This window comes from Streptomyces sp. NPDC001851, from assembly GCF_040297165.1.
GTDB lineage: Bacteria > Actinomycetota > Actinomycetes > Streptomycetales > Streptomycetaceae > Streptomyces.
This window is the reverse complement of record NZ_JBEOYR010000026.1, coordinates 1-56,412: the sequence shown is the minus strand read 5'-3', so window position 1 is coordinate 56,412 and position 56,412 is coordinate 1. Positions and strand designations below refer to the sequence as shown.

55 protein-coding genes, 2 tRNA genes, 1 other RNA gene and 1 pseudogene are annotated in these 56,412 nt (G+C 70.4%); 41 read left to right on the top strand and 18 right to left on the bottom strand.

Annotated features, from left to right (window positions below; all coding sequences use genetic code 11):
- Positions 1-205: 205 nt before the first annotated feature.
- The 3 genes from purD to ffs form a co-directional block, all read right to left on the bottom strand.
- The gene (gene purD / locus ABT171_RS31680) at positions 206-1,462 is read right to left on the bottom strand and encodes a phosphoribosylamine--glycine ligase (protein ID WP_351249829.1); all 1,257 of its coding nucleotides are present in this window, start codon (positions 1,460-1,462) and stop codon (positions 206-208) included.
- 157 nt (positions 1,463-1,619) lie between these two features.
- A complete protein-coding gene (locus ABT171_RS31675; protein ID WP_351249827.1) occupies positions 1,620-4,148 on the bottom strand; it encodes a DNA polymerase III subunit gamma and tau in 2,529 nt (842 codons plus the stop codon).
- A gap of 59 nt (positions 4,149-4,207) precedes the next feature.
- Positions 4,208-4,302, bottom strand: an RNA gene (ffs, locus tag ABT171_RS31670) — signal recognition particle sRNA small type.
- Between the two features lie 97 nt (positions 4,303-4,399).
- Here ffs and ABT171_RS31665 point away from each other — a divergent pair.
- Positions 4,400-4,484, top strand: a tRNA-Ser gene (locus tag ABT171_RS31665).
- A 91-nt stretch (positions 4,485-4,575) separates the two neighbouring features.
- Here the strand turns inward: ABT171_RS31665 and ABT171_RS31660 are convergent.
- On the bottom strand, positions 4,576-5,862 hold the full coding sequence (locus ABT171_RS31660; protein WP_351249825.1) for a competence protein CoiA family protein: 1,287 nt from the start codon (positions 5,860-5,862) through the stop codon (positions 4,576-4,578).
- A gap of 374 nt (positions 5,863-6,236) precedes the next feature.
- Entirely contained in the window at positions 6,237-6,824 is a 588-nt protein-coding gene (locus tag ABT171_RS31655) for a KpnI family restriction enzyme N-terminal domain-containing protein (RefSeq protein ID WP_069779995.1), read from the bottom strand.
- Positions 6,825-7,173: 349 nt separating this feature from the next.
- Here ABT171_RS31655 and ABT171_RS31650 point away from each other — a divergent pair, with 349 nt between their 5' ends.
- The 4 genes from ABT171_RS31650 (at position 7,174) to ABT171_RS31635 (ending at position 8,850) form a co-directional block, all read left to right on the top strand.
- Positions 7,174-7,527 (top strand): PadR family transcriptional regulator, encoded by a 354-nt coding sequence (locus ABT171_RS31650; protein WP_069779994.1) that lies wholly within the window; start codon positions 7,174-7,176, stop codon positions 7,525-7,527.
- A 12-nt stretch (positions 7,528-7,539) separates the two neighbouring features.
- Positions 7,540-8,103, top strand: coding sequence for a DUF1700 domain-containing protein (locus ABT171_RS31645; protein WP_069779993.1), 564 nt, complete (start codon positions 7,540-7,542; stop codon positions 8,101-8,103).
- Positions 8,104-8,213: 110 nt separating this feature from the next.
- Positions 8,214-8,468 (top strand): PLD nuclease N-terminal domain-containing protein, encoded by a 255-nt coding sequence (locus ABT171_RS31640; RefSeq protein ID WP_069779992.1) that lies wholly within the window; start codon positions 8,214-8,216, stop codon positions 8,466-8,468.
- Between the two features lie 154 nt (positions 8,469-8,622).
- Positions 8,623-8,850, top strand: coding sequence for a hypothetical protein (locus ABT171_RS31635; protein ID WP_069779991.1), 228 nt, complete (start codon positions 8,623-8,625; stop codon positions 8,848-8,850).
- 138 nt (positions 8,851-8,988) lie between these two features.
- Here ABT171_RS31635 and ABT171_RS31630 read toward each other — a convergent pair whose 3' ends face one another.
- The 3 genes from ABT171_RS31630 to ABT171_RS31620 all read right to left on the bottom strand — a co-directional run bounded on the left by ABT171_RS31630 (position 8,989) and on the right by ABT171_RS31620 (position 11,787).
- Complete coding sequence (locus ABT171_RS31630) at positions 8,989-10,764, bottom strand: tyrosine-type recombinase/integrase (protein WP_069779990.1); 1,776 nt, start codon at positions 10,762-10,764, stop codon at positions 8,989-8,991.
- A gap of 11 nt (positions 10,765-10,775) precedes the next feature.
- Positions 10,776-11,075 (bottom strand): helix-turn-helix domain-containing protein, encoded by a 300-nt coding sequence (locus tag ABT171_RS31625; protein ID WP_069779989.1) that lies wholly within the window; start codon positions 11,073-11,075, stop codon positions 10,776-10,778.
- A 151-nt stretch (positions 11,076-11,226) separates the two neighbouring features.
- Complete coding sequence (locus ABT171_RS31620; RefSeq protein ID WP_069779988.1) at positions 11,227-11,787, bottom strand: helix-turn-helix domain-containing protein; 561 nt, start codon at positions 11,785-11,787, stop codon at positions 11,227-11,229.
- Between the two features lie 281 nt (positions 11,788-12,068).
- Between ABT171_RS31620 and ABT171_RS31615 the strand changes: the two genes are divergently transcribed.
- The 5 genes from ABT171_RS31615 to ABT171_RS31595 all read left to right on the top strand — a co-directional run bounded on the left by ABT171_RS31615 (position 12,069) and on the right by ABT171_RS31595 (position 18,345).
- Positions 12,069-13,601, top strand: coding sequence for a DnaB-like helicase N-terminal domain-containing protein (locus tag ABT171_RS31615; RefSeq protein WP_351249821.1), 1,533 nt, complete (start codon positions 12,069-12,071; stop codon positions 13,599-13,601).
- Between the two features lie 345 nt (positions 13,602-13,946).
- Positions 13,947-15,236 carry a hypothetical protein gene (locus ABT171_RS31610; RefSeq protein WP_351249819.1) on the top strand — a complete coding sequence of 430 codons (1,290 nt, stop codon included), beginning with the start codon at positions 13,947-13,949 and terminating at the stop codon, positions 15,234-15,236.
- 321 nt (positions 15,237-15,557) lie between these two features.
- The gene (locus tag ABT171_RS31605) at positions 15,558-15,899 is read left to right on the top strand and encodes a hypothetical protein (RefSeq protein WP_069779985.1); all 342 of its coding nucleotides are present in this window, start codon (positions 15,558-15,560) and stop codon (positions 15,897-15,899) included.
- Positions 15,896-17,638: a relaxase/mobilization nuclease domain-containing protein gene (locus ABT171_RS31600; RefSeq protein ID WP_351249817.1), complete on the top strand. Its 1,743-nt coding sequence runs from the start codon at positions 15,896-15,898 to the stop codon at positions 17,636-17,638. Before ABT171_RS31605 ends, ABT171_RS31600 begins: the two co-directional genes overlap by 4 nt.
- A gap of 314 nt (positions 17,639-17,952) precedes the next feature.
- Positions 17,953-18,345, top strand: a complete 393-nt coding sequence (locus tag ABT171_RS31595) for a hypothetical protein (protein WP_069779984.1) — start codon at positions 17,953-17,955, stop codon at positions 18,343-18,345.
- Between the two features lie 129 nt (positions 18,346-18,474).
- Here the strand turns inward: ABT171_RS31595 and ABT171_RS31590 are convergent, their stop codons facing one another.
- Entirely contained in the window at positions 18,475-18,879 is a 405-nt protein-coding gene (locus tag ABT171_RS31590; RefSeq protein ID WP_069779983.1) for a hypothetical protein, read from the bottom strand.
- 62 nt (positions 18,880-18,941) lie between these two features.
- Complete coding sequence (locus tag ABT171_RS31585; protein ID WP_351249815.1) at positions 18,942-19,499, bottom strand: hypothetical protein; 558 nt, start codon at positions 19,497-19,499, stop codon at positions 18,942-18,944.
- Between the two features lie 284 nt (positions 19,500-19,783).
- On the opposite strand from ABT171_RS31585, the gene ABT171_RS31580 reads away from it, so the two are divergent.
- Positions 19,784-23,704, top strand: coding sequence for an nSTAND1 domain-containing NTPase (locus tag ABT171_RS31580; RefSeq protein ID WP_351249813.1), 3,921 nt, complete (start codon positions 19,784-19,786; stop codon positions 23,702-23,704).
- 399 nt (positions 23,705-24,103) lie between these two features.
- A pseudogene (locus ABT171_RS31570) lies at positions 24,104-24,263 on the top strand (DnaB-like helicase C-terminal domain-containing protein); the annotation flags it as partial.
- A 26-nt stretch (positions 24,264-24,289) separates the two neighbouring features.
- Here the strand turns inward: ABT171_RS31570 and ABT171_RS31565 are convergent.
- On the bottom strand, positions 24,290-25,792 hold the full coding sequence (locus ABT171_RS31565; RefSeq protein ID WP_351249811.1) for a helix-turn-helix domain-containing protein: 1,503 nt from the start codon (positions 25,790-25,792) through the stop codon (positions 24,290-24,292).
- 280 nt (positions 25,793-26,072) lie between these two features.
- Here ABT171_RS31565 and ABT171_RS31560 point away from each other — a divergent pair, with 280 nt between their 5' ends.
- The 12 genes from ABT171_RS31560 to ABT171_RS31505 all read left to right on the top strand — a co-directional run bounded on the left by ABT171_RS31560 (position 26,073) and on the right by ABT171_RS31505 (position 36,509).
- Positions 26,073-26,639 carry a hypothetical protein gene (locus ABT171_RS31560; RefSeq protein WP_069779979.1) on the top strand — a complete coding sequence of 189 codons (567 nt, stop codon included), beginning with the start codon at positions 26,073-26,075 and terminating at the stop codon, positions 26,637-26,639.
- 862 nt (positions 26,640-27,501) lie between these two features.
- Positions 27,502-27,732: a hypothetical protein gene (locus ABT171_RS31555; protein WP_069779978.1), complete on the top strand. Its 231-nt coding sequence runs from the start codon at positions 27,502-27,504 to the stop codon at positions 27,730-27,732.
- Complete coding sequence (locus tag ABT171_RS31550; protein WP_193433515.1) at positions 27,710-28,222, top strand: DUF6879 family protein; 513 nt, start codon at positions 27,710-27,712, stop codon at positions 28,220-28,222. Before ABT171_RS31555 ends, ABT171_RS31550 begins: the two co-directional genes overlap by 23 nt.
- Positions 28,223-28,250: 28 nt before the next feature.
- The gene (locus ABT171_RS31545; RefSeq protein ID WP_069779977.1) at positions 28,251-29,096 is read left to right on the top strand and encodes a helix-turn-helix domain-containing protein; all 846 of its coding nucleotides are present in this window, start codon (positions 28,251-28,253) and stop codon (positions 29,094-29,096) included.
- Between the two features lie 95 nt (positions 29,097-29,191).
- Positions 29,192-29,578 carry a hypothetical protein gene (locus tag ABT171_RS31540; protein WP_227025901.1) on the top strand — a complete coding sequence of 129 codons (387 nt, stop codon included), beginning with the start codon at positions 29,192-29,194 and terminating at the stop codon, positions 29,576-29,578.
- Entirely contained in the window at positions 29,575-30,117 is a 543-nt protein-coding gene (locus tag ABT171_RS31535; protein WP_351249808.1) for an NUDIX hydrolase, read from the top strand. The genes ABT171_RS31540 and ABT171_RS31535 overlap by 4 nt, the downstream gene beginning before the upstream one ends.
- A gap of 386 nt (positions 30,118-30,503) precedes the next feature.
- The gene (dapF, locus tag ABT171_RS31530; protein WP_069779974.1) at positions 30,504-31,304 is read left to right on the top strand and encodes a diaminopimelate epimerase; all 801 of its coding nucleotides are present in this window, start codon (positions 30,504-30,506) and stop codon (positions 31,302-31,304) included.
- Positions 31,301-32,392 carry a D-alanine--D-alanine ligase family protein gene (locus ABT171_RS31525; protein WP_069779973.1) on the top strand — a complete coding sequence of 364 codons (1,092 nt, stop codon included), beginning with the start codon at positions 31,301-31,303 and terminating at the stop codon, positions 32,390-32,392. Before dapF ends, ABT171_RS31525 begins: the two co-directional genes overlap by 4 nt.
- 144 nt (positions 32,393-32,536) lie before the next feature.
- Positions 32,537-32,953, top strand: a complete 417-nt coding sequence (locus ABT171_RS31520; RefSeq protein ID WP_503077278.1) for a cysteine peptidase family C39 domain-containing protein — start codon at positions 32,537-32,539, stop codon at positions 32,951-32,953.
- Positions 32,953-33,315, top strand: coding sequence for a glutamate ligase domain-containing protein (locus ABT171_RS31515; protein WP_107440875.1), 363 nt, complete (start codon positions 32,953-32,955; stop codon positions 33,313-33,315). The genes ABT171_RS31520 and ABT171_RS31515 overlap by 1 nt, the downstream gene beginning before the upstream one ends.
- A gap of 433 nt (positions 33,316-33,748) precedes the next feature.
- Positions 33,749-33,970, top strand: a complete 222-nt coding sequence (locus tag ABT171_RS31510) for a hypothetical protein (RefSeq protein ID WP_351249804.1) — start codon at positions 33,749-33,751, stop codon at positions 33,968-33,970.
- A 1,579-nt stretch (positions 33,971-35,549) separates the two neighbouring features.
- Positions 35,550-36,509, top strand: a complete 960-nt coding sequence (locus ABT171_RS31505; RefSeq protein WP_351249802.1) for a hypothetical protein — start codon at positions 35,550-35,552, stop codon at positions 36,507-36,509.
- 15 nt (positions 36,510-36,524) lie between these two features.
- Here ABT171_RS31505 and ABT171_RS31500 read toward each other — a convergent pair whose 3' ends face one another.
- The 5 genes from ABT171_RS31500 to ABT171_RS31480 all read right to left on the bottom strand — a co-directional run bounded on the left by ABT171_RS31500 (position 36,525) and on the right by ABT171_RS31480 (position 42,730).
- On the bottom strand, positions 36,525-38,336 hold the full coding sequence (locus ABT171_RS31500) for a copper resistance CopC/CopD family protein (RefSeq protein WP_351249800.1): 1,812 nt from the start codon (positions 38,334-38,336) through the stop codon (positions 36,525-36,527).
- Positions 38,337-38,450: 114 nt separating this feature from the next.
- Complete coding sequence (locus ABT171_RS31495; protein WP_351249798.1) at positions 38,451-39,212, bottom strand: SDR family NAD(P)-dependent oxidoreductase; 762 nt, start codon at positions 39,210-39,212, stop codon at positions 38,451-38,453.
- A complete protein-coding gene (locus ABT171_RS31490; RefSeq protein WP_351249796.1) occupies positions 39,209-39,688 on the bottom strand; it encodes a cupin domain-containing protein in 480 nt (159 codons plus the stop codon). The genes ABT171_RS31495 and ABT171_RS31490 overlap by 4 nt, the downstream gene beginning before the upstream one ends.
- Before the next feature lie 20 nt (positions 39,689-39,708).
- Positions 39,709-40,311: a GNAT family N-acetyltransferase gene (locus ABT171_RS31485; protein ID WP_351249794.1), complete on the bottom strand. Its 603-nt coding sequence runs from the start codon at positions 40,309-40,311 to the stop codon at positions 39,709-39,711.
- Positions 40,304-42,730, bottom strand: a complete 2,427-nt coding sequence (locus ABT171_RS31480) for a penicillin acylase family protein (protein ID WP_351249792.1) — start codon at positions 42,728-42,730, stop codon at positions 40,304-40,306. The genes ABT171_RS31485 and ABT171_RS31480 overlap by 8 nt, the downstream gene beginning before the upstream one ends.
- A 409-nt stretch (positions 42,731-43,139) precedes the next feature.
- Between ABT171_RS31480 and ABT171_RS31475 the strand changes: the two genes are divergently transcribed.
- From ABT171_RS31475 to ABT171_RS31450, 6 genes are all read left to right on the top strand, one after another.
- A complete protein-coding gene (locus ABT171_RS31475) occupies positions 43,140-43,742 on the top strand; it encodes an HhH-GPD-type base excision DNA repair protein (protein WP_351249790.1) in 603 nt (200 codons plus the stop codon).
- 96 nt (positions 43,743-43,838) lie between these two features.
- On the top strand, positions 43,839-44,516 hold the full coding sequence (locus ABT171_RS31470; protein ID WP_351249788.1) for an HdeD family acid-resistance protein: 678 nt from the start codon (positions 43,839-43,841) through the stop codon (positions 44,514-44,516).
- 173 nt (positions 44,517-44,689) lie between these two features.
- Entirely contained in the window at positions 44,690-45,019 is a 330-nt protein-coding gene (locus ABT171_RS31465) for a hypothetical protein (protein ID WP_351249786.1), read from the top strand.
- Positions 45,020-45,072: 53 nt separating this feature from the next.
- Positions 45,073-45,195, top strand: coding sequence for a hypothetical protein (locus ABT171_RS31460; protein WP_351249784.1), 123 nt, complete (start codon positions 45,073-45,075; stop codon positions 45,193-45,195).
- 265 nt (positions 45,196-45,460) lie between these two features.
- On the top strand, positions 45,461-45,757 hold the full coding sequence (locus ABT171_RS31455) for a type II toxin-antitoxin system VapB family antitoxin (RefSeq protein ID WP_004943146.1): 297 nt from the start codon (positions 45,461-45,463) through the stop codon (positions 45,755-45,757).
- A gap of 104 nt (positions 45,758-45,861) precedes the next feature.
- Positions 45,862-46,494 (top strand): LytR C-terminal domain-containing protein, encoded by a 633-nt coding sequence (locus ABT171_RS31450; protein WP_351249782.1) that lies wholly within the window; start codon positions 45,862-45,864, stop codon positions 46,492-46,494.
- 84 nt (positions 46,495-46,578) lie between these two features.
- On the opposite strand, the gene upp is transcribed toward ABT171_RS31450, so the two are convergent.
- On the bottom strand, positions 46,579-47,214 hold the full coding sequence (gene upp / locus ABT171_RS31445; RefSeq protein WP_208033093.1) for a uracil phosphoribosyltransferase: 636 nt from the start codon (positions 47,212-47,214) through the stop codon (positions 46,579-46,581).
- Between the two features lie 105 nt (positions 47,215-47,319).
- Here upp and ABT171_RS31440 point away from each other — a divergent pair, with 105 nt between their 5' ends.
- The 9 genes from ABT171_RS31440 (at position 47,320) to ABT171_RS31400 (ending at position 52,837) form a co-directional block, all read left to right on the top strand.
- Positions 47,320-47,526: a hypothetical protein gene (locus ABT171_RS31440; RefSeq protein ID WP_351249889.1), complete on the top strand. Its 207-nt coding sequence runs from the start codon at positions 47,320-47,322 to the stop codon at positions 47,524-47,526.
- 287 nt (positions 47,527-47,813) lie between these two features.
- The gene (locus tag ABT171_RS31435) at positions 47,814-48,353 is read left to right on the top strand and encodes a tRNA adenosine deaminase-associated protein (RefSeq protein ID WP_351249888.1); all 540 of its coding nucleotides are present in this window, start codon (positions 47,814-47,816) and stop codon (positions 48,351-48,353) included.
- A 59-nt stretch (positions 48,354-48,412) separates the two neighbouring features.
- Positions 48,413-48,844, top strand: a complete 432-nt coding sequence (gene tadA, locus ABT171_RS31430; RefSeq protein ID WP_351249780.1) for a tRNA adenosine(34) deaminase TadA — start codon at positions 48,413-48,415, stop codon at positions 48,842-48,844.
- A gap of 57 nt (positions 48,845-48,901) precedes the next feature.
- Positions 48,902-48,986: transfer RNA gene (locus tag ABT171_RS31425), tRNA-Ser, on the top strand.
- 184 nt (positions 48,987-49,170) lie between these two features.
- A complete protein-coding gene (locus ABT171_RS31420; RefSeq protein WP_351249778.1) occupies positions 49,171-49,350 on the top strand; it encodes a hypothetical protein in 180 nt (59 codons plus the stop codon).
- A 10-nt stretch (positions 49,351-49,360) separates the two neighbouring features.
- Positions 49,361-49,654, top strand: coding sequence for a Dabb family protein (locus ABT171_RS31415; RefSeq protein ID WP_351249776.1), 294 nt, complete (start codon positions 49,361-49,363; stop codon positions 49,652-49,654).
- A gap of 131 nt (positions 49,655-49,785) precedes the next feature.
- The gene (locus ABT171_RS31410) at positions 49,786-50,676 is read left to right on the top strand and encodes an RNA polymerase sigma factor SigF (RefSeq protein WP_351249774.1); all 891 of its coding nucleotides are present in this window, start codon (positions 49,786-49,788) and stop codon (positions 50,674-50,676) included.
- Between the two features lie 395 nt (positions 50,677-51,071).
- Positions 51,072-52,028 carry an RNA polymerase sigma factor SigF gene (locus tag ABT171_RS31405; RefSeq protein ID WP_351249772.1) on the top strand — a complete coding sequence of 319 codons (957 nt, stop codon included), beginning with the start codon at positions 51,072-51,074 and terminating at the stop codon, positions 52,026-52,028.
- Positions 52,029-52,102: 74 nt separating this feature from the next.
- On the top strand, positions 52,103-52,837 hold the full coding sequence (locus ABT171_RS31400) for a hypothetical protein (RefSeq protein WP_351249770.1): 735 nt from the start codon (positions 52,103-52,105) through the stop codon (positions 52,835-52,837).
- A 3-nt stretch (positions 52,838-52,840) separates the two neighbouring features.
- Here the strand turns inward: ABT171_RS31400 and ABT171_RS31395 are convergent, their stop codons facing one another.
- Positions 52,841-53,041 carry a hypothetical protein gene (locus ABT171_RS31395; RefSeq protein ID WP_351249768.1) on the bottom strand — a complete coding sequence of 67 codons (201 nt, stop codon included), beginning with the start codon at positions 53,039-53,041 and terminating at the stop codon, positions 52,841-52,843.
- Positions 53,042-53,246: 205 nt separating this feature from the next.
- Between ABT171_RS31395 and ABT171_RS31390 the strand changes: the two genes are divergently transcribed.
- Together ABT171_RS31390 and ABT171_RS31385 are read left to right on the top strand one after the other, a co-directional pair.
- Positions 53,247-53,753, top strand: coding sequence for a MarR family winged helix-turn-helix transcriptional regulator (locus tag ABT171_RS31390; RefSeq protein ID WP_351249766.1), 507 nt, complete (start codon positions 53,247-53,249; stop codon positions 53,751-53,753).
- Positions 53,754-53,838: 85 nt separating this feature from the next.
- Positions 53,839-56,334, top strand: coding sequence for an MFS transporter (locus ABT171_RS31385; RefSeq protein ID WP_503077281.1), 2,496 nt, complete (start codon positions 53,839-53,841; stop codon positions 56,332-56,334).
- Positions 56,335-56,412: the final 78 nt, after the last annotated feature.

The window sequence follows — 56,412 nt, the reverse complement described above, 5'->3', positions numbered from 1 at the left end:
GACATCGCAATGCCGGTGGGCCAAGTGCCGGAACGCTTGCGCGGCACCCTAGTTGGGGCTTCGGCCCCCGTCAGCCGTATGGGCCATTGCTCACTCGATGGAATGGCTTTGGTCAGAGGTGGGTGACAGACAGCAAAGATCGGGCCCCGGATTCGGAATCCGGGGCCCTGGTGTCGTGCGCTGGCGGAAGGCCAGGTCAGAAGGCTCAGACGGCTGCCTGCGCCGCCTTCGCGGCGATGTCGGTGCGGTGCTGGGAACCCTCCAGACGGATCCGGCCCACCGCCCGGTACGCCCGCTCGCGCGCCTCGGTCAGGTCCTTGCCGGTGGCGGTGACGGACAGCACGCGCCCGCCCGCGCTGACGACGGCGTCACCGTCCCGCTTCGTCCCGGCGTGCAGGACGTACGCGTGCGGGGCGTCCTCGGCCGCCACCTCGTCCAGACCGGTGATCGGGTCGCCGGTGCGCGGAGTGCCCGGGTAGTTGTGCGAGGCGACGACGACGGTGACGGCCGCGTCCTCGCTCCAGCGCAGGGGCGGCAGATCGGCGAGGTTGCCGGTGGCGGCGGCCATCAGGAGCCCGGCCAGCGGGGTCCTCAGCCGGGCCAGCACGACCTGGGTCTCCGGGTCGCCGAAACGGGCGTTGAACTCGATGACCCGGACGCCGCGGCCGGTGATCGCCAGGCCCGCGTAGAGCAGGCCGGAGAAGGGGGTGCCACGGCGGTGCAGTTCGTCCACCGTCGGCTGCAGGACCGTCTGCAGCACCTCGTCGACCAGCTTCGGCTCGGCCCACGGCAGCGGCGAGTACGCGCCCATGCCGCCGGTGTTCGGACCCTCGTCGCCGTCCAGGGCGCGCTTGAAGTCCTGGGCGGGCTGGAGGGGTACGACCGTGACGCCGTCGGTGATCGCGAAGAGGGACACCTCGGGGCCGTCGAGGAACTCCTCGATGACCACCCGCTCGCAGGCTGCGGCGTGCGCCTTGGCGGCGTCCAGGTCGTCGGTGACGACGACACCCTTGCCGGCGGCGAGACCGTCGTCCTTGACGACGTACGGGGCGCCGAAGGCGTCGAGGGCCTCGGCGACCTCCTCGGCCGTCGTGCACACATAGGAGCGGGCGGTCGGCACCCCGGCCGTCGCCATGACGTCCTTGGCGAAGGCCTTGGACCCCTCCAGCTGCGCGGCCTCCTTGGACGGGCCGAACACCGGGATGCCCGCCGCGCGCACGGCGTCGGCCACACCGGCGACCAGCGGGGCCTCCGGGCCGACGACGACCAGGTCGGCACCGAGGCCTGCGGCCAGCTCGGCGACCGCCTTGCCGTCGAGCGCGTCGACCGGGTGCAGCTCGGCGACCTCGGCGATGCCGGCGTTGCCGGGGGCGCAGTGCAGCGCGGTGACGTCGGGGTCGAGGGACAGGGAGCGGCACAGGGCGTGTTCGCGGGCGCCGCTGCCGATGACGAGGACCTTCACGGGGTCAGCCTACTGGCAAGGTCGCCGAAGACCGGGGCCCGGGTTTGCTGGACTTTCCTCCAAAGACACCCGAGCTGTTCCGGCCTGCTCCTCCGGCTGGTCCTGCGGCTGTTCCTCCGACAGCCGGTCCGGCCGCCGGTCCCGCTGTTCGTCCGGCCTATTCGTTGGAGAACTCCTCCACCACCGTCGCTCCCAGCTCCCTGACGATCAGTTCGTAGCCGGAGAGCGCCGACTCGTTGAGGTCCGGGTCGTCGTCCTCGGGGATGTCGTCCTCAAGGGAGACGGGCGGCGGCTCGGGGGCGGCCGCGGGCCGCGGGGCGGGGCTGGGTGCGGCAGGAGCGGCCGCGGGGCCGGACTGCGCGGGTGCGGCCGGCTGTGAGGCCGCCTGGGGAGCCGGGGAGCGGGGCGCGGCGGAGGCGCCGTAGCCGCCGCTTCCGGCGGACGTGCCGCCGTAACCGCCTCCGCCGCCGAAGCCACCGGTGGACGGAGGTGCGGAACCGCCGCCGGACGGGTCGACGACCGCCTCGATCTTCCACTGCACGTGGAACTGCTCGGCCAGCGCCGCCCGCAGCACGTCCTCGCTGCCACTGCCGGCGAAGTTGTCCCGGGCGCCGGCGTTGACGAAGCCGAGCTGGAGGGTGGTGCCGTCGAAGCCGGTCACCTGGGCGTTCTGGCTGAGCAGGATCCAGGTGAAGCGGCGGCGGTTCTTGACGGCCTCCAGGATGTTCGGCCAGAGCGCACGCGGGTCCAGGCCGCCGACGGGGGCGGCTGCCGCCGGAGCCGGTGCGGGGGCCGCCGGAACCGCGGGAGCCGTCTGCGCGGGGCCACCCGCCTGGTGCTGCGGCGCAGCGGCCGCCCGGCCGGGGGCGGCCTGGCCCTGTTGACCGCCCTGCTGCCCGCCCGCCGGTGCGGCCGTGGGCCAGCCACCGGGGCGCCGGCCGCTTCCGGCGGCAGCGGGAGTGGGCCAGGCACCGGGAGCGGCGGGAGGCGGGGTGGCAGCACCGGCGGGGGCCGCGGAGGCGCCGGGCGCACCAGGGGCGTTGGACGGCGGCACCGGGGCCTGGTCGGCGGGGGCGGAGGCGGGCGTCGGCGAGGCTGGGACGGGCGCTGCCGGAGCTGGGGAGGTGGAGGCAGCGGGGGCCGTGGGGGCCGGGGCGGCCGGAGCCGGGCCACCGGCACCGGGGCCGCCAACGCCCGGACCGGCGGCACCGGGACCGCCAACGCCCGGACCACCGGCGCCCGGACCGGCGGTACCAGGACCACCGGCACCCGGAGCAGCAACGCCGGGCCCGGCGACTGCGGGACCGCCCCCGCCCCCGGGACCACCAGCGCCCGGCGGCCCCCCGGCTCCCGGACCGTTGGCCGCGCGTACGGCCGCGCGGGCCGCTGCGGGGCCGCCACCGGGCGGCACGGGGGCGCCCGCGGGCGACACCGGAGCACCGCCAGGCGCTGCCAGGGCGCCGGCGGGGTGGGCCTCGGGCCCGGGGACGTACCCCATGGCGGGCGCACCGGCGCCGCCCGAGAAGTGGACGCCGCGTTCGAGACGGTCGAGGCGGGCCATCACGGACCGCTCGTCTCCGTAGGCGGCGGGGAGCAGCACGCGCGCGCAGATCAGTTCCAGCTGGAGGCGGGGCGAGGTGGCACCGCGCATCTCCGTCAGGCCCTCGTTGACGAGGTCGGCGGCGCGGCTCAGCTCGGCGGCGCCGAAGGTGGAGGCCTGGGCCTGCATGCGCTCCAGGACGTCGGCCGGGGCGTCGAGGAGCCCCTTCTCCACGGCGTCCGGGACGGCCGCCAGGATCACCAGGTCCCGCAGCCGCTCCAGCAGGTCGGCGACGAAGCGCCGCGGGTCGTTGCCGCCCTCGATGACCCGGTCCACGACCTCGAAGGCGGCGGCCCCGTCACCGGTGGCGAAGGCCTCGACGACGGAGTCGAGGAGAGAACCGTCGGTGTAGCCGAGGAGGGAGGTGGCCATGGCGTAGGTCACACCCTCTTCCCCGGCACCGGCGAGGAGCTGGTCCATGACGGACATGGAGTCACGCACGGAACCGGCGCCGGCGCGCACGACGAGGGGCAGCACGCCCTCCTCGACCGGGATGTCCTCCTTCTGGCACACCTCGCCGAGGTAGTCCCGCAGGGTGCCGGGCGGGACCAGTCGGAAGGGGTAGTGATGGGTCCGGGACCGGATGGTGCCGATGACCTTCTCGGGCTCGGTGGTGGCGAAGATGAACTTCAGATGCTCCGGAGGCTCCTCGACGACCTTCAGCAGCGCGTTGAAGCCGGCCGACGTGACCATGTGGGCCTCGTCGATGATGTAGATCTTGTACCGGCTGCTCGCGGGGCCGAAGAAGGCCTTCTCGCGCAGCTCACGGGCGTCGTCCACGCCACCGTGGGAAGCGGCGTCGATCTCGATGACGTCGATCGAACCGGGCCCGTTCCTGGCGAGGTCCCGGCACGACTGGCACTCCCCGCAGGGCGTCGGCGTGGGACCTTGCTCACAGTTCAGACAGCGGGCGAGGATCCGCGCGCTGGTCGTCTTGCCGCAGCCGCGCGGACCGCTGAACAGGTACGCGTGATTGACCCGGTTGTTCCGCAGCGCCTGCTGCAGCGGGTCGGTGACATGCTCCTGCCCGATGACCTCGGCAAAGGTCTCCGGGCGATAGCGGCGGTACAGCGCGAGAGACGACACGCATACGAGGTTATAGGCGCCCACTGACAACCGGCCCCGGCCGCGGACACCCCGGGAACGCAAGGGCCCCCCACGCACCCGCCAGAGCCGACCTACCCTTGCTGCCTTCCGGCCCTGGGGGAGTTCAGTCAGATAGCGCCGCGTGAGGGGCTGCGCCCACAGTACCCGATCCCGGCCCCCGGACCGCAACGGATGCGGGCCCGCCGGAACGGGTTCGCGAGCACTCCCCTCGGTCATGTAATGTTTCCGGCGGAGGATTCGCCTAGAGGCCTAGGGCGCACGCTTGGAAAGCGTGTTGGGGGCAACCCCTCACGAGTTCGAATCTCGTATCCTCCGCAGCCGCCCACCTGGGCAGACGAAGGCTCCGACCGGATCACGGTCGGAGCCTTCGTCGTTCCGTGGTTGCAGTTTTGGTTGCAGTTCGCGGTTACCGGCCGTTGAGGACGTCACGACAGGCGCGGCAGTACATGGCCGCGTTCCGTCCGTACCTGTGCATCAGCTGGCCGCACCCGGCGCATGGCCCCAGTTCCCAGGGCAGGCATCCCAGCGCGGCGGAGGCGGCGACCCGCTCGACGTGAGTGACCTGTATCGGGTCGCGGGAGCGCTGGACAGGCATGCGCGGGAGGGTGAAGCCGCCGGTCGGCTGGTTGAGATCACGGAGTGGCCGGGCGTCGCTGACGAACCAGCCTTCCTCCCCGGCCCGGCACGTGCGGTCGATCTCCTGCTCGGAGAAGGTGATCACATCGTCGCCCTCCTGGTCCGGAGCCGCAGGGAGGGGTGCCTTCTCCCCTACGATCTCCTCCCAGAGCGCGCGGTCGCTGGCCGGTACCCACATGTGGCGACCCGCACGACCGCTCCTGCGGTTGGGTACATAGACCGGAACGCTCTCGCCCGTGGCGCTCTGCAGGACCAGATCCTCGATGTGCACCGGCTTTTTCTCGGGCAGGCACAGTGCGGGTACGAACCAGTCGGCGTGAATCGCGCCACAGTGCCCGGCTCCCTCGCTGACGAGGCAGTGGCGCTCACTGCTCGGTACGCATTTCCAGACCTGGAGATGGCGGTACCCGCCTCGGATCAGCATCTCCTTGCCGTCGGCGATGTCCTTCCACGGCATGTCATCGACTCGTGCCCAGGGCGCCCGGTCGATCAAGGACGCCGTCCTGTCCTTCGCTACCCACAAGGGCGTGATGCCGTGCTCCACGGCATTGACCGAGCGCCGGTGCACGCTACTGGGGCTGAGGTGGTGGTACTGGATCTCCCAACCGATCCGTATGCCATCAGGCCCGGTGACGACCGCGTCCGAGACGCTTCGACGGTTGGCAACGGGAACCTCGGCCTCGGCGTCCAGGCCGTATCGGGTGGCGGTGCCGACCACCCGCTCTTTCGTGGCCTTGTGCTGTGCGCTCTCGGTCGGCGTGGCCTTGTGCGTGATAGGCAGGTGCGAGGCGACCAGCGGGCGGCGACCGCCTATACGACCGCGGCGGATGAACATCCAGGGGGACTTGCCGCCTGCCTCCGACTGGCACTCTCGCCCCTCGTGGTGGGCGAGGCATTCGAGCAGTTGCGGGTCGCGATCAGCGACGCTCGCGGTGATCTCCCGGAGCAGATCAGGCCGGTCCGGGTGACCGAGGTCGGGTAACGACAAATTGATCTCTATGCCATATCCGGTGTGCCACACCCCGTTAGCCATGCCCCCCACGATAGGAACGGCCACTGACAGTAGGTAGAGAGCCACGAGACGCGACCGAGCCGACCCCGACAGTGCGAGGCCGGCTCCGGGGACGTAGGTGGGTCACCAGCCGAGGCAGGCGATCAGCGACGCCACCTCTCCCACACCCACGCGATCGCGGCCACAGTGGCGCCTCCGATCACCTGCTCCGCCTGAGCGCCGACGCCGGCGGAATAGCCTGCGGCATAGCCGACAGCGACAGCGGCCACCAACACGTCATACCTAGGCGGTCGCTCGCCTTCGGCCAAAAGCACACGCATACTGGACAAGGTCCTTCTCCTCATTCGACGGGTTGGGCCATCCGCCGGAGCCCGGAGATCTGTGGAAGGTGACACGGGGTCCGGCGGAAGTCTTTGTACTCAGGGGTTAGGGCTGGTGCCGCCCTCCCCCAACTGGTCGGAAAGCTCGGAGCTGATCAGCTCGCCCAGCCGGATCGTCAGGTCGCGGCGCTGCCCTTCGGAGAGGCTGCGGAAGGCACGCCATGCGAGTTCAACGGGTGAACTTGGGCGGTGCCCCATGGCGATCCAAGCCATGAGGAGTGACCTCTCGGTCGAGGAGAGATCTTTCAGCTTCTCCCAAACCGCTTCTGGATCCGGTGGGTTCCGGACCTGTAGCCGCTCCGCAAACGTCGGGCGTAGTTCCTCGGGTCTGCGTGGCGTCCGCCGTATGCCCGGCTCCCAGACGGGTTCACCAGCGCGCACGAAGCGGGCTTCATGAGGGGCCAGGGCCGCGTCATCCCGGTTGGTATCGAGCACCCACCCGTACGCTCGGAGATCCCTGAGGCGCCTGTCGATCTGCGCGATGTCCGGGAACGCCGTTCGCAACTGGTCCTTGGTGTAGACGTTCCCCTCCCCGACCTGCGTCACGAGCCATAGGGCCGCGCGGACCATGCTCCCCATCTTTTCGTTCGTCCAGTCAGGCAACTGGGGTTCCGACACCAGGGTCACACCTCCTTCACTGACCGCAGTAAACCATATTCGGCAGAGTTCGGCGAAGTTCGGCGAACTTTCCGGCAGCGATCGGCAAGCTGCTGACACGGGCGAAGCCCTGCGGGGCATCGACCTGTAGGCGATGCCCCGCAGGGCTTGTCAGGGGTCACAAAGGAGCGACGTCTAAGGGCCTGCCCGACGGGTCACTGTGCTGTCAGATCCATGTCCCGCAAGCTGTCCGCATAGGTGAACCGAGATCCGCGAGGCGTGGGTGTCGCAGGCGGCGGGACTTGAGTGCGGGGCCGCATCCCCGGTGCATCGACATCATGTTTGGACCTTGTAGAGATAACCAGGTACTGTGCAATGCATGGAACCCGACATCGCAGGTAAGCCGACCGCGAGCAAGGCGGAGAGCCAGCTCCGCAAGGGGGTGCTGGAGTACTGCGTGCTGGCTCTCCTGCGGGACGGCCCGCGCTACGGCGTGGAGCTGCTCGAAGCTCTCGGTGCGGTGAGCGTCATGGTCACCAGCCAGGGAACGATCTACCCCTTGCTGTCCAGGCTGCGCCGGGAGGGAGTGGTGGAGACCCGCTGGCAGGAGTCCCCCAGCGGGCCGCCCCGGCGCTACTACGAGCTGACGGCATCGGGGCATGCGGCGCTGAAGGAGTTCACCGCCATCTGGCCGCACTTCCGTGACGCGGTCGACCACTTCATCACCGACTGACTGGAGACCACCGTGACGATCACCGAGCACCCGCTGGTGCGCAGCTACCTGTCCGCAGTGACGCGGGAGACGGCCGGGCTCAGCCCGGAGCGCCGAAACGAGCTGCTGGCCGACCTGGAGGAGCACATCGCCGTGGCGCTGGCGGCAGAGCCCGCCACCAGCGATGACCAGGTCCGCACCGTCCTCGCACGCCTCGGCGACCCACGCACGATCGCGGCGACCGCACTCGGCGAGGAGCCCCCCGCTCCGCAGACGAGCCAGAGCCGTACCTTCGCCATCGTGGGACTCCTGGCGGCAACCGGCCTTCTGACAGCCTTCGCGCCCCCGCTGGGCATCGCCTTGATCGGTGCAATCTGGTGGCTGTGGACCGCACCCCAGTGGCGTAACCGCGACAAGGCGATCGGGACGGCGGCCGCCCTCGTGCCGCTGCTGTTCCTGGTGGCGCAGTGGGTGATTCCCGCGGGCACGCCGGGCCTCGGCCTCGGAGCGTTGTTCATTCCGTTGACTCTGGCTGTCCTGGCATTCCCGGTTGCCGCCGGCGTCTACCTGCTGCGGTCCGCACAGCGCCCGTCATGACAGGCGCTCACCCATGACGCAGTCGAGATCCTGAAACAGCCGGACCGCCGTCAACCGAGACCGCCCGACCGGGCGCTCCGAAAGTCCCCCACCAGCAAGAGGAACGAACGATGCAGGCACAGCTCGCACACCAGATGGCCCTTGCCACCACGGGCACTATCGTGATCGGCTGCGCAGGAGCTGCCGCGGTCGCCGGCGTTCTCGCGTTGTACTTCGGCGCTCTGCTCGCCATCGTCAGGTCCGACCTCACCGGTGGGATGAAGCTGGTCTGGTTCGTCTTCGCCTTGATGGCACCCTTCCTCGGGTGTCTGCTCTGGTTCCTCGTCGGTCACCGCGATGCCCGCCACCGGCCTGGCATCGCCTGATCCCAAGAACGCCATCGCCATCTTCGTGATCGGACAGTCGCAGGGCTGATGCGGTGGCGTGGCCCGGTTCGGAAGCGTGATTACGTGTGCCCGCCTTGCAGTTCGTGTGCGAGACGGGTGCACCACTCCAACAGTTCACAGGAAGGACGGAGGCATGGCCAGACCTGTTCGCGCGGCTCTCGGGGGCGTGTGGATCAAGTGCAATTTCTGTCAGGGTGACCTGTTCAGGGACCGTGAGGTGAAGCTCAACAGCTCCGGAATGGAGTTCATGAGCCTGGGCTGGGCGAACGAGTCGGCAACCGGCCTGATCTGCTGGAACTGCGGCTATGTGCAGCTGTTCGTGAACAGGGACATCGAACTGTACAAACAGAAGAAGGGCTGAGTTCCGGCGGGTCATGTGCGCAGCCGGAGACGAAGGGATGCGACAGTCGGATTGCCGCCCTGAACCTCCGTCTGCGCCATACGACGCCGACGGAGGTCTCAAGCCATCGCGCTTGGCAGGCACACAGCAGAGCTACGCCTAGTCCACGACGTCGCCGTACTTGTGCGGGCTCATTGCGCGGTCCACAGCCTGTGCACACGCTTCAGCGAACGCGGCAGCGACAGCTTCCTCGTCGGTGCCGCGAACCTGTGCCTCGACCTCCTGGCCGGGACGGCGGATGGTGTGCCAGCGCACCGGCAGGTCCGTGTAGAGGTCGGTCTCGAACTCCCAGGCCGAAACCGACCATCTCTCGTCGCGGCCGATGTTGAGCCGGTCGCCGCCGGGCAGGAACACGGCGTGAGCGTGGTGAACGAGTCGGCGATCGGGCATACGGTCGCGGACGGCCCGCAGGCCGCCAGGGCCCTCGCTCTCCCACTTCCAGTGCTCCCACTCCTCGACCTCCGCCTGACGGCCGGCGTGATCCGCACGCCACTGGGTAGCCAGGGTCTCGGCGTGCTGCCGGTGTAGGAACGGGACACGGCGTTCACCAAGGCGGGCGACGTACACGGTCGACTCCGCTGCCGCAGCACCTTGGCTCGGGCCTGGCACGGAACCTCCGGGTGCCGGTTGGGTCGGACGGGGTGCGGTTCCCCACAGCAGTCCGCCGACCTTCGCGGCTGTCTGCTGAAGCACGGGGCCGGTGAGGTGCTGGTACCGGCGGCGCATCCGTGCGGACTTGCCGGGCTCCCAGCCCATGATGCGGTCTACCACCGCGTCGGGGACACCGAGGATCAGAAGGACGGTCGCGGCGGTGTGCCGCGCGTCGTGGAGGCGACCGTCGCGGACCTTCGCCGCCTTCAGCAGGTCCTTCCACCGGTGGAAGTCGGTGTTGGGGTTGAGCGGCTCGCCGATCGGCGAGGTGAACACGTACCCCTTCTCCACCCACAGGTCTCGGGCAAGCACTCGCTCGCGCTCCTGCTCCTCCCTGTGCCGTCGCAGCAGCTTCAGCAGCTCCTCAGGCACGCCGATCGGGCGCTTACCGGCGCGGGTCTTGGTGTCCTTCGTCTCGCGCCGGACGCTGGTCTTCTGCGGGCAGTAGCCAGGCTTGCGGCCACACTTGTCGCCGCAGCCGTGCTGGTAGCGGGGCCGCAGACGGCCTCGGCGGACGAGGATCACGCCCGCATCGAAGTCGACGTCTTCCCACTTCAGTCCGAGCGCCTCGCCTTGGCGGAGGCCGAGAGCGAGCGCTATGACCCAGCGGGCGGTGTTGCGGTGCTTGTCCGCTTCGAGGAGGAGGCGCTGGACCTCCTCGACCGTGTACGGCTCGACCTCCTCCTCTTCGAGCTTGGGAGCCTTGGCGATGGAGGCTGGATTGGTGGCGAGGTGACGTCGGCGTACAGCCTCGTTGAGTGCCGTGCGGACGGTGCGGTGCGCCTGGTGTGCCGTGCCGGCGGAGCTGCCGTTCGCCTGCATCTTCCGGTAGAAGCGCTCCAGGTGCTCGGGCTCCAGTTTCTCCAGGCGGTGGGCGCCCAGGCCGGGGATGAGGTGGTGGTAGACGGCGACGCGGTAGCCGTCGATGGTGTTCTCGCTGACGCTGGGCGCGGCGATGTTCTCCACCCAGTGGATCAGCCAGGTCTCAACGGTCCAGGTCTGACCGGCCTTGGCGACTCCGGTTGAGTCGCGCTGCTTCTCCAGCTCGCGTACCAGCTTGGTGACCTCGGGGCGGGTCCTGCGGCTGACGTGGCGGCGGTCGGGCTTGCCGTTGTCCTTGGTGCCGACGGTGACGTAGCCGTGCCAACGGCCGTCCTTGCCGAGGAAGATCGAGGAGGCGCCGTTGGGCTGGCGGGACTTCTGGGGCTTTGGCGTCTGTGCCATGCGCGCCCGCCTCAGGCCGCGGCGTCGAAGTCCGTTGTCCGGTAGCGGCGGGCTAGGAATTCACCGACTGCCTCGGCGGGTATGCGGCGCAGACTGCCGATCTTGGCGGAACGTATCTCCCCGGACGAGACGTACTCGTACATCTTCGTCCGGCCGATGCCGAGGCGGCGCGCGGCCTCCTCGACGGTCAGACCGACGAGAGTGGGGTCGCCAGGTTCGTCACCCCGTTCGGCCATCAGGGCGCGCAAGGCCCCTTCGGGGACGCCGAGCAGCTGGGCGATCTGGGTGACGGGCAGGGGGAACTCGGGCAAGAGGGCTCCTCACCCCGGTCACGTACGGAGCGCCAACTCCGATCGGACCGGTCGTGGTGGTGGGTGGTTGGGCGGTTGCGCAGACGCGCGTGAGGATGTGCCCGCATGAGGGCGCCGGTGTTCGCAGCACCGAGGCCCCTGCGGCAAGCGGCTATTCGTCAGCCGTGTCGGGGTCTTTGGCCGCCGGGAAGTAGTCGCCGAGCCAGCGGATCAGTCGGCCGCGGGCTCCCTTGTGGCGGTGGAAGTCGCCGTTGGAGGCCACGTCCAGTTCGTGGGCGAGCAGGTGGCGGACCATGACGTCCTGGTCGGGGTGGGCCTTGGTGTACTCGTTGAGCTGGTCCTGGACGTCGTCCATGGACTTGCCCAGGGCACGCCATTCCTTCCACAGCTCGACGTACTGGCCGACCAGCCGGCGGATGACCGGGTTGGCCATCTGCCCTGGTGGGCTGGCGAGTTCGTCGAGGGTCATGTCGAAGACCTTGCAGAAGCCGAGCGCCTCGTCGGTGTTGACGCGGCGGCGTGGCTTGCCGCTCTCGATGCGCCAGATGGCGGACTGGCCGATGGGGTGGCCGGCCTCGGCCATCTTCTCGGCCAGGGTGACCGTGCTCCAGCCGCGCGCCTCGCGCTCCAGCTTCACGCGTTCGGCGATGTTGTCCTCGACCGGTGGCCGCGTGTTCGCCGCGCGCGCGTCGTCGCCCTTGCCGCTGGCCATGCTCACCTCCTCAGTCGCGTTGGTCGTCCGGGCGGGGCTATAGCCGTACGGCCCCTGGGTACACAACTAAACATCATTCGCGAGCCGAATGCAAGTAGATGTTTCCCGAATGCGCTGGTAGGATGGTGCCGTCCACCGGTGAACACAGGCGGACAACGCAAAAGCCCCCGGTGCTGCGAACACCGAGGGCGAAGCGGAGATCCTCACAACCGCCCAACCATGACGATCTGGACCGGTGGCCGGAGTTGGCGCTCCATGTGGCCTGCCGGGAGAGGAGTCCTATGGCCCAGAGTACGGGCCTCACGTCGGACATGCCATCCCGCTTCGAGTACGGCGACGCGCCGTACTCGGAGGAGCCTGGGCAGGCTCCCTTCAACCTGGACGCCGAGAGCGCGGTGCTCGGCGCCTGCATGCACCACAGCCATGTCATCGACACCGTGCGTCCTATCCTGGGCGACAACGCCTTCTACCGGCCCGCCCACGAGACCATCTGGCGCGCGATGCTCGCCCAGCACCGCGAGGGCAAACCGACCGACCCGATCGTCCTGACCGAACTGCTCGAGCAGCAGGGGGATCTCAAGCGTGTCGGCGGCGCCCCGTACCTGCACCAGCTCGCCAGCGCGCTCTACGACATCGGCAGCGCGGAGCACCACGCGGAGATCATCCGCACGAAGGCCAACTTGCGTCGTCTGCTGGCCTCGGCCGTCCGCACCGTTCAGCGCGCCCAGGAGCCGGGTGCCGACCCTGAGGCGATACGCAGCGAGGTCGAGGCGGAGATGCGGGCCGAGCGCGAGCGGGCACTCGCCTCGGGCCAGGGACGTCTGAACCGCTTCGCCAAAGACGGGTGGTCCTTCGTCAAGGAGACCGGCGCGGACGCCGAGCCGTTGTGGGGCACCCGGGAGAAGACCGTCTGGGCGCCGGGCGAGAGCCTGATGATCGTCGGCGCACCCGGGGTCGGCAAGACCACCCTGGCCCACCAGGTGGTCTTCGCCCGGCTGGGGCTGCAGGAGACAGTCCTGGAGATGCCGGTCGCCCCCAGCAGGCGCGTGCTCTACCTGGCCATGGACCGGCCCCGACAGATCGCCAGGGCCATGGACCGGCGCGTCTCCCCCACCGACGAGAAGATCCTGCGGGAGCGGCTCGTGGTCTGGGAGGGCCCGCTGCCCGCCACCCTCGACAAGGAACCCGACCTCCTCGCCGACCTCGCCGCCGCCCACCGAGCCGACACCATCGTGATCGACAGCCTCAAGGACGCGGTCAGCACCATGGTCGACGACAGCCTCGCCGTCGCCTTCCACAACGCCCGCATGCGCGCCCTGCGAGGCGGCGTGGAGATCATGGAGCTGCACCACCAGCGCAAGGCCACCGCCGACGCACCACGCGGCCAGCGCCCCAGCCTGGACCAGGTCTACGGCTCCGCCTGGATCACCGCCGGCGCGGGCAGCGTCCTGTTCATCAGCGGCCGGGCTGGCGACCCAGCCGTCACCCTGCACCACCTCAAGACCCCCACCGGGGAGATCGGCCCGCTGGACGTCACCCACGACCACGTGCGCGGCACTACCACGGTCGACCCCACCAAGGACCCCGCCGTCCTGCTGCGCAACGCCCCAGGCGGGCTGACCGCACGCGACCTGGCGGCCGTCCTGGTCGGCGGCGAGCCTGAACGCGCCGATGTGGAGAAGGCCCGCCGCCACCTGGCCCGCCTCGTCGACAGCGGCCTGGCCACCAAGGCCGACGGCATCGCCGGAGGAGCCGGAGGCGGGCAGCAGACCCGCTACTACGCCTCCGCACGCCACCTCACCGCCGTCGGCTGACACACCAGCGACAGCGCCCGGAAGCGATCACGCGACCGTACACGCGGCCCTCACCCCCAGACGCCGCCGTGAACCGCGCACGGCGTGCACGCTGACCGTAAAACCGCAGGTCAAGCGATCACGGGTGCGTCCACGCCGTACACGCGCCCTAGCGATCACGCGCGGGGCCCCCTTTAGAAGGGGGCCCGCGTGAACGCCCCCTGCGTGAACGCCCCTCCCTCCTGCATCCAAGCCCCCTCGCAGCACCCCCTGGAGAGACCTGACGTGCCCTCCCCTGCCCCGATAGCCTCGGCCACCGAAGGCGGCACTGCCTCGCTCCTGTCGCACTGGGCTCCCACCCCCGCGATGGCCGTGGCGCTTCTTGCCCTGCTCGGCCTGTTCGCTCTGTTCACCGCGTGGATGAACCGCCAGCAGCACCGCCGGCCGTCCGGCACCAACCGCTGGCGCGGGAATGTCGCGGTGCCGGTCGCGGCCGTGGCCGCGCTCGGCTGCACCGCGTACAGCGCGGACACCAGCTGGCGGTTCGCCGCCGACTACCTCGACATGGGCGGCAACACCGCCGAGCGTGTCGCGATGTTCTCCGCCGCCGAGCTGGCCCTGTTCGCCACCGCCCTGATGGCCCGGCAGAACCTCAACGGCCCGAAGCAGGCACCCGGCCTGCCCGGAACCCTCACCTGGGTCATCACCGCCGTCCAGGTCCTGCCCGCCTACGCCGAGTCCGGGCCGGTCGGTGGCACCGTGCGAGCCTTCGTCGGCCCCGTCATGGCCGCGATGCTGTGGCACCTGGCCATGGGCATCGAGCTGCGCCACCGCACCCCCGACGCCGCCTCACGCGGCCTGGCCGCCGTCCTCGTCCGCCAGGCACGCGAACGCCTCCTCGCCCGGCTCGGCATCGACGACCAGGACGCCGACGCCGCCCGCCTCATCCGCGACCGCGCGCTCAGCGAAGCCGTCGCCCTCATCCTGCGCGCCGAGTCGATGACCGACCGCCAGCGCGGCAAGCGACAGCAACGACGCCTGGCAGAACGCCTGCACGAGGCCCTGGAGCGGGCCGGCGTCGACGGCGACCCGCTCCAAGACGAACTGCTGCTGCGCAAGCTCGCCACCCGCAAGCAGGCCCTCGACCTCGCCTCCATCACCCTGCCGCCGCGCTGGCACATCCCGGCCTCGTACCCCGCCCGGGACTCCGGGCACAGCCGCCCGCGCTCCGCCCGCCCTGCGCCCCTGCCGCGGGCAGAGGACGCTGCCCGCCCGCACCCGTCAGATCCGGGTGACGACGAGGTCCCTCCGGCTGCCCGCCCGCAGCCTGCCCGCCCGGAGCCGGGGCTGCCCGCACGGGCAGAAACCGAAGAGAGCCCGGCGCTCACAGGCAACAGCGCGGGCAGCGTGTCGGGCAGGCGCGAGCGGAAGGCCGCTGCCCGGAAGAAGCGCGACGTCGGCAAAGCCCGCGCCTCCGAGGAGGTCATCCTCAAGCACGCTCGCCGCATCTACGAGGAGACCGGCAGCGTCGGACGCGACCGGGTCGAGGACGCCCTGCGCGCCGTCGGCTACACCGTCTCCAGCGACGGCGTCGGACGAGTCGTCCGCGAGTTCAAGGCCCGGCTCAAAGCCGCAGCCGGCGATCCACTCCGCTGATCCCGGCAGCGCCAGAGCTCTCAACCAGACCCCGACCCGAAGGGCCCCATGCACACCCCGCACCACGAAGACCCCATGCCCCACGAAGAATCCCTGCCGTCCAACCCTGCCCCAGTCGGAGCAAGTTGTCCCGGGAGCAATGCTCCCGGAGTCCCCGCCCCAGAGGTGGCGAAGAACGCCCCGCGCCATGCGGCGCCGGGCAGGGAAGCTGCGGCCGAGGGCGGACCGCAGCAGGGAGGGGACAGGCCGGCCGAGTCCCTATCACGCAAGCGTCAGCGTCCGCGTCAGAAGAAGCTGCGTCCGCACCAGCCCAGCTGCCGTATGAACGACGCCGAGTTCAAGCGTCTCACCGACGCAGCCGCCCACTGCAAGATGACCAACGCCGCCTTCCTCGCCTACGCCGTCGACAAGGCCGCCCGCGACCTGACCCGCACCGCAGCCGAGATCGCCACCGAACGGGAGGTCATCGACGAGCTGTTCGCCGCCCGCCGGCACCTGGGCCGCATCCACGGCCTGTTCAACCAGGTGGCCAAGGCCCTCAATTCAGGCGCCGACGTACCCCATCTGGACACCGCGACCAAAGCCGTGCGGAATGCTGCCTGCCGGATGGCGGACGCTGCCGATGCTCTGCTGGCCCACCGTGACGGCGGTGCCGCTGCGTGATCCCCAGCATCCACAAGCGCGGCAGCGAGACGATCGGTCTGCTCCGCTACCTCTACGGCCCCGGCACCGACGAGGAGCACATCGACCCGCACCTGGTGGCCGCCTTCGACCCGCTCACCCCCGACCCGGGCCGCGACCCGGAGGCCACCTTCGGGCAGCTGCAGCGGCTGCTCGACCAGCCCGTCAACGCCCTGCCCGCCAATCGGCGGCCGAAGAAGCACGTGTGGCACCTGTCGGTACGGGCTGCGCCTGAGGATCCGATCCTGTCGGATGAGGACTGGGCGGCCATCGCCCGCCGCATGGTCGCGGCCACCGGTATAGCCCCCGACGGCGACGACGCCGCATGCCGGTGGGCAGCCGTCCGGCACGCCGACGATCACGTCCACATCATCGCCACCCTGGTCCGCGACGACGGCCGCCGGCCCCGGCTACACAACGAGGCCCGCCGCGCCCAGGCCGAATGCCGCCGCATCGAAGCCGACTACAACCTGCGCCGCGTCGCGTCCGGGGACGGCACCGCCGCCAAGCGACCCACCAGCGCCGAACGCCACAAGGCCGACCGCCAGGGCCAGCAGCGCACCCCGCGCGAGCAGCTCCGCGAAACCGTCCGCCAGGCGGCAGCCGGCGCCCACAGCGAAGAGGAGTTCTTCGACCGACTCGCCTCGGCCGGACTCCTCATACGCCAGCGGATCGCCCCGTCGGGAGACCGCCTCGGCTACACCGTCGCCCTCCCCGGAGACCGCAACAAGGACGGCGAGCCCGTCTTCTTCTCCGGGTCCAAACTCGCCCCCGACCTGTCCCTGCCCCGCATCCGCGAACGCTGGACCCTCCCCACAGATGCCGCCGCCGCTGTAGATAGCTCCCGGCCGGAGCAGCAGTCCGCCCTGCCGTCGGTGACCGGTCCCGCGTTCGCCCGGCGACGGGCCAGCGCCGCCACATGGCAGGCCCTGCTGATCACCGACCACGGAGACGACAGCATTGCAGCGGCCCAGATCGCCGCCGCAGGGGAGATCCTGGACGCGCTCGCCAAGACCTCCGCCGCCCACACCCGCACCGAACTACGCGAGGCGGCCTTCGCGTTCGAGCGGGCCACCCGCTCCCACATCAAGGCCGTACGCGGGCACGACCGCGCCCTGCGCCAGGCCGCCCGCGACCTCATCCGCAGCGGGCCCGCCCTCGGCCGCGGCGAGGACGGCGCCACCACCGCCATGCTCATCGACATGGCCTTCTTCCTCGCCATCGCCGCGGCGAACTGGCATGCCAAGAGGCACCATGCCCAGCAGGCGAAGGCCGCCCGCCAGACGGCCGAACACCTCCGCGCCGCCTACCAGGCCGCCGCAGCCCACCCCATGGACGTGCTCCGGCAGCGAGGCTGCCGCATGCCCCCGTCCCTGCGGCACCGGCAGGCGGCCATGCTGCGTCACGCAGTCCCCGACCTGGCCGAACAGATCCTGGCCGAACCCGGCTGGCCCGCCCTGGCCGCCACCCTCGCCGACGCCCAGGACGCCGGCCACAACCCGGCCACCCTGCTCACCGAAGCCACACAACGGCGAGAACTCGACACCGCCAGCTCCATCAGCGACGTCCTCGTATGGCGCCTGCGCCGCAGCGCCCACCTGCCCGCCGCCCCAGACTCCCCCCAGGACACAACCACCCCAGACAAGCACCGCGCCACATCCCCGACGCCCGCCGCACAACCCGCGAACCGGCCCATGAACGGCACCGCCCGTCGGCGCTGACCGGACCAGCGCAGGCGGAAGCTAGCCGACGATCCCCGGTTACCGAAACCGGGGATCCTCCGGAGCATTTGGTGTCCAGAAACCCCACACCAGGCTCTTGGCGGCGTCGTCCCCACCTCGGTCGAGAGCGCGTCGCACCCGCCGCCGGCCTGCGTCCGGCAAACACCCCACCGCGAGGGCCCTTGCCCTCACAGCCCACACCGTCCCGGTCAAGGCACCCGCACTTCATGCCTCGAGCACCACCAGCCAGTGCACTTCCCCTGCGCCGGTCACCAGCACAAACCCATCTCACGACACCACACAAGGAATCACCCGTGCCCCACTCCTCCGTTCGCCCCGAAGTCGTCCTCCTCATCACCCAGGTGGACTTCAGCCACCCCGACATCCGGACGCGCCCCTACCACCGCGACGGACGTCCGTTCACCCGCGCTGAGCGCGACCTGCTGGTCACCTTCACCCCGGAGGAAAAGGCTGCCGCGAAGGCGCAGATACAGCTCGAAGCCGAATGGCAGCGTGAACTCGACGAAATGCAGGACGCCTTCGTCGACCTGCTCATGAAGTACTTCGCCAAGCTCCCCAAGGGATCCGTGGTCGACGACGCCGTCGCCATTATGACCGACGAGGACTACGCGGAGTTCGAACGCCTGGCCGAGATCGTCACCGCGGAAGACACCCTCGAATACCGCGCCCTGTACGAAGAGAACTGACCCGGCAGCGCGTTGGACGGCGGTCCCCACCGCGGCCGGGCGAACGTCTCCTGTCATGGCTGAGCCGGGTGGCCCAGGGAGCTGGACTCCCTGGGCCACCCGGCGCGCCTGGCTAGGTGCGCGGCGAGGTCACTGGCAGCGGTAGGTGACTTCGGGGCTTTGCACCTTGACGTCGCCGGGCCCGTCGGTCTCTGAGTAGACCCGGTACTGGCTGTCCGGCTCACAGCCGTAGCTCGGGTGCAGGTCGATCTGGCGCCCGGAGCCCCTCTGCTGGTCCAGGACGCGGTCCCGTCGGAAGTCGTGCCTTTCCATGAGCTTGACGATGATGGTGGCGTCCGAGCTGCAGTCCCAGCGCCCGCCGTAGCCGGTGATGGTGTGGTTGGCGTAGGTGGGGGTGTCGGCGGTCAGGTGGCAGTCGCCGGCGGGTGCGGCCGGGGCCTTGGTGGCGGCGTGGGCACCGCTCATCGTGGGGACGGCGAGGAACGCGGAGGCGGTGAGGGCGGCGGCGATGATGCCGCGGGAGATCTTGCGCATGGTTGATCAACTCCTTGGTGGACGGGCGTTGGGTGCTTGTGCCGGCGTTTGCCTGGGCGTGGTCAGTCGGCGAGGTTCGTGGGGTGGGCGGCGTGGTAGCCGTCCCCCGCGGTCAGGCCGTAGTTGTGGGTCGTGTACTGGGTGCTGACGCCGCCGGCCTGCTCGTAGGCCCAGTACGTGGTGTGGTCGGCGTCGGCCCAGTGGTCGAAGATCACGACGTGGCGGAACCTGGAGGAGTCGCTGTCGGCCTTGATGATCAGGTCGCCCTGGTTGAGCGCGGACATGGGGATCGGGGTCGTCCAGCCGTCGTTCTTCAGGGCGATGGTGTTGGGGCCCGGCTTGGGCAGGCCGAGCGCCATGGAGGCGTAGCCGGAGCAGTCCTGGCGGTAGCCGTCGGTCCAGTTGCGCTCCTGGCTGTAGGGGACCGGCTTGCCGTTGTCGGCGGTCAGCCAGGTCTTCGCCCGTTCGATCTCGTCGTGCCGGGTGATGCTCGGAGCCACGCTCGTGCTGGTGGTGCGTGCGTGCGGTGCCGTCGCGTGCGCCGGTCCGGTCAGCGTGAGCGAGCCGAACGCGGCGGTCGCCGCGAGCGCGGCGGCGAACCAGCGGTGGGAACGGTTCACGGGCTTTCTCCTCGGTCAAGTGCGGCCGGCGGATCCGGCCGGGCCCCACGCTGGCGCCGCCGACCGCCGCCGACCTAGCCGCAGAGCCCGGCACTTCTGGGAAACCGCAGGTCATGTGGGGTGGGGCGGCTTTCCGTTCCGGCTCCGGTCCGGAGCGTGATCCCTTTCGGGTGATCTCGCGGCAGTGGTCCGCCGCGCCTCTGCACAGGTCACGGGGTACGAGGCTCGGGCCGATGCAGACAGGACGGTCGGTGGGTCGCGCGTCGGGCTCGGAGACTGGGGGCATGACCAACGGGCCCGGGGTCCCCGCACCGCGCCGCGCCTTCGCCGAGCGCTTCGACCTGCTTTACCGGGAGGCGGGCAATCCCCTCCTGCGGAGCGTGTCCGCTTCGGTCGCCCGTGCCCAGCGGGCCGGCGGCGACGGCCGTCCGATCCGGGTGCCGGCCCAAAGGATCAGCGACTGGCGCGGCGGGCGCGCCGTGCCCGCGCGGTTCGAGCCGCTGGCCGCCGTGCTGGTGGTTCTGATCGGCGAAGCCCGCAGGGCGAGGTCGCGTCCCGCCGTGCCGGGCCTCTACGACCTGGCGGACTGGCGTGCACGGTGGCGAGCGGCGACCGACTCTCCTGCCTGCGGCGATGGAGCTGGCGAGGTGGAGGACTCGCCTCAGGTTCCCTGCCCGTACCGGGGACTGGCCGCCTATCGGACCGAGGACGCGGGATGGTTTTTCGGTCGGGAGCAGGACACCGCCTTGTTGATCGGTGAACTCAGCCGCTGCCTCGACGGGGACGGCCTGCTGATCCTGTTCGGTGCGTCGGGTGCCGGGAAGTCGTCGCTGCTGAGGGCGGGCCTGCTGCCCGCACTGGCGAGCGGTGCGTTGCCCGGCTCCGAGAAGTGGCCGGTGGCGGTGCTCACCCCGACCGCGGATCCCGTCACGGCGCTGGTCCATGCGCTCTGCAGGACGCTGAGCTGCCCCCTAGAGATGCTTCAGGCGGCGGCCGGAGAAGGACCCGACGCGTTCGGTGCCGTGCTTCGCCGGCACCTGCCGGACGGAAACAGACTCATGCTGGTCATCGATCAGTTCGAAGAACTCTTCACCCTGGTCACCGATCGGCACCGGAGCGACCTGTTCCTCGGCGCGCTGCGCGCCGCCACCTCCCCCACCACCGGCGGGGGAGGCCCGCTCGTGATCGCCGTCCTCGGCGTACGGGCCGACTTCTACCAGCACTGCCTGGACCATCCGCACCTCCTGGCACCGGTCCGCAGGCACCAGCTCGTCCTGCCGCAGATGACGTCCCCTCAACTCGCCCGGGCCATCCGCAAGCCCGCCGAGGCGGCGGGGCTACAGCTGGAAGAGGGCCTGTTCGAGGTGCTCCTGAGAGATCTCGGGCTGCCGGACCGAGCCGGTGAGGACGGGGTGGGACACGAGCCGAGCGCGCTGCCGCTGCTCTCGCACGTGTTGCTGGCCACCTGGCAGCAGCGCTCCGGCCGCCGGCTCACCCTGGAGGGATACCGATTGACCGGCGGCCTGCACGGATCCGTCGCCCAGGCCGCGGAACGCGCCTGGGCCGCAATTGACCCGGCCGACCACGACCTCGCACGCCAGGTGCTGATCCGCCTGGTCCGGGTCGGCCCGGACATCCAGGACGCCCGACGACGGGTCACCCGAGCCGAACTGCTCGCCGCGCTGCCCGACAGCGCCTCGGTGCAGCGTCTCCTGGACGGCTTCGCCGCCGCCCGGCTGCTCACCTTGACCACCGACACCGTCGAACTCACTCACGAGGCCCTGCTGAGCGCGTGGCCCCGGCTGCGCGAGTGGATCAGACAGGACCGCTCCGGCCTGGTCACGCACCAGCGACTGGAACAGGACGCCGAAACCTGGGCGGCTGAGGACCGCGATCCGGCCCTGCTCTACCGGGGCACCCGGCTGGCGCTCGCCCGCACTTGGGCCGACGTCGACGGCGAGCGGTTCGGCCTGAGCCGGACCGGTGCCGAGTTCCTCGCCGCTTCGGTGGGTGCCGAGGAAGCCGCGCGGTGCGCGGAGCGGCGCCGGATCCGCGTGCTGCGCGGGCTGGTGGCCGGCCTGGCCGTCCTCGCGACACTCGCCCTGATCGCCTTCGGTATCGCGTCTTCAATGTCCCTGGAGGCCAAGCGGAACTCCCGGGCGGCCACAGCAGCGGCGCTTGCCAACCAGGCCGGCACGGTCGCGGCGGGCCGACCCGATCTCGGCATGCTCCTGGCCGCCTCCGCCTACAAGCAGGACCACCGCAACCCGGACGCGCTCAGCGCGCTGCTGTCCACCTCCGGCTCCCGCTTCGAAGGCAGGCTGACGGCCCACCACGGCCGCCTGACCGCCATCGCGCTGGATCCGCGGGGACCACTCCTCGCGGTCGCCGACCCCGATGCCCGCGGCGGCATCGACCTGTTCGACCGCCGCAGCCGACAGCACCTGCCCGCCATCGACCAGAACGGCGTCGGACCCCTCGCCTTCACACCGCACGGGCACCGTCTGTTCTCCGCCCCCTCCACAACAGGCGGGATCGACGAATGGGATCTGACCGACCCGGCCGCCCCGCGTCATGTCCGCCGCATCGACACCAGCTCAGTGGTCGTCAACTCCCTGGTACTCAGCGACGACGGCACCGTGCTCGCCGGAGCGTGCCAAGACGGGACGGTCCGCCTCTGGGACCCCGCCACCGGCAACCAGGCCGCAACCCTGCACGGACTGGCCGGTGAAGCCCTGGGCGTGGCCGTCAGCCAGGACGGAAAGCTGATCGCGGGCTCCGGCCGCGACCGCACCGCGCGCATCTGGCGACGCGATGACGGCGAGCAACTGCATGTTCTGGACGGGCTCCACCATGCCGCGGTCATTCATGTGGCGTTCAGCCCGGACGGCCGCACGCTGGCCACGTCCAGCGATGACTTCACCGTCGGCCTGTGGGACGTCGCCTCGGGAACCGTACGGCCCCTGCGCAAGCCGATTGCCCACTCCGACGCGGTGTTCGACGTCAAGTTCAGTCCCGACGGCAGCATGCTCGCCACCGCCAGCTACGACCAGACCGTCGGCCTGTGGAACGCCAAGTCCGGCTCACCGGTGGACCGGCTCACCGGACACACCGGCCACGTCAACGGCGTGGCCTTCACAGCGGACGGCAGGCAACTGGCGAGCGTCAGCAGCGACGGCAGCGCCGTCCTGTGGGACATCTCCGACCGCATGCTCATGACCCGCCCCATCGCCTCCCTGCGGGGTGCGGCGATGAGCCCCGACGGCCGACTCCTCGCCACGGGGGACTCCGACGCCCACGTGCAGATCTGGCGCCGCACCACCGGCAAGCGCCTCGACTCCTTCCACCTCCCGGATGCGTGCCCTGTGTGGAGACTCGCCTTCGCCCCGGACGGCAACACCCTGGGGATCACCGGCGACTGCCACAACGCGTTCCTGTACGACATCGCCCGACACCATCGCACCACGCTCCACATGCCCACGACGCGTTGGGCCCGAGCGGTGGCCTTCGACACCGGCTCCAGCCTCGCTGTCACGATCGGCGACGACGACGTCGCACGCGTCTGGGACGTGTCGACGGGGAAACAGCGCGTCCAGCTCCCGGCCCACTCGGGCGGCGGACTGCCGGTGGCCGTGAGCCCCAACGGCGTCATCGCCACCTATTCGGCCACCGCCGCGGCAGTCTGCCTATGGGACCTCGACGGACACCCGCTAGGCTCCCTGCCGGCTCAGGAGGTCTGGGCCCTTGCCTTCGACGGCACCGCCAAACTCCTCGCCGCGGCCTTCACGGACCGCACCATCCACGTCTGGCGACTAGGCACCGGGGCGGTACCCAACGCACCCGGCACAGTGCGCGTGCGCCCCCTGACCACGCTCGTCGGCCACACCGGCATCCCGCGCGTCCTGGCTTTCAGCCCCGACGGCACCCAACTGGCCAGCGCTGCGGACGACCAGACGATCCGGCTGTGGAGGATCCCCGGTGGCGGCCAGCCCGTCATCCTCACCGGCCATGCCCAATCCTTCGGCGGCCTGGCCTACACACCAGACGGAAAGACACTGGCCAGCGGCAGCTGGGACGGCACCTTCCGCTTCTGGAACCTCGACCCCGAAGCCGACCTACGCCGAGCTTGCGCCCTCGCGACCCGGCTGACACCGAACGAATGGGCCCAACTCGTCAGCGTTACATACGTACGGGCCTGCCGCTAGCGTCCCGGTCGCGCGGGCGACGCTGAAGCTGAACGGAGCCGAGGATCCGACGGACCCAGCGTTGCAACGGCGGACTGGCCGTACCAGCCCAAAGACTCGTTCCCTCGCCCCAGAAGAGTCCCGACATTGACCGGAAGTGGGCGATCACCACCGTGCACACCACCAACAGCAGCCCCCATGACGACGCCACCCGACGGCGCGAGCTCAACACCGCCGCCTCCATCAGCGACGTCCTCGTGTGGCAGCTGCGGCGTAGCGCCCACCTGCCCGCCGTACCTGAAAGCCTCCGCGACGGACCCGTCCGAGGTAACCGGCGCACCCCGTCCTCGGGGCCCGCCACGCACTCGGCCACGAGCGCAACGAACGACTCCGTCCGTCGGCGCTGACCGGCCGAATCGGGCGGTCATCCTGCTCCACCGCGAGGACACCTACGAGAAGGACTCGCCCCGCGCCGGCGAGGCTGAACTGATCGTTTCCAAGCACCAGCACGGTCCCACTGTCACCATCACCTCCCCTTGCAGGCCACTACTCCCGCTTCGTCGACATGGCGCAGAGATAGCGGGGACCCGCTGCTCACAGCTTGGATCACAACGCATCCGGTTGCCAGATCACGTGATCCGGATAGATATGTGCTGTCGGCGACAGACGGTACGTCCCGCTGCTCGTGTCCGCGGGCAGCACCCAGCCGACGCCCTGGTACGCGTAGGGCACGCCGATGGCGCGGGCGACGGAACACCGCTTCGTGTCGGTGATCCGGGTCTGACCCCCCGCCACTGTCATCACTTCGGTGCCCGGCCAGCCCGGGCAGGACCGGAAGGTTCCCGCCTGGACGTACTGAAGCCGGATCTTGAGGGTTGATGCCGCACTACTCACATTGGTGATCTTGAGTGCGAAGGAGACCTGGGCAGCTTGGACACGCGCGCACACCCGCCACACGACACCGGCGGGGCCCTGGACTGGCGGTCCGCATCGGCTGTCCTCGCCCAGCGTCCCCTTCTCGACGTCGGCTCCTTGAATGAGCGGTGCTGTGGTGGGGACAGCTGAGGGCTGAAGGCTGGGCAGCGGCCAGGTGACGGGGTGGCCACTCTGCGTTCCGGTCACGTCGGGGAATTCCTGCCACCCATCGGGAACGTCAGCCTGCCCCGCCCTGGCTGCCGTGGCTGCCTGCCAGGACGTTCCGGGGCGATCGGGTGTGGTGCGTACGGAGCAAGTCGCGGCTTGGCCAGCCTGCAAGGTGACGGTGCACCGGTGGGGAGGTACATCGGGTCGGTAGGTGTTGCCGTCGGTGAGCCATACGAAGACGGTGTACGTGCCGGACTGCAGGGCGACGACGCTGCTGGCGAGTTCCAGCTGGCCATTGACCACGCGGACGCAAGGGTTTGCACGCAGCGGGGCGTGCGCGAGAGTGACCACCCCCCGGCATCCTCCCGCCGCGTCGCTTCCCGCCGCGCCGCCCTCGATCCTTGCCGGTGCCCGGGCGGGCCCGAACATCCCTGTCCCCACCATCCCTGCGACCGCGAGCAGGACAAGAGCCATCACGCCGACAGCCGCAACCCACCATCTCCGTGACGAGGGCTTGTCCGGCCTTACGGCTGTCTCGCCGCCTGGCTGCTGCGGCACCCGGACCGGGAACGGCTCGCGGCTGCCGCCCGATGCAGCGGCTGACGGCTGGTCAGAGGTCACATCGCCCGCGCTTCCCGCACCATCACCGGCGGGGGCAACGGTGTCTGCGGGTGCCCGCGATGGCGCCTCCGGCCTTCGCGGCCCCGATCCCTGCTTCTGGGACACTCTCGCCAAGCGCCGCCACTCCTGCCATTGCGCGAGCTCATCCTCACCGACGCCGAAGATGTCGGCCAACGCAGCCAGGACGCTCGGCTGGGGCAGCTCGGTGCGAACTGGGTCCAGGTAGCGACTCAGCGAAGACTTGCTCACCCCACGCGCGCCCGGCCCAAGGGCGTCCCTGAGCTTCGCTTCGACACGGTCGTACGCCAGCAGGGATTCCCGCATCCGCGCACTCAACGCTTCCACGAGCAGGTCTCTCGGAGCCGACACACTCTGCCTGCCGCTCACGTCCTGCTCGTGGCCCACGTCTTCCTCTCCCAACGCCGTCCCATTTCTCATCCCAGTGGTGGTGTTTCCGCAGCTCACGGCACCTGCCAAAGCATGGGACAAGGCTGGGACGCGGTTGGGAGAAGTCGCCGGCGGAATCGCTGGAGTCACGCCTGGCCGATTGCCCACCATGGATTCCGCGACCCACCGAGGCCGCCAACTCCCCGCCCTGCACGACTGCTTGGCTTTGCCATGCCCGGCAGAGCGTAGCGGAGCAGCACACCAGGACCAGACCACCCACTTGCCGAAAGGAAGCCCCATGCGCAGCACCGCAACCCGACTGATGCGAGCCATCGCGCTCGCCGGCGTAGCCCTGGCCTCTACCACCGGACTGGCCGCGGAGCCCGCTCACGCGTCCACCCCCGAGTACGGACGCGTCTGCATGTTCAACCGAACGAAGGCGGTTGGGACCCTGGGCCACGTTGGGTGGGCCATCAAGGTCCGCGGCCAGAAGGACCACTACTTCTTCGGGGCGACGGAGGACCCCGGGCAGACGTGGTACGCCGGCGGCACCTGGGCACAGGTGTACAGCACCTTCAAGCGGCACCCCTTCCACGGTCACGTTCTCACCTACAACCGCTACCGCTGTGTCACCACCCGCGACGGTGACGTCACCGCGGCACTGCGCGCCTACGTCCGCACCAAGCCGGGCTACAACCTCTTCACGAACAACTGCCTCACGAAGTCCCTGTCCATCATCAAGGCGTACAGTCGCGTGCTCGCGAACGACAGGCGCCTCGTCCCCGGCGACTACACCGCTCCGAACTACTACTTCGCAGCCGTACTGAACACTGATCACTGGGAGCGGATCCACCCGGTCCGCTGACACCGACCGATGCATCTCAGAGCGCCCGAGAACGGACGGTGCTCATGCTGCGATGCGCATCCTGCGACGGCGACGGCGAGTGCCGTGACTGCCAGGGCACCGGAGAGCACAGAGGCGGCTCCAGTCCGCGGAAGTGCGACACCTGCGGCGGGAACGGCCTGTGCCGGGCATGCGGCGGCAAAGGATCAACGCCCAGCGGGTGACGAGGTGCGACCAGAACTCCATCCAAGATCACTTCGTCCTGCGGGGCGAATCACCTGATGATTGAAGGGATCTCTCATGGCTCGTTGCAAGGCATGCCCGGACAGGAAGGGCGAATGCCGCAGATGTAAGGGCACCGGCAAGGTGGACGGCTTCCTGCAGCCCAAGAAGTGCGACACCTGCGGCGGAGACGGCAGGTGCAGCGGCTGTAACGGCTCCGGCTACACCAGCGGCTGGTAGCAGCTCACGAACTGGGCGCCGTCTCGCGGGCCTGGGCGGTTCTTGGCCGCCCAGGCCCGTGCCGCTTGGCGGTGGTTTCCTCAACGAGGGCGGACGAGTCCTTGGATTACGCGTGGCCTTGCGGCTGCGGCCAGCCGATGCATCGCTACGGGACCGGAGCCTCCGGTCCCGCCTGCCGATCCCGCCTCATCACCTCGTAGACCTGACCACCGTGGCCTTGGCGACGGCCTTACGCACGTGGGCATCGACAAGGCCAGGGCTACCAGAAGCCGCGACGACCACCGTCCCGTGCGGACGGCCGCCTGCCTGACGACGCTACGGCGCTCGGTTCCTGGCAAGTTTGGGCAAGTTCCTGGCTCGACAGCCCAGTCGCGGGCAAGCTCTGGCACAAACATCGTTACCGGCACCCGAGGAGGTCATCATGGCCCTGATCAAGCTCGGTAAGGACCCCGAGAGCCCCAGCGGCGGCTCCCCCACCGTCTACCTCGACGACGAGAAGGACACCTACCTCGTGCAGGGGTGGAAGGTGGAAGACTCCGAGCGACTCGGGCAGATGGACATCCCCGGACACGAGACGGTGGTGGAGATCCCCCGGCGCATGGTGCAGTTCTTCCAGGAGGTGAAGCAGCGTGACGAGGACCCCGACGTTTGAGGAGCTGTTCCGCGACTGCCAACGGACCGCTGTTCACCTGGAGATGCGCGACGCCTACATGAAGTCAGACCCGGCCTTCATCGACTGGAAGGCCGGTGTGGTTCTCGATCCGGCCGAACGCTGGGCCGACTGGCACGCCATCGTCACGGAGGCGACCTCGCGAGGCGTCGAGGTCCGACGCGCCCGCGTCGTCTCGACACCGGTCAGCGAGTACATCCGGTTCGAATACGACGTGACGGACGGGCTGAACATCGCCGCCGGCGAAGGCGTGCGCTGGCTCTCACGGCGAGGGGCAACCGACCTCGCCCTTCCGGGCAACGACTTCTGGCTGTTCGACTCCCACCTCGTCCTCGTCAACCACTTCGACGGCGAGGGCGAGAACATGGAGGTCGAACTCACGGAAGACCCGGAGGTGGCGAAGCTCTGCGAATCTGCCTTCGAGGCCGTGTGGAAGCGGGCAACGCCGCACGCAGAATTCGAGCTGGCCTGACAGTCCGAACAGCACCGCCAACACTGACATGACATCGCCGTCTTCGAGCGTCCAGGAAGCCCGCAAGGCCCTCGGACAGCGCCTGGCCGAGATCCGGCAAGGAGCCGGTCTCACCAAGCGGGCGCTGGCCCAGAGCCTGGGCTGGCATGAGTCGAAGGCATCGCGCTTCGAGAGCGGCTCCCGGGCCCCCTCGGAGCGCGACCTTCGCGATTGGTGTTCCGCGTGCGGCGCGGAGGGTGAGGCCGAGGACCTCATCTCGACGGCCCGCGGAATTGAGGGCATGTACGTCGAGTGGCGAAAAATGGAGCGCCACGGCCTCAAGTGGGCTCAGGAGTCGGTGGTCCCCCTATGGGAGCGCACCGAGCGTTTCCGCATTTACTCCCCCTGGCTCATCCCTGGCCCCGTGCAGACAGCCTCATACATCACCGCACTTCTCACCTCCATACGTGACCGCCGAGGACTCATCGACGATGTGCCGGCGGCCGTCAAGGTGCGGGTGGAGAAGCAACAGGTCGTCTACGGGAAACGAAAGTTCGCCATCATCCTGGAAGAAAGCGTTCTGCGGTACCGCATCGGCGGCACGGACGTGATGGCAGGCCAACTCGGCTATCTCCTCAGCGTCATGGCACTGCCCTCGGTGAGCATCGGCATCATCCCCCAGGACGCTGACCGTTCGGGCCTCTGGCCCGTCGAAGGGTTCTTCCTCTACGACGAAGAGTTGGTGAACGTCGAACTGATCTCGGCACACCTCACGGTCGTCCAGAAGCACGAACTTGCCATGTATGCCAAGACCTTCGGCGAGCTGGCTGAACTTGCCGTCTACGGCGCCGATGCGCGGGAAATCATCACCGCTGCCATCGAATCTCTAGGGTGAACGCCTGGCAAGTTCGGGCACACTCGTGGAGCTATATCGCCGCCCCTTCCTAGCTTTATTGGCACGGCAGAAAGCGTGCTCCGGAGGGGCCAGTGATGACTTTGGCAAATACGGGCAAGGCGACGGAGTCGGCCGAGGAATCCGAGGCCGAGAAATCACCCATCGACATCGAGGCAATCTCCTCGCACACGGATGTCGTCCTCGGCCTGCCTATGGGCACGACGACTCGTGCGGTGATGGACCGGCACTTGCCGGGGATTGCCAAGGAGCTGAACCGTCTGCTCGGCGAGGACTTGGGCGCCGACGACGACAGCGATGTGCGGAAGCTCGTCCGCGAGGGGACCAGGCTGATCGACCTCACGAACCGGCCAAACGCCGAAACACCCACGTTCGGGACCTACATCTACCTCCGCAACGTAGCCCTTCTGACGCGGCGGCTGATGTGGATCTACACCGAGCGGAACGGGCTGAGTGCGCCGTGAGCGTCAGAGAAGACCAGATCATCCGGGAGCTTTCCCACTACATCCACGACCACCCTGCCGAGCAGATGGCCTTGATGCCCGTCTATGACGCGGCAGTCGACCACTCGCGACGCCGAGCCTGCACCCACGACCGGCGCTGCCCCCTCGTGATGGCGGGCGCCGTCGTCGTTGACGAACGCAACCGCGTCCTGTGCCTGCGACACGAGGCTGGCTACGCGCTTGCGGAGGCTGAGCCGGAGGCCGAGGACGACTCCCTGAGCGAGGCGGCCCTCCGCCTGCTGGCCGAGCAGGTCGGCATCCGGGACGTATGGACGCAGCCCGGCGCCGAAAGCCCCTTCCTCGTCGACGTGACCAGGCCAGGGCAGCACCGGTACGGACCTCGCCTCCGGGTGGGCATCCGCTATCTCTTCCGGGCCCACTCGGGCGCGGTCTTCCCCTCAATGATCGAAACGGGTGCGGCGGCCTGGGTGCCTCTTGCCGAGATCGGCATCCGGTCAGTCCGCAGCCGCGTGGAACGCCACCTGATCGGAACCCGATGAGCCCTCGAAACCAGCAACTCGCCTACGTGGTATGCCTCGTCGCCATCGGCGGCTCCCTTCTGCTGGGCACCTGGAGAGGCTGAATGTACGAGCGCCGAACCGAGGAGCAGCCGTCCATACCGCCCCCGCCTGTCGGGACAGTGCCAGCCGTCCGGCCCCCGACTGATGTCCGCGTTGGCGACTTCGTCCTCCTGGACGGCAGGTACGAGCGGGTCCAGGACATGAGGGCAGCCGGCGGCGCCTCGGCCCGCATTCTGCACTTCGCCGGACGCACCCCGCTGATCATGCGAGAGGCCCGGACCACCTACCGGCCTCTCGAACGCCGCTGATCGCACCCCGCTCAGACAGCACACCACCATTCACCTCACCACGCGAGGAGCACTGTCATGCGCTTTCGCAAGATGCACGGTGCAGGAAACGACTTCGTCCTGCTCTGCGACCCCTCCCCGGACGACGACATGGACTGGCCCAAGGAGGCGGAGCGCCTGTGCGCCAGGCGTATCGGCGTCGGCGCGGATGGGCTCGTGATCAGCCGACTGGTCAGCAAGGACCCCGCCGTCCTCGAAGTCACCTGCTTCAACTCGGACGGCTCGCTCGCAACGATGTGCGGCAACGCCCTGCGATGCTCCGCCTGGGCCGCGCACCGCGATCACGGCTTCCAGCAGATGAGTCTCCGCATGGCCGGAGTGGAGCACGAGGCGGTCGTCTCAGATGACTCCGTGTGGGTCACGGCCGAGGTGGGAGAGATCCTCCCCCGGCGCTTACAGACGACCATCAACGGCAGGCCGACCTGGTTCGACAGCGCCCACACCGGCACGGAACACGTCGTGGCCATCGTGGACGACGTGGAGGCCATCGATGCGGTGATCGTCGGGCGCCTCGTCCGTCACCACGCCGGCCTTGCCCCGCTGGGCACGAACGTCAACTTCGTTCAATCCGCCGGCAGCCAGGCGCTGAAGATCCGCACCTACGAACGCGGCGTCGAGGCGGAAACCCTGTCATGCGGAAGCGGGGCAGTCGCAGCCGCAGTCATCGCCACCATGCGCGGGCTGGTCGCACGCCGCGCCGTCACGGTCCACAACCGCGCCGGAGAGCCGCTCACGGTCCGGCCACACGACGCCCGGCCGAACCGGACTCAGTGGGTCGGCGGGCCGGTCACCAACACCTTCGAAGGGGTACTCGCATGACTCTCTTCCTCAGCCCCAGCTCCGACCTCGCGGTGCAGAAGGCCGCCGAGGAGCTTCGACAGTGGGGGCAGAGCCGCCAGGGCCTCGGCGTCGCTCTGATCTACGGGCCCGTGTCCGCCGAGGACAGGCTCTACCACTCGAAGTGCCCCGTCGAACAGCGATCCGTCACCGCCCTGGCCGAGGCGCTGGAGGAGATCGGCGCCCGCTGGAAAGTGCTGGACCCGTGCGAACCGGACTTCATCATGGATCTGGTCGGGTACGACGTGGCCCTCTCGAACCTACATGGCCCGTACGGCGAGGACGGCCGGTTGCAGGGTCTCCTCGACTACCTTCGCGTGCCGTACTGTGGCAGCGGGGTCGGGGCATCCGCGGTGGCCGCCGACAAGATCCTCTGCAAGCGGGTGATGCTGACCCTCGGCGTCCCCACGCCCGGCTGGCACGTCTGGACCGGCGGACCAGCGACCTGGAACGGGCGCCCGGTGATGGTCAAGCCACCCTTCGGCGGGTCCAGCGTGGGCATGAGCCTCGTACGCGATCCGGCGGACCTCCCCGGGGCCCTGGCGGACGCTGCCGGCGAGGAGGGTGCGGCCGTTCTCGTAGAGGAGTACGTGAGCGGCATGCCACTGACGGTGGGGCTGCTGGAGCTGCCAGGCGGCTCCGTCATTGCCTTCCCTCCGCTGGCCACCGAGGCCACCGAGGCCGAGTTCTACGACGCCGACACGAAGCTCGACGTGGACTCCAGGGGGACCGTAACCGTACGCGCCGCCGAGCTGGCTCCCGACGTGCTGGACAAGATCACCGGTGACGTCCGGACACTGTGGGACGGGATCGGGCTGCACGGCTCAGCCCGCATCGACTTCATCCTCACCGAGGACGGCGAGCCGTACGTGCTGGAGGTCAACAGCACACCGGGCATGTCCCGCGACAGCAACTTCGCGGTCGGGGCGGCGATGGTCGGACTCACGCACACGGACGTCGTTTTGGCCATGCTGCACGAGGCCCTGGCCCGGCCGCCCTACGATGTCCCCCTGACCACTCCTGTGTTCTCCAGCACCACACTGACACGGGAGGCTGCCGTCTCCCCGTAGGAGCCTGCCGCTGTGCCGTGCGTCCACGAAGTCCCCATGTGCCGACAGCTCATCACCCCCGCCGAGTGGGATCTGCACGGCGGATGGGCACTGGGAGACAGGATCGAATGGTCCAACCGGGCGTGCGGCCTGGCATCGCTGAGAATGATCCTGCTCGCCTACGGGCACGAGGCGCCCACGGTGACGGAACTCCTGAAACTCGCGGTTAAGCACGAGGTTCTGACCCCGCGGGGAGCACTTCACGCGGGGATCGCGCGCCTGGCGACCGACCTGGGAGTGCCCTCTGCCGCAGAGCCCGTGCCCGTCGAAGAACTGCTCGGCCGGCTCGGCGACGCGCCGCTCATCGTGTCCGTGACCGAGCAGTTCCCCGAGGACGGCCGCTCGGGCGGCCACCTCGTCATCCTTCGCGGCTACGAGGACGGCCCCGATCCGACGATCCTCTTCCGGGACCCGTCGGCGTGGGGCCAGACACACGATCGAGTCACGCTCAGCCGCCTGTCCCATTCCTACGCCGGCCGCGCGATCACCTTCGCGCCCCTGACCCCCAACGGAGAATCTTGATGACCGAGGCCGACGGCGACACGACCGAGGCCGCAGGCGGCCGGAGGATCGCCGTACTCGGAGAGATGTTAGAGCTGGGCGACCAGGCCGTTGAAGCCCACCGAGAGATCGGGCGCTTCGCGGCAGAGGTCGGCGTCGATCTCGTCGTGGCGGTCGGAGGGGACCTCGCCAAGCAGCTCGCCCTTGCGGCGGGCGCAGCAGGGGTCCCGGAGATTGCGCTGGTGGGCGACAACGCCACCGCTGCCTCCTACCTCGGCTCCATCCTCCGCCCCGATGACGTTGTTCTCGTCAAGGCCAGCCGCGGCGGCCAGCTCTGGCAGATCGCCCAAGCGCTCACCGGACAGGCCGTTACGGGCCTGTGAGCCGAGTCGGCATGGATTCGCCGGGTGGATCAAGGTCCGCCTCCGGTTGCAGTTCTGGTTGCATTCACCCCCGTCCGGCCCCGTCCACCGCCTGTCCAGCGCCCCACTCCGCCGCAGGTCAGAACGCTCCTGATCGCTCCCGAACCTCCAGACGAACATTTGGAAAGCGTGTTGGGGGCAACCCCTCACGAGTTCGAATCTCGTATCCTCCGCCAGTGCCTCACCGGGCACGTTGTCGAAGGGCCCCACCGCTTGCGGTGGGGCCCTTCGACGTTGTCCGCCGCGGCCGTCTCGCATCGTGAAGGGGCCCTACGATCCAGTTTCGCCTCACCACGTCTCGAAACCCCAGGTCAGCGACATGCAGGGGTGCTTCCCGTCCGGATCTGTGCCGATGGCCACAGCAAACGGGACACAGATAGGCCCATACTGAGTCATGACAAAGCCTGCTGCGCCGAAGCGTCATCTGCCCACCAGCCCCTTCAAGGCCCCGGTCACACCTGTCCCCAAGCACTTCGCCGTGGGCGATCAGGTCACACACGACATGTACGGCCTCGGCCGAGTGGTCGGCGTCGAGGACGGAGTCGCGGCACTCGTGGACTTCCGCTCGGCGCAAATGCGGATCTTGAGCCCGTACTCCAAGATGACCAAGCTGTAGGACCGCGGTGCCCGGTTGCGGCACACCAGGCCCCCTTCAGGGACCTGCAACGAAAGAGAGTCCTCTCATCGATCTGACGTCGCTGTTTTCCGCCCTGGAAGGGCAACCCCGCCGCTCCGCCGCAGCGTCGCCGCCTCCGGCGACCAACCCCTTCCAGGCCCCCGCCTTCGGGGAAGACGAGACCCTGCCGCACGAGGACTCACAGGAGCCCGCCTCGGACGTACGTGCGGCGCGAACCAAGGCCGCCTAGCTCCACGAATGACGATGGCTCCGGCAACTGGCCGCGGGCCGTCTCCCGTGCCGCGGTGAAGAGCGCGGCCGTCTCGGTTTCCGTCTCATCCAGCCCCGTTCACCGTCGTTCGGACGAGACCGTGCGCCGGGTCCTTCCGTAGCCAAGCCACTCATGAACGCAGGTGAACGGCCTGTACGCGCCCCGGCTCACCGGGCACGATGTCAAAGAGCCCCACCGCTTGCGGTGGGGCTCTTCTTCGATTCCCGTTGGCTTCCACGAGGACCGACTTTCATCAGCAGCGCCGCGACCCTCACGGCTGCTGCTGGACGATTGGCTACTGGAGTGCGTGTGTCCGGGAGCCGTGTTTGAAGGCTGACTGGAACCTTCTTGCCGAGCACGATGCGGACACAGTGTTGGTGTTGCGGGAGCTGGTGGCTGCCGCCGCGGGAGCGATCGCCAGGGAAAGGGACCGGGAGGTCCTGTCTCGCCGTCTCGGTTTGCCTGATCAGTCGGCTCAGACAGTGGAGAAGATGGGTGAAGCCCTCGCACACTGCCGCCCCGGCGACCCCCAAGACTCCGCGAGGTGCTGGCAGAGCTGAGCTGTGTGGACCGCGTGCCACCCGGTGCGGGAACCTCGGCAGCTGAACGATTGCTCGGTATGGCCGACGTTCTGCTTCCCTCCGCAACGCCGCGGCAAACGGTGCCCCTGCCGGCCGGCGACGACAAGGCGCGGAAGACCTGGCCGTCGAAGCTGCCACGGTACGCCTGCTCCGTCACGAGGCCGCCCGCCGCGAAGCGACACGGCAGAGGCGCATCGATCGCGCTGGCCGGCGCTGGGCCGCGTGGAGGCCGACGTGAGCTGTTCACGTTCTGCCGCAGTCGCGGCTGGGACCTTGTTGCCACCGATGGCAACCGGAGCCGCCACCTCCTTGAGAGTCGATCGGTGGATCCACGGCTGGACGCCGCGCTCACCGCAGCTCGGGAGGAGCATGAGGAACTGACATGGCCACAGGTACGTGCGGCACTCGGTTCCTTGCCAGTGGATTCTCTGAGCCTGTCAGCCTTGATCTTGAAGCGAGGCTGGATGTGGCACGTCCGCCCCTACTGACTCCGTGCGGGACGGGGTTCTCTGGCCCTCTAGTTGGCCGACGGCCACTTCCGCGGTGATGTCGGTCGCGTCCCGACTCGATCAAATAATGCAAAGGTCGCCCAACACACCGTTCTGCACCGATCATTTCAGATCGCTTGCGAGCATGTGAACTCACAAGTACCCACACCCTCTTATTTTTTGACCGCAAGATCCCGGGAGCCTAGAGGCTCCCCGAACACAAAAGCGAGAGGGGTAGCGTGACCAACGGAGGGAAGAGCATCCCGCCCGTCTACACCGAAATGATCGAGGTGACACCCGAGACGTGCAAGAGCTGGATGGAGAAGCGAACATGTAATCGCGTTCCGCTCAAGCGCTCCAATATTGACAAGTTCAAGAGCATCCTGCGAAGCGGTCAGTTCCGGACCACTCATCAGGGTTTCGCGCTTGACTGGCATGGCTGCCTCATCGACGGACAGCACAGAGCGGCCGCGCTCATTGAAACCGGGATGACCGTGACGAGCCAGGTCACCTACAACATGGACCCGGAGGCCTTCGCCGCCATCGACGGCGGCCGCGTCCGCACTGCCGGGGACTTCGTCGCCCAGTTGACCGACATGAAGCAAAGCAACTCCAACGTGTACGGCGCCGCCTTGAAGGTCCTCAGCAATCGCCTTTCAGGCCAGCATTGGACACGGTGGACCAACGGCAGGCCCACGGCCGAGCAGTTGCAGGAGTGGGTGGGAAAGTGGCCTATCAGCGAGGATCGCATCATCCGCCTGACTGCCAAGGGCAAGCAATGTCACGCCAGCGCGACCGGCCTGATTGTCGCCTACAAGATCATCACCGAGACCTGGCCGGAGCGCATCGCCGACATGTTCTTCGACTACATCGGAGAGGCCAGTAAAGAATTCGTCGGCCGAGATCCCCGAGCCATCTACACAAACACCATGATCAACGTGAACAAGGGCCGCGTCAGTCGTGACAGCGTTCAGCAGTCCGCGCAGGCAGTCAAGGCGTTCAACGCTCTGATCGCAGGAGAGACGATCGGCACTCTGAAGAAGATGAAGATCGGTGGTACGAAGATCGTCGAAGACCGGAAGACCGGCGAGGAGATCGAGCAGGTCTACCTTGCAGATCGCTACCCTGAAGTCATTGCGAGGACCGTCGAGGTGAGCGAGAAGTGGCTCACGCGCGACAGCCTCGTGCTCTTCGACTGAAGATCGCGTTCCCGATCACCTGCCATCGTTCTGTTCGACCTGACCCGCCACCCGCACCGCCGCCGACACCGTCACCTGGTCCACCTCCGACACCCGTACCGTCACCTTCATCGTCCAGGTGCCCGGCAGGGGGAGGTCGAAGGAGTCGGCCGCCCAGTAGCCGCCCCGGTCGGTGACCCGGGTGTTCAGGGGGCCGATCCGCTGGCTGGGCAGGGTGAAGGTGACCCGTAGTTCGGGGACTGTGGACAGGCCGCCGTCGGGGCCGTAGACCACCGCCTGGACGGAGGTGCGGCCCACGCGGCCCGGGTCCAGGGTGACCTGGACCCTGCCGTGGCCGCGAGGGGTGCCGACGTCGAAGGGGACCGTGGTGACGGAGGCCGTCGGGATGCCGCTCGCCGGTGCCGCGGTCTCCGCGTTCTCGGCGGCCTCGGTGGCCGTCCGGCCCGGCACCGTGCTCGTCAGGAGGGTGGTCAGGGCCAGGACCACCACGCCTACGGCCGCCTCCGCCAGCACCGAGCGGCGCAGGAGGTGGAAAGGGAGCTGTGGGGGCGGAGCGGGGGGCTCCGGTGGGAGCGGGGGGCCCATGGCCGGTTCGGGGACGCGGGCGGAGGCTGCCGCTTTCCGGGCCGGGGCCTGTGTCAGACGGGCCGTCCAGGTGCGGGAGCAGGCCGCCGCCAGCAGCAGCGCGGTGACCGCCGCCAGTTTGGCCAGCAGGGTACGGCCGTACGTCGTGTCCGTGAGCGCCTGCCACGAACCGAGGCCCCGCCAGGACTGGTAGACACCGGTCACCACCAGGACCGTCACCGAGGCGAAGGCCAGCCGCGAGAAGCGGGCCGGGACCGCGGCCGGGAGGGCCGGTGTGCGGTGCAGCACTCTCAGCAGCGCGGCCAGGCCGCCCAGCCAGGCCGCCATGGCCAGCAGATGGAGGGTGGCGGAGGCGATCGCCAGCGGCACCTGGAGGCCCGCGGAGGCGTGTTCGGCCGCCGACCAGGTCAGCGCGAGGGGCAGCGAGAGGGCCGCGGCCACGGTGAGGGTGGCGCGGCGCGGGAGCCTTCTTCGACGGGCTCGGAGCAGGGCCACGGCGGCTGCCGCCAGGAGCAGCAGCGCCAGCCGGACGAGCAGGAGTGCGCCGGGGCGGGTCGTGGCCGCGTGCGCGAGGGCGCGCAGGGAGAGGGCCTGCGCGGGGGAGGTGCCCTCCTCGTAGGGGGTGCGCAGGACGAACAGGGCGGCCGTCGAGGCGAGGAGGGTCCAGGCGGCGGCCAGGGCGGGGGTGCGCAGGGTGGCCGCGGCCGGCGGGCGGCAGTACGCCACGAACGCGGCGGTGCCGAGGAGGAGGGCCAGGCAGAGGTAGGCGAGCCAGCGGGCGATGTTGTACAGGGCCGCGGTGGTGGGGTTCTCCGTGGCGTCGGGGACCGCGCTCACGGTCGTCGCCGTGCGCTTGCCGACCGAGAAGGTGAGCGCACCGGACACCGGGTGGCTGTCCGCCGACACCACCCGCCAGGCGACCGTGTAGGTGCCGGTGGTGAGCCTGGCGGGCAGGGCGACGCGGGCCGTGTCCGAGCGGCCGGGGGCGTGGCCGGCGGGGCCCGTGCGCACCCGGTGGTTGCGGGGGTCGTAGACCCGGAAGGAGTCGGTGAGCAGGCCGACCGACTCGGTGAAGGTCAGGGTGACGTGCCGGGGGGCCGTGCGCAGGACGCTGCCGTCACCGGGGTCGCTCGTGCGCAGGGCCGCGTGCGCCGCCGCGGGTGCCGCCGTGCCCAGCAGGAGGCACAGCAGACCCGCACAGAGCAGGGGCAGCCTGCGCCCCCACCGGTGTGCCTCACGCACCTCGCCCCTCCCTCGCCCCGTGCCCTCCGCAGGGGCGCATGCCTCCGTGTGGGCGCGTGCCTTCCGTTGCGGGCGCGCGCCTCTGTATGAGTACGCAGGGAGCGGCCGGAGTGCTCACCACGTCGGGCGGGCCGAGACGCCGCCGTCCACGGTCAGGTCGTGGCCGGTGATCCAGCGCGCCAGCGGCGAGGCCAGGAACACGCAGGCGTCGGCCACGTCCTCGGGACGGCCGAGACGGCCGGTGGGGGCGGCGGCCAGCCAGCGGCGTACGCCGTCCGGCCAGGCCTGTGCCAGGCCCTCCCGGTCGATCAGGCCGGGCGAGACGGTGTTGACGCGGATGCCGTCGGGCCCGTACTCCAGGGCGGCCGCCCGGGCGTGCATGACGACCGCCGCCTTGGCCGCGCTGTAGTGGGCGTGGCCGGGGGCGGGGCGGGCGGCCTCGATGGAGGCGATGTGGGTGATGGTGCCGCCGCCGTGTGCGCGCAGGTGCACGGCTGCGGCCTGGGTGCAGGCGAAGACGCTGGTGAGGTCGGTGTCGACGACCGTGCGCCACTCGGCCGCCGTCATACCGGGCAGCGGCTGGACGGGCTGGACGGCCGCGTTGTTGACGAGGGCGGTGAGCCGGCCGCCGGACCAGTCCAGCACCTCCCGGACCAGGCGGTGGCAGGCGTCCTCGTCCGTGAGGTCCGCCCGGAGTACGACGGCCTCGCCGCCCGCGGCCCGGATCCGGGCCGCCACTTCCCCGGCCGCCTGCACCGCCGTACGGCAGTGCAGGGCCACCGCCGCGCCCTCCTCGGCGAAGCGCAGCGCGATGGCGCGGCCGATGCCGCCGCCCGCGCCGGTCACCAGGGCGGTCTGTCCGTCGAGCAGGCTCATGGGCGGCACAGTTCCGCGATCCGGGCGGCCTCGGACGGGTAACGCGCCGTGAGGGCGGCCGCGTTCCCGTGTTCGTAGTCCGCGTAGGTGAAACCGGGGGCCATGGTGCAGCCGAAGAACGACCACGCGCCGCCCGGCGCCACCCGCGCGCCCATCCAGGTGCGGGCCGGCACGGTCAGCTGGACGTGCTGCCCGGACAGCGGGGCGGGGCCGAGGACTTCGGTGCGGGTGGTGCCGTCGGGGGCGAGGAGCAGGAGGCGGAGCGGGTCGCCGAGGTAGAAGTGCCAGATCTCGTCGGTGGGCAGGCGGTGCAGGGCGCAGAAGTCGTCCGTGGTGAGCAGGGCGACGATGGCCGAGCCCGTGGGGCGTCCGTCGGCCCCCTCCGGCCCCTCCCAGGTACGGCGGAACAGGCCGCCCTCGCGGGGGATGGGTTCGAGGCCGTAGTAAGCGATCAGCTCTTCGGGCGTCGTCGTCATCCGGGCAAGGCTAGTGGGCACTAGTCGCCCGGAAAGGCCACCGACCGGTCCAGGAAGGCGAGTTGGGCGTGCTTCTCGGGCAGGTGCACGTCGGGGATGTCCACCTCGGGCAGGACGACCGCCGGGCCGCGCACGAAGCCCTGCCGTTCGAAGCGGGCGATCGCCCTGGTGTTGCGCACGTCCGGGTCGACCACGAGCCGGCGCCGGTTCAGGGCGCGCAGCGCGTAGGCCGTCATCACGCTCAGCAGGGCGGAGGTCCAGCCGGGGCGGCGGCCGTCGGGGCCGGCGGGGCCGAGGAGGACGTGGACGCCGAGGTCACCGGGGAGGACGTCGTAGCACTCACCGACCCGGTCCGCGGCCGGTTCGTACGTCTGGAGCAGAGCCGCCGGTGTGCCGTCCTTGGTGACGAGGTGGGCGTGGTGGGTGCCGAGGCCGGCCATGTGGGTGTAGATGTCGGCGACCTGGTCCCGGGTGAGGCCGTTCATGCCCCAGAAGGCGGCGCGTTCCTCGCTCACCCAGCCGTGCACGACGTCCGCGTCGGACACCGGGTCGAGGGGGCGGACACGGACGGTGCCGAAGCCGTCGACGTGCTGTTCGAAGGCTTCGTGGGAGCGGTCAGTCATGGGTTTCCTCGGTGCGTTCCAGCAGGGTCAGCAGGGTCCAGTCGGTGACGACGGGGGCGAGTTCGCCCGCGAGCCACAGGGGGAGTTGGTCATGGTGGTGGGGGGCGCCGGGGACACCGTCGGCGCCGAAGGGGACCACCCAGCGGCTGCCCGCGCGGTCGCCCAGGTCCCAGACGTACCGGGCGGCCGGGCCGCGGGCCGCGCGGTCGGTGAGGCCGGGGACGGCGGAGGTGCAGAGCACGCAGTCGTGGTCACCGGCGAGCCCGGGTTCCGGCCCGGGTTCCGGGTCTCCCGGCGCTTGCGGGAGTGCGCGCCAGGGGGCGAGGCGGTGGGTCGTGGACCAGGTGCCGGCCGGCTGCCCGGCGGCCACCTCCTCCAGGGCCGCGCGCACGATCGCCGGACGGTCGACGCCGTACAACTCAGCTGCGCGCAGCAGGTGTTCCAGGGCGTAGCCGATGCGCGGGACGAGGGCCAGCCAGGGAAGCAGGACCTCCGGGTAGGCGGGGGGCTCGGCGAGCGGGGCGAACACCGGGTGGGCGGCGAGGCGGCGTACGACCGCGGAGCGTACGGCGGCGTAGTCGGCCGCGTCGGTGCTGTCGGCGTCCATGCGGCGGTTCCAGGCGAGCAGGCGGGCGCGCAGGCGGGCCGCTTCGGGGCTGAGCTCGCCGAGGGCGGCGAGGTGGTCGAGGAGGGGGCCGGCGGAGGCGAGGTGGGTGTCGGTGTGGATCGCGGGCATGCCGTCGGCGGACCAGGTGCGGCGCGCGTCGAGGAGGGCGCGGATGCGGTCGGCGCGGTGCGGTGGGGCGAACTCGACGCCGAGGGGGGTGGCGGGGCCGCGCTGGTTGGCCATCACCGCGATGCCGTCCCGCACGGGCGCGTACGGCGTCTGGTGCCAGCCCTGCCAGTCGTGGCCGGGGTGCCAGGCGGGCACGGGGTGGAGGCGGTTGGCGCGGGCGCGCACGGGGACGCGGCCGGCGACGCGGTGCAGGGTGCCGCCCTGGGAGTCCGCGGCCTGTACGACGTTGACGGGCTCGGCCCAGGCGTCGAGGGCACGGTCGACGTCGGCGACGGTGCGGGCGCGGAGGAGGGGCAGGAGGGCGCTGAATCCGAGGTCTTCCGTGACGCGGGGTGGGTAGCGCAGGGCGAGCGCCACGGCTTCGCCTTCGCCGCGCATGCCGTTCCCACCCGCACCACCCGTGCGGCTTTCGTCGCCGGGTGCGGGTGGCCCCGGCAGGGCGTTCCCGCCGTCGGCGGCTCGCGCCTCGATCACCGGAGCGGGCGCACCCCCGGGACCGACCCGCACAGCAGGCGCGGCCTGCACGCCGGGCGCACCCTCGGGGCCAACCCGCACGCCAGGCGCGGCCTGCACGGCGGGCGCACCCCCGGGACCGACCCGCACGCCGGGCGCGGCCTCGGGGCCGGACTGCATGGTGGGAGCGGTCTGAACGGCGGACTGCGGGGCGTGCGACGGTTCGGGCGTGAGCCCCGCCTCCAAGCCCTCCGGCCCCCCGACGATCACCGGCCCCCGGTCCGTCTCGATCACCTCGATCTCGATCGGCGCTTCTCCCGCGATCTCGACCGTCTCCGTGTGCCGCGCGGCCCGGTGCCAGTGGCCGTCCGGGCCGAGGGACTGGACGCCGGCGCCCGTGCGGCGCAGGCGTTCGCGGTAGAGGTCCTGGTAGTCGGCCATGGCGTTGGTGATGGCCCAGGCGACCGTGCCGGTGTGGCCGAAGTGGGCGATGCCGGGGACGCCGGGCACGGCCAGGCCGATGACGTCGAACTCCGGGCAGGAGAGGTGGATCTGCTGGTAGACGCCGGGGTCCTCGATGAAGCGGTGCGGGTCTCCGGCGATCAGGGCGTGACCGGAGGCGGTACGGGCGCCGGTGACCAGCCAGCCGTTGCTGCCGGCGGTGCCGGGGCCGTCGGTGGCGAACAGGCCGACGGCGTCGGGGCCGAGGTGCCGTATCGCCTGCTCGCGCCAGAGCTTGGCCGGGAAGCCGGCGAAGAGGAGGTGGGTGGCGAGCCAGACGCCGAGCGGGGTCCAGGGCCGCCAGCGGCCGGGGACGAGGCCGGTGCGGGTGAACTCGGGGGCGCGGCGGGCCCCTTCGGACAGGCCCCCGTTGACGCCGTCGACGTACGCGCGGACCCAGTCGGCCGTTTCGGGGTCCCGGCGCTCCAGCGCGGCGAAGCAGCGGCGGGCGGTGTCGTCGAGGCGGGCCCGGCGGACGAGGACGTCCCAGGACAGGGCGCCGGCGCCGAGGAAGGAGGCCGAGGTGCCCTGGGAGCGGTGGCGTTCGACCTCCAGCTGCCAGGCGCGGTCCCGGGCGGTCACCCGGCCCTGGGCCCAGGCGAGTTCGCGGGCGCTGGAGGCGCGCAGGTGGGGGATGCCCCAGGCGTCGCGGTAGGTCTCGGTGGTCAACCGGGAACCCCCCTTTGTTTTAGGTAAGCCTTGCCTAAGTTTCAGCGGTTGGGGGAATCGTACGCGAGACGCGGGCGCCCGAAAGCCGGGGGCGCACACGGCAGGCGTTCCCCGCCCCGCCCCCGCACCGCACCGCACCGCCGAGAAGGAAGGCCCCTTCGCAGACCCCTTCGGCCGAGCCGTCCACCTCGCCGACCTCAGCGCGGACCGCAATGCCGACACGCCCCCACGCGCCCGGCGAGAACACCGACCGCCTGGCGCCACTCACCCCCGGCTCGACCGGCAGACCGGTGACGAACGACTCGGCCGCCCCCTCCGCGCGAAGCGCCGGCATCACCCCTCGGCGCCGCCGCCCTCGGCCCGGTCCGGCCGGGCGGCGTGCGGATCCCGGGCGAGGGATGATCGACGCATGGACGTCACGCTGCACCTCGCCCAGGACCCCGAGGCCGACGCACTCCTCGGGCGCAGTCCGCTCGCCGCGCTGACCGGGATGCTGCTGGACCAGCAGATCCCGATGGAGTGGGCGTTCAAGGGCCCCCGGACCATCGCCGACCGGCTCGGCGCAGGCGCCGACGGGGACCTCGACGCCCACGACATCGCCGCGATGGACCCGGAGGCCTTCGCCGCGCTGCTGTCCGAGAAGCCGGCCGTGCACCGCTACCCCGGCTCGATGGCCAAGCGCATCCAGCAGCTGTGCCAGTACCTCGTCGGGCACTACGACGGGGACGCGGAGGCGGTCTGGCGGGACGCCGGCAGCGGCGCCGAGCTGCGGAAGCGGCTGGAGGCACTGCCGGGGTTCGGCAAGCAGAAGGCGCAGATCTTCCTCGCGCTGCTCGGCAAGCAGCTCGGGGTCACCCCGGAGGGCTGGCGGGAGGCGGCGGGCGCGTACGGCGAGGCCGAGTCCTTCCGCTCCGTCGCCGACATCACCGGGCCGGAGTCACTGGCGAAGGTCCGGGCGCACAAGCAGGAGATGAAGGCGGCGGCAAGGGCGGCGAAGGCCTCCGGCGCTTAGGGGCGTCCGGGACGCGCGAGCTCCCCGGGGCACGGGCATCACCCGGTCAGCCCCTCCCCGCTCGCTCCGCCCGCCCCGCCGGTCCCAGCATGAACCATGACCGAGGCACCCAACAGCGGCCCGGAGTGGGGCCGTGAGTACGACGACCAGCGCGCCCACGCGGCACAGCCGCCCGGCAGGCCGTACGCGCGGCACGAGCCCGAGCCGCCGTTCGAGGGTCCCCTGCACGCCCTGTCCCGGGCCGCCTGGCAGGTGGTCCTGGTCACCGGGATCGCCTCGCTGCTCCTCGGCATCCTCGTCCTGATCTGGCCCGGCGCCTCCCTGCTCGCCGCCGGCGTCCTCTTCGGCGTCTACCTGGTGATCAGCGGCGTCTTCCAGCTGGTCGCCGCGTTCGGCACGCACAAGACGACCTCGCTGCGCGTGCTGGCCTTCATCAGCGGCGCCCTGTCGATCCTGCTCGGCCTGTTCTGCTTCCGCGGGTCCATGCAGTCGATCCTGCTGCTCGCCCTGTGGATCGGCATCGGCTGGCTGTTCCGCGGGATCACCCACACGCTGGCCGCCCTGCAGGACTCCCGGATGCCCGCCCGGGGCCTGCAGATCTTCCTCGGGGTCATCACCTTCATCGCCGGGATCGTGCTGATCAACTCGCCATTCCGGTCGGTCGCCGTGCTGACCCTGGTCGGCGGCATCTGGCTGGTCGTCGTGGGGATCACCGAGATCGTCACCGCGTTCGGCATCCGGGGCCGGGCCAAGGCGGTCCCGCGGACGCTGTGACACCGGGCCCCGCGAACGCTGTGACACCGGCGGGCCCCGCGGACGGTGTGACACCGGTAGGCCCCGCGAACGCCACGACCCGGCGTCAACCACGCGCCCCGTTCCTACGCCGAGCGGGCGGATCTCGCGCCCCGCATGCTGCCTTCCGCCGCCCCCGGGGGGACACACCCGCCGTGAGCAGGACCGGGAACCGTCCCCGCAGCCGAACCTGGCTGCGGGTGCTCGTGCTGCTCCTCGCCCTGTGGGTGCCCGGCGTCCACGCGCAGGCCCAGGCGGCCCCCGCGCTGGGCGTGCCGGCCGAGACCTTCGAGCACGACGGCACCGATGTCCTCGACCCGCTCGTCCGGCCGCCCGCCCGTGTCGTCCACCGGGCCGACGTACCCGAGCGCCCGGCGCCCCTCGCCGACCCGGCGCCCGCCCGGCCGGCGGCCCCGAGGTGCCCCGCCGCGCCCCGGGTGCCGTACGCCCCGTCCCTGCTGCGCACGGTGGTCCTGCGCTGCTGACAGACCCGCGTCCCCCGCGACAGGTCTTTCGGCTCGACGCAAGGAGCACAGCCATGCCCATGGATCCCTACGCCGCCCTGCGCGCCCTGCTGCGCGCGGAGGCCAGACGCGCGACGGCGCCCAGACCGGAGCAGAAGGAGGAGCCGCAGCGGCCGCCCGGGCGACAGGACCGCTGAACCGGTGCCGGCGGGGGCGGCCACCACCGCCGCCTCCGCCGGTCCGTGCCGGATGTCCTCGACCGAACGCCCTCGCCCCAACGACCTCGGCCCAACACCCTCGGCCGAAGACCCTCGGCCGAACGGAGGAATTCCGCCGAGTCGTTGCTCCGGCACCCCCCAGCGGACGATAGCGACCCATATGACCGTTTCGCGGCATCTTTTCAGGCGGCACACTCCGCCGCCATGGCTGCGCCCGGAACGTCTTGACCGGTAGGCTTTCCGTGTGATCTTCAAGCGCATCGGAAACGGCCGGCCGTACCCCGACCACGGCCGGGAAAGCACCCGGCAGTGGGCGGACGTCGCGCCGCGCCCGGTCCGCCTCGATCAGCTCGTGACCACCAAGCAGCAGCTCGACCTGGAGACCCTGCTCGCGGAGGACTCGACGTTCTACGGCGACCTCTTCGCGCACGTCGTGAAGTGGCAGGGCGACCTCTACCTGGAGGACGGGCTGCACCGCGCGGTCCGCGCCGCCCTCCAGCAGCGCCAGGTGCTGCACGCCCGCGTGCTCGAACTCGACTGACCCGGCGTGACACGGCCGTTGGCCTTGACCCTTTCGGGTTCCGCTGAGCGGCATCTACTGATCATCTAATAGGCATCACCGCCCAGGCGCACTACGCTGCGCCCATGAGCATGCTGACTCCCCCGGGCATGGGCGGCCAGTACCGGATCACGGGGGACAAATACCCTCGGATGCGTCCGCCGCGCCGACACGTCAGGCTCGTGGCCGCCGTGGTGGCGTCCGCCGCCGTGCTCGGCCTGCTCGGCTGGGGCACCCTGCAGCTCATCGACGTCTTCACCGGCGGCAAGAAGGACACGGCGGCCGCCGCCAGGACCGAGTGCCGGACCACGGCCGCACCGGCGGCCCGGGTCAGGGCCCTGCCCAAGCCCGGCGACATCACCGTGAACGTCTACAACGCCACCCGGCGCACCGGGCTCGCCAAGGACACCGCGGACGCGCTGAGGAAACGCGGCTTCAAGATCGGCGACGTGGGCAACGCGGCCAAGGAGTTCGACAAGAAGGTCAAGAGCACCGGGATGCTCCTCGGCCCGCCCGACGCCCGGAACTCCTCGCTGGCGGTGCTCGCGGCACAGGTCTCCGGCGCCGAACAGCGCACCACCGCCGGCCGCAAGGGCGCCGCCGTGGACCTGGTCATCGGCGACGCCTTCAAGGGCCTGGCCGCACCCGCGGCGGCGGACCGGGCACTGGCGGCCCTGACGGCTCCGAAGCCGACGGCACCCGCGAAGAAGAGCTGCTGACAGGGAACCCGGGCGCGCGGGCAACCGCGCGATCAGCCTCGGCGTACCCCGCAGTCGCCGGACAGCCGGCGGGCCCCTGTTCGGCTATTCAGCCGCGCCGTAGAGCCGGTCCCCCGCATCGCCCAGCCCCGGCACGATGTACCCCAGCTCGTTGAGGTGATCGTCCACCGCCGCGGTCACCACCGTCACGGGCGTCCCGGCCAGCTCCCGCTCCATGACCTCGACGCCCTCCGGCGCCGCCAGCAGAACGACGGCGGTCACGTCGTCCGCACCCCGCTTGATCAGCTCCTGGATCGCCGCGACCAGCGTGCCGCCGGTGGCCAGCATCGGATCCAGGACGTACACCTGGCGTCCCGAGAGGTCCTCCGGCATGCGCGAGGCGTACGTGGAGGCCTGCAGCGTCTCCTCGTTGCGGATCATGCCCAGGAAGCCCACCTCGGCGGTCGGCAGCAGCCGGACCATGCCGTCGAGCATGCCGAGGCCGGCGCGCAGGATCGGCACGACCAGCGGGCGCGGGCGGGCGAGCTTGACGCCGGTGGTCTGCGCGACCGGCGTCCGGATGTCGACGGCCTCGGTGCGCACGTCCCGCGTGGCCTCGTAGGCGAGCAGGGTGACCAGCTCGTCGGCCAGCCGGCGGAAGGTCGCGGAGTCGGTGCGCTGGTCGCGCAGCGTGGTGAGCTTGTGGGCGACCAGGGGGTGGTCGACGACGTGGAGACGCATGCCCCTAACGGTACCCGCGCCCGGCACCCCGCCGACGCTGGCATTGGACCCGCCGTCCGAGGGAAAGTGGGAGGGACGGACCGGGGGTGGTGTGACGTGCCTGACCTGCCTGAGCTGCCCGACGACGCGGGCCGCGATCCCGAGACAGCCGAGCCTCCGGCGCCCGAGACGGACGCCGAGCGGCGCCGCCGCCGCGCCCAGTTCCTGCGCGACCTCGCCGAGGCCCGCGCCCTGCGCGCCCGGGTCCAGCCGCGACGCGCCAAGGCCGCACGGCTGCGCCACGCCATGCGCATGCGGACGTTCCGCTGGTAGGGAGGACCCTTGTGAGCGCTGTGATCACGACACCATAGGGAAGGTTCCGGGTGCGGAAGTTGCGCGCGCGCCACGGCGTTTGCGTGGTGGGCGTGCGTGAGCGCCTGGAAAAGCCGCGTACGATCCGCAGGTGGCGGCAACACACAGGGAGCCGAAGACGTCCCCTGGCAGCCTTGTTTCTGCCACGATTCCGAGTGGGTGGGGCTCGGAGCCCAGCTCTCTCCGCCCAAGTACCTCCGCCGGGGGGACCCCCAACCGGCACGCCTATGACCAGTGGGAGAGTCACGGTGTACTTCGCCGCACTGCTCGCGCGCACCGAAGACGGGTGGGAAGCGAGCGACACAGAGCTCGACGATGTGGAGACCCTGTCGGATCTGGCCGACCTGGCCCGGGAAGCCTCTCCCGACGAGGACACGGTGCTCGTCCTGATCGAGCAGGAGGACGCCTGGTTCGGCGTCGTCCGCGTGGACGGTGAGGACGATCCTCGCATCTACGTCTCGGACGCCGCCGCCGCCCAGCGCAGCGCGTACGGCGAGCTGCTGCTCACCGACGAGCTGCTCGGCCGGGAACCGGGTGCCGACGCCGGCCCCGACCTGGACGCCCTGGACCTGGACGGCACGGAGGACGGCGAGTCCGAGTCCGAGCCCGACGAGGACGACGGGACGGGCGGCGCCGACGCGGTGCCGCACAGCCCGGTGGGCGACAGCCGGATCCTCGACGACCTGGGCATCACCGAGAAGGAACTGCGCGCCCTGGACGCCGACGACGCGCTCAGCTCCATCGCCGAGGCCCTGGGCGCCTCGGAGGTGCTGGAGACCGTCCGCTGACCGCGGCACAGGACACCCAGGGCCCCGCGGACCCGGTACGCGACCGCTGGCGGGCCGCGATGCGGCTCGCCCTGGACGAGGCCGAACGGGCCGTCGGGGGCGGTGACGTCCCCGTCGGCGCCGTCGTGCTGTCCCCGGACGGTACGACGGTGCTCGCCACGGGGCACAACGAGCGCGAGGCCACCGGCGATCCCACGGCCCATGCCGAGGTCCTCGCGATCCGGCGGGCCGCCGCCCGGCTCGGCGAGTGGCGGCTGGCCGACTGCACCCTCGTGGTCACCCTGGAGCCGTGCACGATGTGCGCGGGCGCGATCGTCCAGTCCCGGATCGACCGGGTCGTCTACGGCGCCCGGGACGACAAGGCGGGCGCGGCGGGTTCGCTCTGGGACGTGATCCGCGACCGGCGGCTCAATCACCGTCCGGAAGTCGTCGAGGGCGTTCTCGCCGCGGAGTGCGCGCGGCTTCTCACCGAGTTCTTCCGGGACCGGTGACGGCGCCGCCGAATTCCGATTTCAAACCATGCCCCACCTTGCTGTAGGGTCTCCCTCGGTAGCGTGTCCGAGCGGCCGAAGGAGCTCGCCTCGAAAGCGAGTGTGGCGCAAGTCACCGAGGGTTCAAATCCCTCCGCTACCGCTCGAAGAGGGCCCCGTCGAAAGACGGGGCCCTTCTCGTCGTAAGGGGTCTTTGAGCACAGGGCGGGGCAAATGACCCCGGGCCGCGGGCCGTTGGTACCCAAAAGGGGCGTGAAGGTTACACTCGCGGCCGGCAGAGGGGCCCGCAGGGGCGCAGGCGCAGGCACAGCACAGGGGAGGCCGCGGTGGCGGTGAACGCCAAGAAGATCGCCGTATACGTGCTCGTGGTCTTCGCGCTGTATGTGATCATCACGGACCCGCCCAGGGCGGCCCACTACGTCCAGATAGTCTTCGAGGGCATATCGGACGCGGCCAAGGCCATCGGCGACTTCATGACGTGGGTCGCCAACGGAGGAAAGAGCTGAGGTACACCCCATGATCCGCCACCTGGTCCTCTTCAGGCTCAACGAGGGCGTCGAGCGCGACGATCCGCGGGTCGTCCAGGGGGTGCAGGCCTTCCGCGAGCTCGGCGACCGGATCGAGGAGCTGCGCTTCTGGGAGTGCGGCTGGAACATCAGCGACCGGCCGATCGCCTACGACTTCGCGATCAACTCGGCGGTCGAGGACACCGACGCCCTCAAGCGCTACCTGGAGCACCCGGCCCATCAGGCGGGCGTCACGCTGTGGCGCGAGTTCGCCACGTGGGTGATCGCCGACTACGAATTCTGAGTCCCCCGCGCCAAGAGCCCCCCGCCGGAATGGCGGGGGGCTTTCCTGTGTTTACGCCCCAACTTGTCATTGTTTGACCACAACACGGCGTTATGAGGTGCTTGCACACAGTGCACATCTCTTGTGATGCTATGACCACTTTTGACGGATGGTTGATCGATGAAGAGGTGGCGTTGACCGTGTCGGCCAGTACTGCGCCGCCCCAGGAGGAGGCGGCAGCCCCCGCCTGCGAACCCGCTCCCGCGGCCCCGGAGAAGCGGCGCGGCGCCGACACCCGAGCCCTCACCCAGGTGCTCTTCGCCGAGCTCAAGCAGCTCACACCGGGTACGCCGGAGCACAATCGCGTACGGGGCACACTGATCGAGGCGAACCTCCCGCTCGTGCGCTACGCGGCCGCCCGCTTCCGCTCCCGCAACGAGCCCATGGAGGACGTGATCCAGGTCGGCACCATCGGCCTGATCAACGCCATCGACCGCTTCGACCCGGACCGTGGCGTGCAGTTCCCGACCTTCGCGATGCCGACCGTGGTCGGCGAGATCAAGCGCTACTTCCGGGACAACGTCCGCACGGTCCACGTACCGCGCCGGCTGCACGAGCTGTGGGTGCAGGTCAACAGCGCCACCGAGGACCTCACCACCCTCTACGGCCGCTCGCCGAGCACCGCCGAGATCGCCGAACGGCTGCGGATCACCGAGGACGAGGTGCTGGGCTGCATCGAGGCGGGGCGCTCGTACCACGCCACCTCGCTGGAGGCGGCGCAGGAGGGCGACGGACTGCCCGGCCTGCTGGACCGGATCGGCTACGAGGACCCGGCCCTGGACGGCGTGGAACACCGCGACCTGGTCCGGCATCTGCTCGTCCAACTCCCCGAACGCGAACAGAGAATCCTTCTTCTGCGCTACTACAGCAATCTCACCCAGTCACAGATCAGCGCGGAACTCGGCGTCTCCCAGATGCATGTCTCCCGGCTCCTCGCCCGCAGCTTCCAGCGACTGCGCTCCGCGAATCGCATCGACGCATAGGCCATCGCCGCATAGGCCGTCGGCGCATAGAACACCGCCGCACAGGACATCGACGCACAGGACGCGGAGAAGGATTCGCGGGGAAGCACAGCGGGCGCACGGAAGCACAGTCGCGAACACCCCCTGCATCGCAAACCCGCTCGATCCATCACCGCGGCGAGCGAATCGCTCACCAGCGCAGATGCCGACAGTTGGCACCCGAAAAGGCGTCAGACCCCTTCTCTCCAGGGTCGATTCGTCTCTCACATGTCGACATGTCACTACAGCGCGTTGCCGACATGTGACATTCTGCGGGAGACGCGTTTGCCGGGCCTTCGGCTCCGGTATTCAGGTGAAGGCTGCGTTGCCCCGAAGACAGCGCCGCCACGACCGTCCCGCGACCCAAAGGGGGTGGCATGTCCGCAGACCAGGGCAGCTCGAAGGTGCTGACGCCCGCGAAAAGCGAGGCTGCGCCCAAGGAGCTCGACGCTTTCGACGTCCTCGACGGCATCGAGGGCGTCACGGCCCTCGATGCCGTGCCGGCCCCGCCCGCCCAGGCGGCCGCCGACCTCCCGGCGCCCGCCGATCTCCCGGCCCCGCCGGCCTCGGGGGACATCGACACCCGCACCCTGTCCCGCTCCCTGTTCCTGCGGCTCGCCGCACTCGACGAGGAGAGCCCCGAGCGGGCCTACGTCCGGGACACCCTGATCGAGCTCAACCTGCCGCTGGTCCGCTACGCGGCCGCGCGCTTCCGCTCCCGCAACGAACCGATGGAGGACATCGTCCAGGTCGGCACCATCGGCCTGATCAAGGCGATCGACCGGTTCGACTGCGAGCGGGGCGTGGAGTTCCCGACCTTCGCGATGCCGACGGTGGTCGGTGAGATCAAGCGGTTCTTCCGGGACACCTCCTGGTCGGTCCGCGTCCCGCGCCGCCTGCAGGAGCTGCGCCTGGCCCTGACCAAGGCCAGCGACGAGCTGTCCCAGAAGCTGGACCGCTCCCCGACCGTGACGGAGCTGGCCGCGGTGCTCGGCGTCTCCGAGGAGGACGTGGTCGACGGCCTCGCGGTCGGCAACGCCTACACCGCCTCCTCGCTGGACTCCCCCGCCCCCGAGGACGACGGCGGCGAGGGCTCCCTGGCCGACCGGCTCGGTTACGAGGACGCGGCCCTGGAGGGCGTGGAGTACCGCGAGTCCCTCAAGCCCCTGCTGGCCAAGCTGCCGCCCCGGGAACGCCGGATCATCATGCTGCGCTTCTTCGCCAACATGACCCAGTCGCAGATCGGCGAGGAGGTCGGCATCTCCCAGATGCACGTCTCCCGCCTGCTGACCCGGACGCTGGCCCAGCTGCGGGACGGCCTGATCTCGGACTGAGCCTTCAGTTCTGACAGCCCGTCAGACACACTGGCCCGATGCTGCGAACGACAGGGTCGGGCAGGGCGACGGGGATGGCATGGACACGTGGCCGCCGAGGCGCCGTTACGGCAGCGTCGGCGGCCGTCGTCGTCCTGGGCGGGGTACTGCTGGCCGCATGCGGGGGCCACGGCCCGGGCGGCGGCTATGTCGCGGTCGGCTCGGCGGGCGGTCCGGGGGCGCAGAGCACAGCGAGCACACCGACGGGCTCGGTGTCACTCGTACCGCTGGGCGGCAGCCGGGGCACCATGGGCGTCGACCCGCCCACCACGAGGCCCGGTTCAGCACAGCCGAGCAGGGGACCGACCGCCCCCGGCAGCCCGGGGCAGCCCACGCCGACGCCGGAGGCTCCGGACCCTTCCGGCGGTACGGGCGGCGACGGACACGGCGGCGCGGGCGGCCGTACGGCAGCGCCTCCCGCCGCCTCAGCCACCCCGGCCCCCGGCCGTGGCACGCCTGCCGCGCCCGCCGACCTCTCCTGGGGGAAGCCGGCGATCGACGCGGCGGACCAGCGCTGGTGCCAGAAGGTGACCGTCACGTTCCGCAACTCCGGTGGCACCGCGGTGCGTTCGGGCTCGGTGCGGTTCGGCACGCACATCATCGGCGCGCTCGGCGTCGACTGGGCGACGGTGACCTCGGCGGTGGACCTCCCGGCGCCGATCGCTCCGGGGACGCACAAGGATCACACCTGGACGGTGTGCGTCGACGCCTGGCGCGTACCGCTCGGTATGCACATCGAGACGCGGGACGTCTCGGTGGAGTGGAAGTGACGCCTACTTCAGCGCCAGCCAGGCGACGCCGGCCACCACGGCCAGGGCCACGATGACACCGATGATCACGCCGACGCGAGGGCCGCCGGAGGAGGCGGTCGCCTGCGCCTGGCGTCCCTGGGGAGCCTCGTCGACGAACGCGCGGAACATCTGGGTGCTGCCGGCGGGGTCGTAATTGCCCTGGGGGCCCTGGGTGTTAGCCATGGCCCGAGACACTAGCGAATCCACGTGACCGACCCAAGTGCGGGGCCACCGGGACAGACAGGGGCAGCTCACCCGCACCCATCTGCACATTTACGCTTGCAATACTTGCCTTTGCCAAGTTTTTGCACCACCCCCCACCCATTTGTTTGCCTTCAGCAACCAAACATGGCTATGGTTGCCCCAAGCAACGAATACGGGAGGTGTGATGGCCGAGCAGGCGCAGTTCGCAGAGCTGGCGCGTCAGCTCAGTGCCGTCGGAGCCGTGAAACGGGACATGGGGCGGATCCTGCCGCCCGACTGCCCGGCCGGCTCGGCCGCCGTGCTGACCCTGCTCGGCCGCCACGGAGACATGCGCATGAGCAAGCTCGCGGAGCTGCTCGCCGTGGACATGTCGGTCACCAGCCGGCATGTCGCGCACGTCGCCGCGCGCGGCTGGATCGAGCGGCACCCGGACCCGGCGGACAAGCGCTCGCGCATCCTGCGCCTGACGTCCGCCGGCCTGGAGCAGCTCGACGAGCTGTCCCGGCGGACCACGCGTCTGCTCGCCGAGCGGCTCGCCGACTGGACCGACGACGAGGTGGCGCAGCTGATCCGGCTGATGTCCCGCCTGCGCGAGTCCTTCGGCGACTGCCGGTCCACCGCGTTCCGGCTCCCGGCCCCCGTGGCCGCTCCCGTAGCCGAAGAGACCACCCGTACACCCGCAAGCACGTAAGAAAAGGAAGCCCATGGCAACGACCACACCAGCCGGTGTGCGGGCTCACGCCAAGCACGGGGGAGGCTCCCACGGCGACGCCCCGATGACGCACCGGCAGATCATGGAGGCCCTGTCCGGGCTGCTGCTCGGCATGTTCGTGGCGATCCTGTCGTCCACGATCGTCTCCAACGCCCTGCCGCACATCATCGGGGACCTCGGCGGCGGCCAGTCCGCCTACACCTGGGTGGTCACCGCCGCCCTGCTGTCGATGACCGCGGCCACTCCCCTGTGGGGCAAGCTCGCCGACCTGTACAGCAAGAAGGCCCTCGTCCAGATAGCCCTGGTCATCTATGTGGTCGCCTCGATGGCGGCCGGTCTGTCGCAGAACCCCGGCATGCTCATCACGTTCCGGGTGTTCCAGGGCATCGGCGTCGGCGGTCTGTCCGCCCTGGCGCAGATCGTCATGGCGGCGATGATCTCCCCGCGGGAGCGCGGCCGGTACTCCGGCTACCTCGGCGCCACCTTCGCCGTCGCCACCGTCGGCGGCCCGCTGCTCGGCGGTGTCATCACCGACACCTCCTGGCTGGGCTGGCGCTGGTGCTTCTACGTCGGTGTCCCCTTCGCGATCATCGCGCTGATCGTGCTGCAGAAGACCCTGCACCTGCCCGTGGTCAAGCGGGAGGTCAAGGTCGACTGGGCCGGCGCGTTCGTCATCTCCGCCGCCGTCTCCCTGCTGCTGATCTGGGTCACCTTCGCCGGTGACAAGTACGACTGGCTGTCCTGGCAGACGTACACGATGGTCGCCGGTTCGATCGTCCTCGGCGCGGTCTTCGTGCTCATCGAGTCCAGGGCCAGCGAGCCGATCATCCCGCTGCGCCTGTTCAGGAACCGCACCATCACCCTCGCGTCGCTCGCCTCGCTGTTCGTCGGTGTCGCGATGTTCACCGGCACGGTGTTCTTCAGCCAGTACTTCCAGCTGGCCCGCGACAAGTCGCCGACGATGTCGGGCGTCATGACCATCCCGATGATCGGCGGTCTGTTCGTCTCCTCGACCGTCTCGGGGCAGTTCATCACCCGCACCGGCCGCTGGAAGGCATGGCTGGTCAGCGGTGGCGTGCTGGTGACGGCCGGTCTGGTGCTGCTCGGCGGCATCCGGTACGACACCGACTACTGGAAGATGGCCGTCTTCATGGCGCTGCTGGGCCTCGGCATCGGCATGATGATGCAGAACCTGGTGCTCGCCACGCAGAACCAGGTGGCGCCCTCGGACCTCGGCTCGGCCAGCTCCACGGTCACCTTCTTCCGCTCCCTCGGCGGTGCGGTCGGCGTCTCCGCGCTGGGCGCGGTGATGTCCCGCCGGATCACCCACTACGTCCAGGACGGCGTCGCCGCCCTGAGCCCCAAGTACCAGGCGGCCCTGGCCGGCAGCTCCGGCTCGACCGACAGCATCCCGGACATGGACAAGCTCCCGGCGCCCATCCGGACGCTGCTGGAGAGCGCCTACGGCCACGGCATCGCCGACGTCTTCTTCATCGCCGGCTGCCTCGCCGCCGCCGCCTTCCTGATCACCCTGTTCATCAAGGAGGTCCCGCTGAAGACCAAGGGCGCGCTCGCGCAGGCCGCCGAGGGCGAGGCCCCCGTCGCCGCCCCGGCCGCCGCCTCCGCCGACACCGCGCTGGAGAACGCCGTGGAGAACGCCGCGCAGGAAACCGCCCAGGAGAAGGTGCCCAGCTGGGCGGAGCCCGTCGTCGCGGCGGACCGCTTCCAGGAGACGCCGGCCACCGCGGCCACCCGGCAGCCGACCGCCGTCGCCACGGTCGCCGAGCCCGGCACCGGGGGCGGCACCCCGGTGCACGGCTTCGTCCGCGGCGCCGAGAGCGCCCCGGTCCCGGGGGCGGCGGTCACCCTGATCTCGCTGTCCGGCCGCCAGCTGGGCCGCGCGGTCGCCCACGCCGACGGCGGCTACGCGGTCGACGCCCCGGGCACGGGTTCGTACGTCCTGATCGCCTCCGCCGACGGCTACCAGCCGCAGGCCTCCACCATCGTGGTGGGCGAGGAGCCGCTGCCGTACGACATCCTGCTCAGCGGCACGAGCGGGCTGACCGGTGTGGTCCGGGCCGCCGGGAGCGCGCTGCCGGTCAAGGACGCCATGGTGATCGTCACCGACGTGCGCGGTGATCTGCTGGCCACGGCCGCCACCGGCGAGCGGGGCGACTTCGCCTTCACCGACCTGGTGCCGGGCACGGTGACCATGGCGGTCAACGCGAGCGGATTCCGTCCGCGGGCCGTGCCCGTCGAGATCGGCGCCACCGGCGTGACCCGGATCGAGGTCGACCTGGACGCGGGCGCCCTGCTCCAGGGTGTCGTCAAGGCCCCGCACGGTCCGCTGGCCGACGCCCGCGTGACGCTCGTCGACCAGGCGGGCAACGTGGTCGGCACCGCCACCACCGGTGCGGACGGCGCGTACGCCTTCACCGACCTGGACAGCGGCGAGTACACCGTCATCGCGACGGGCTACCCGCCGGTGGCCACGGCCCTGACCGTCTCCGGCGCCGGAGTCGACGGCCACGACATCCAGCTCGCCCACCCCGGCGAGTAAGGCACCGCCGGGGGGTGGGGCACCGGACTGCCGGTTGGGCCGGGGGGGTGTGTAGGGGCCGATTGTAATTGATTTTTG

Bases quoted from the DNA above. Each gene is read 5' to 3' on its own strand.
- tadA (WP_351249780.1), top strand. From the start codon at position 48,413: ATGCGGCTCGCCCTGGACGAGGCCGAACGGGCCGTCGGGGGCGGTGAC.
- dapF (WP_069779974.1), top strand. From the start codon at position 30,504: ATGCGCTTTCGCAAGATGCACGGTGCAGGAAACGACTTCGTCCTGCTC.
- ABT171_RS31590 (WP_069779983.1), bottom strand. From the start codon at position 18,879: ATGCGCAAGATCTCCCGCGGCATCATCGCCGCCGCCCTCACCGCCTCC.
- ABT171_RS31555 (WP_069779978.1), top strand. From the start codon at position 27,502: ATGGCCCTGATCAAGCTCGGTAAGGACCCCGAGAGCCCCAGCGGCGGC.
- ABT171_RS31650 (WP_069779994.1), top strand. From the start codon at position 7,174: ATGGAACCCGACATCGCAGGTAAGCCGACCGCGAGCAAGGCGGAGAGC.
- ABT171_RS31560 (WP_069779979.1), top strand. From the start codon at position 26,073: ATGCGCAGCACCGCAACCCGACTGATGCGAGCCATCGCGCTCGCCGGC.
- ABT171_RS31510 (WP_351249804.1), top strand. From the start codon at position 33,749: ATGACAAAGCCTGCTGCGCCGAAGCGTCATCTGCCCACCAGCCCCTTC.
- ABT171_RS31615 (WP_351249821.1), top strand. From the start codon at position 12,069: ATGGCCCAGAGTACGGGCCTCACGTCGGACATGCCATCCCGCTTCGAG.
- ABT171_RS31415 (WP_351249776.1), top strand. From the start codon at position 49,361: ATGATCCGCCACCTGGTCCTCTTCAGGCTCAACGAGGGCGTCGAGCGC.
- ABT171_RS31485 (WP_351249794.1), bottom strand. From the start codon at position 40,311: ATGACTGACCGCTCCCACGAAGCCTTCGAACAGCACGTCGACGGCTTC.
- ABT171_RS31470 (WP_351249788.1), top strand. From the start codon at position 43,839: ATGACCGAGGCACCCAACAGCGGCCCGGAGTGGGGCCGTGAGTACGAC.
- ABT171_RS31410 (WP_351249774.1), top strand. From the start codon at position 49,786: ATGACCACTTTTGACGGATGGTTGATCGATGAAGAGGTGGCGTTGACC.
- ABT171_RS31460 (WP_351249784.1), top strand. From the start codon at position 45,073: ATGCCCATGGATCCCTACGCCGCCCTGCGCGCCCTGCTGCGCGCGGAG.
- ABT171_RS31580 (WP_351249813.1), top strand. From the start codon at position 19,784: ATGACCAACGGGCCCGGGGTCCCCGCACCGCGCCGCGCCTTCGCCGAG.
- ABT171_RS31520 (WP_503077278.1), top strand. From the start codon at position 32,537: ATGATCCTGCTCGCCTACGGGCACGAGGCGCCCACGGTGACGGAACTC.
- ABT171_RS31605 (WP_069779985.1), top strand. From the start codon at position 15,558: ATGAACGACGCCGAGTTCAAGCGTCTCACCGACGCAGCCGCCCACTGC.
- ABT171_RS31490 (WP_351249796.1), bottom strand. From the start codon at position 39,688: ATGACGACGACGCCCGAAGAGCTGATCGCTTACTACGGCCTCGAACCC.
- ABT171_RS31635 (WP_069779991.1), top strand. From the start codon at position 8,623: ATGGCCAGACCTGTTCGCGCGGCTCTCGGGGGCGTGTGGATCAAGTGC.
- ABT171_RS31525 (WP_069779973.1), top strand. From the start codon at position 31,301: ATGACTCTCTTCCTCAGCCCCAGCTCCGACCTCGCGGTGCAGAAGGCC.
- ABT171_RS31405 (WP_351249772.1), top strand. From the start codon at position 51,072: ATGTCCGCAGACCAGGGCAGCTCGAAGGTGCTGACGCCCGCGAAAAGC.
- ABT171_RS31450 (WP_351249782.1), top strand. From the start codon at position 45,862: ATGAGCATGCTGACTCCCCCGGGCATGGGCGGCCAGTACCGGATCACG.
- ABT171_RS31515 (WP_107440875.1), top strand. From the start codon at position 32,953: ATGACCGAGGCCGACGGCGACACGACCGAGGCCGCAGGCGGCCGGAGG.
- ABT171_RS31395 (WP_351249768.1), bottom strand. From the start codon at position 53,041: ATGGCTAACACCCAGGGCCCCCAGGGCAATTACGACCCCGCCGGCAGC.
- ABT171_RS31540 (WP_227025901.1), top strand. From the start codon at position 29,192: ATGACTTTGGCAAATACGGGCAAGGCGACGGAGTCGGCCGAGGAATCC.
- ABT171_RS31620 (WP_069779988.1), bottom strand. From the start codon at position 11,787: ATGGCCAGCGGCAAGGGCGACGACGCGCGCGCGGCGAACACGCGGCCA.
- ABT171_RS31400 (WP_351249770.1), top strand. From the start codon at position 52,103: ATGGCATGGACACGTGGCCGCCGAGGCGCCGTTACGGCAGCGTCGGCG.
- ABT171_RS31640 (WP_069779992.1), top strand. From the start codon at position 8,214: ATGCAGGCACAGCTCGCACACCAGATGGCCCTTGCCACCACGGGCACT.
- ABT171_RS31475 (WP_351249790.1), top strand. From the start codon at position 43,140: ATGGACGTCACGCTGCACCTCGCCCAGGACCCCGAGGCCGACGCACTC.
- upp (WP_208033093.1), bottom strand. From the start codon at position 47,214: ATGCGTCTCCACGTCGTCGACCACCCCCTGGTCGCCCACAAGCTCACC.
- ABT171_RS31385 (WP_503077281.1), top strand. From the start codon at position 53,839: ATGACGCACCGGCAGATCATGGAGGCCCTGTCCGGGCTGCTGCTCGGC.
- ABT171_RS31630 (WP_069779990.1), bottom strand. From the start codon at position 10,764: ATGGCACAGACGCCAAAGCCCCAGAAGTCCCGCCAGCCCAACGGCGCC.
- ABT171_RS31545 (WP_069779977.1), top strand. From the start codon at position 28,251: ATGACATCGCCGTCTTCGAGCGTCCAGGAAGCCCGCAAGGCCCTCGGA.
- ABT171_RS31495 (WP_351249798.1), bottom strand. From the start codon at position 39,212: ATGAGCCTGCTCGACGGACAGACCGCCCTGGTGACCGGCGCGGGCGGC.
- ABT171_RS31610 (WP_351249819.1), top strand. From the start codon at position 13,947: ATGGCCGTGGCGCTTCTTGCCCTGCTCGGCCTGTTCGCTCTGTTCACC.
- ABT171_RS31390 (WP_351249766.1), top strand. From the start codon at position 53,247: ATGGCCGAGCAGGCGCAGTTCGCAGAGCTGGCGCGTCAGCTCAGTGCC.